42 protein-coding genes are annotated in these 41,321 nt (G+C 71.4%); 11 read left to right on the plus strand and 31 right to left on the minus strand.

The annotated features are described in order from the left end of the window. Positions 1 to 5: 5 nt before the first annotated feature. The 10 genes from AB0B58_RS13585 to AB0B58_RS13630 all read right to left on the minus strand — a co-directional run bounded on the left by AB0B58_RS13585 (position 6) and on the right by AB0B58_RS13630 (position 9,553). Entirely contained in the window at positions 6 to 1,460 is a 1,455-nt protein-coding gene (locus AB0B58_RS13585) for a PAS domain-containing sensor histidine kinase (RefSeq protein ID WP_360222562.1), read from the minus strand. An 85-nt stretch (positions 1,461 to 1,545) separates the two neighbouring features. Continuing rightward, positions 1,546 to 2,343 carry a glycerophosphodiester phosphodiesterase family protein gene (locus tag AB0B58_RS13590; protein WP_360222565.1) on the minus strand — a complete coding sequence of 266 codons (798 nt, stop codon included), beginning with the start codon at positions 2,341 to 2,343 and terminating at the stop codon, positions 1,546 to 1,548. Beyond that, positions 2,340 to 2,675, minus strand: coding sequence for a rhodanese-like domain-containing protein (locus AB0B58_RS13595; protein WP_360222568.1), 336 nt, complete (start codon positions 2,673 to 2,675; stop codon positions 2,340 to 2,342). Before AB0B58_RS13595 ends, AB0B58_RS13590 begins: the two co-directional genes overlap by 4 nt. 16 nt (positions 2,676 to 2,691) lie before the next feature. Then, positions 2,692 to 3,882, minus strand: a complete 1,191-nt coding sequence (locus AB0B58_RS13600; RefSeq protein WP_360222571.1) for an LCP family protein — start codon at positions 3,880 to 3,882, stop codon at positions 2,692 to 2,694. Between the two features lie 161 nt (positions 3,883 to 4,043). Next, on the minus strand, positions 4,044 to 5,237 hold the full coding sequence (locus AB0B58_RS13605) for an LCP family protein (protein ID WP_360222574.1): 1,194 nt from the start codon (positions 5,235 to 5,237) through the stop codon (positions 4,044 to 4,046). A 170-nt stretch (positions 5,238 to 5,407) separates the two neighbouring features. After that, a complete protein-coding gene (locus AB0B58_RS13610; protein WP_360222577.1) occupies positions 5,408 to 6,373 on the minus strand; it encodes a UDP-glucuronic acid decarboxylase family protein in 966 nt (321 codons plus the stop codon). Positions 6,374 to 6,443: 70 nt separating this feature from the next. Beyond that, on the minus strand, positions 6,444 to 8,120 hold the full coding sequence (locus tag AB0B58_RS13615) for a cation acetate symporter (RefSeq protein ID WP_360222580.1): 1,677 nt from the start codon (positions 8,118 to 8,120) through the stop codon (positions 6,444 to 6,446). Continuing rightward, the gene (locus tag AB0B58_RS13620) at positions 8,120 to 8,494 is read right to left on the minus strand and encodes a DUF485 domain-containing protein (RefSeq protein WP_360222583.1); all 375 of its coding nucleotides are present in this window, start codon (positions 8,492 to 8,494) and stop codon (positions 8,120 to 8,122) included. Before AB0B58_RS13620 ends, AB0B58_RS13615 begins: the two co-directional genes overlap by 1 nt. Before the next feature lie 109 nt (positions 8,495 to 8,603). Then, on the minus strand, positions 8,604 to 9,143 hold the full coding sequence (locus tag AB0B58_RS13625; protein WP_360222586.1) for a flavin reductase family protein: 540 nt from the start codon (positions 9,141 to 9,143) through the stop codon (positions 8,604 to 8,606). A gap of 8 nt (positions 9,144 to 9,151) precedes the next feature. Continuing rightward, a complete protein-coding gene (locus AB0B58_RS13630; RefSeq protein WP_360222589.1) occupies positions 9,152 to 9,553 on the minus strand; it encodes a UTRA domain-containing protein in 402 nt (133 codons plus the stop codon). Between the two features lie 13 nt (positions 9,554 to 9,566). Between AB0B58_RS13630 and AB0B58_RS13635 the strand changes: the two genes are divergently transcribed. Then, positions 9,567 to 9,854: a hypothetical protein gene (locus AB0B58_RS13635; protein WP_360222592.1), complete on the plus strand. Its 288-nt coding sequence runs from the start codon at positions 9,567 to 9,569 to the stop codon at positions 9,852 to 9,854. On the opposite strand, the gene AB0B58_RS13640 is transcribed toward AB0B58_RS13635, so the two are convergent. The 12 genes from AB0B58_RS13640 to AB0B58_RS13695 form a co-directional block, all read right to left on the minus strand. Continuing rightward, positions 9,848 to 11,446 (minus strand): ABC transporter permease, encoded by a 1,599-nt coding sequence (locus AB0B58_RS13640; protein ID WP_360222595.1) that lies wholly within the window; start codon positions 11,444 to 11,446, stop codon positions 9,848 to 9,850. The two genes, AB0B58_RS13635 and AB0B58_RS13640, sit on opposite strands and share 7 nt — an antisense overlap. Then, positions 11,437 to 12,213, minus strand: a complete 777-nt coding sequence (locus AB0B58_RS13645) for an ABC transporter ATP-binding protein (RefSeq protein ID WP_360222598.1) — start codon at positions 12,211 to 12,213, stop codon at positions 11,437 to 11,439. Before AB0B58_RS13645 ends, AB0B58_RS13640 begins: the two co-directional genes overlap by 10 nt. Before the next feature lie 88 nt (positions 12,214 to 12,301). Then, positions 12,302 to 13,309, minus strand: coding sequence for a hypothetical protein (locus AB0B58_RS13650; RefSeq protein WP_360222601.1), 1,008 nt, complete (start codon positions 13,307 to 13,309; stop codon positions 12,302 to 12,304). Positions 13,310 to 13,406: 97 nt separating this feature from the next. Further along, positions 13,407 to 15,047, minus strand: a complete 1,641-nt coding sequence (locus tag AB0B58_RS13655) for a cation acetate symporter (RefSeq protein WP_360222604.1) — start codon at positions 15,045 to 15,047, stop codon at positions 13,407 to 13,409. After that, complete coding sequence (locus AB0B58_RS13660; protein WP_360222607.1) at positions 15,044 to 15,427, minus strand: DUF485 domain-containing protein; 384 nt, start codon at positions 15,425 to 15,427, stop codon at positions 15,044 to 15,046. Before AB0B58_RS13660 ends, AB0B58_RS13655 begins: the two co-directional genes overlap by 4 nt. A 65-nt stretch (positions 15,428 to 15,492) precedes the next feature. Beyond that, entirely contained in the window at positions 15,493 to 17,205 is a 1,713-nt protein-coding gene (locus AB0B58_RS13665; protein WP_360222610.1) for a DUF4173 domain-containing protein, read from the minus strand. 14 nt (positions 17,206 to 17,219) lie between these two features. Further along, positions 17,220 to 18,287, minus strand: coding sequence for a HAMP domain-containing sensor histidine kinase (locus tag AB0B58_RS13670; protein WP_360222613.1), 1,068 nt, complete (start codon positions 18,285 to 18,287; stop codon positions 17,220 to 17,222). Continuing rightward, a complete protein-coding gene (locus AB0B58_RS13675) occupies positions 18,284 to 18,973 on the minus strand; it encodes a response regulator transcription factor (protein WP_360222615.1) in 690 nt (229 codons plus the stop codon). The genes AB0B58_RS13670 and AB0B58_RS13675 overlap by 4 nt, the downstream gene beginning before the upstream one ends. A 212-nt stretch (positions 18,974 to 19,185) precedes the next feature. Then, positions 19,186 to 19,929, minus strand: a complete 744-nt coding sequence (locus AB0B58_RS13680; protein ID WP_360222618.1) for a LytTR family DNA-binding domain-containing protein — start codon at positions 19,927 to 19,929, stop codon at positions 19,186 to 19,188. Next, positions 19,926 to 21,137: a histidine kinase gene (locus AB0B58_RS13685; RefSeq protein WP_360222621.1), complete on the minus strand. Its 1,212-nt coding sequence runs from the start codon at positions 21,135 to 21,137 to the stop codon at positions 19,926 to 19,928. The genes AB0B58_RS13680 and AB0B58_RS13685 overlap by 4 nt, the downstream gene beginning before the upstream one ends. A 51-nt stretch (positions 21,138 to 21,188) precedes the next feature. Then, on the minus strand, positions 21,189 to 22,688 hold the full coding sequence (locus AB0B58_RS13690) for a sugar transferase (protein ID WP_360222739.1): 1,500 nt from the start codon (positions 22,686 to 22,688) through the stop codon (positions 21,189 to 21,191). A 251-nt stretch (positions 22,689 to 22,939) separates the two neighbouring features. After that, the gene (locus AB0B58_RS13695) at positions 22,940 to 23,800 is read right to left on the minus strand and encodes a DNA-formamidopyrimidine glycosylase family protein (protein WP_360222624.1); all 861 of its coding nucleotides are present in this window, start codon (positions 23,798 to 23,800) and stop codon (positions 22,940 to 22,942) included. A 25-nt stretch (positions 23,801 to 23,825) separates the two neighbouring features. Here AB0B58_RS13695 and AB0B58_RS13700 point away from each other — a divergent pair, with 25 nt between their 5' ends. Both AB0B58_RS13700 and AB0B58_RS13705 read left to right on the plus strand, forming a co-directional pair. After that, a complete protein-coding gene (locus tag AB0B58_RS13700) occupies positions 23,826 to 25,016 on the plus strand; it encodes a glycosyltransferase (RefSeq protein ID WP_360222627.1) in 1,191 nt (396 codons plus the stop codon). 31 nt (positions 25,017 to 25,047) lie between these two features. After that, positions 25,048 to 26,568, plus strand: coding sequence for an arylsulfotransferase family protein (locus AB0B58_RS13705; RefSeq protein ID WP_360222630.1), 1,521 nt, complete (start codon positions 25,048 to 25,050; stop codon positions 26,566 to 26,568). Positions 26,569 to 26,589: 21 nt separating this feature from the next. Here the strand turns inward: AB0B58_RS13705 and AB0B58_RS13710 are convergent, their stop codons facing one another. The 4 genes from AB0B58_RS13710 to AB0B58_RS13725 are packed head-to-tail and all read right to left on the minus strand — an operon-like array spanning position 26,590 to position 29,581. Then, complete coding sequence (locus tag AB0B58_RS13710; RefSeq protein WP_360222633.1) at positions 26,590 to 27,324, minus strand: CDP-alcohol phosphatidyltransferase family protein; 735 nt, start codon at positions 27,322 to 27,324, stop codon at positions 26,590 to 26,592. Then, positions 27,299 to 28,360: an iron-containing alcohol dehydrogenase family protein gene (locus AB0B58_RS13715; RefSeq protein WP_360222636.1), complete on the minus strand. Its 1,062-nt coding sequence runs from the start codon at positions 28,358 to 28,360 to the stop codon at positions 27,299 to 27,301. Before AB0B58_RS13715 ends, AB0B58_RS13710 begins: the two co-directional genes overlap by 26 nt. Next, positions 28,348 to 29,079 carry a phosphocholine cytidylyltransferase family protein gene (locus tag AB0B58_RS13720; protein WP_360222639.1) on the minus strand — a complete coding sequence of 244 codons (732 nt, stop codon included), beginning with the start codon at positions 29,077 to 29,079 and terminating at the stop codon, positions 28,348 to 28,350. The genes AB0B58_RS13715 and AB0B58_RS13720 overlap by 13 nt, the downstream gene beginning before the upstream one ends. A gap of 52 nt (positions 29,080 to 29,131) precedes the next feature. Then, complete coding sequence (locus tag AB0B58_RS13725; RefSeq protein WP_360222642.1) at positions 29,132 to 29,581, minus strand: NUDIX domain-containing protein; 450 nt, start codon at positions 29,579 to 29,581, stop codon at positions 29,132 to 29,134. 39 nt (positions 29,582 to 29,620) lie between these two features. Between AB0B58_RS13725 and AB0B58_RS13730 the strand changes: the two genes are divergently transcribed. From AB0B58_RS13730 to eccB, 3 genes are all read left to right on the plus strand, one after another. Next, positions 29,621 to 30,715: a PLP-dependent aminotransferase family protein gene (locus AB0B58_RS13730; RefSeq protein WP_360222645.1), complete on the plus strand. Its 1,095-nt coding sequence runs from the start codon at positions 29,621 to 29,623 to the stop codon at positions 30,713 to 30,715. A 314-nt stretch (positions 30,716 to 31,029) separates the two neighbouring features. After that, positions 31,030 to 32,169 (plus strand): magnesium and cobalt transport protein CorA, encoded by a 1,140-nt coding sequence (locus AB0B58_RS13735; RefSeq protein ID WP_360222648.1) that lies wholly within the window; start codon positions 31,030 to 31,032, stop codon positions 32,167 to 32,169. Between the two features lie 64 nt (positions 32,170 to 32,233). Further along, positions 32,234 to 33,679, plus strand: coding sequence for a type VII secretion protein EccB (gene eccB / locus AB0B58_RS13740; protein WP_360222651.1), 1,446 nt, complete (start codon positions 32,234 to 32,236; stop codon positions 33,677 to 33,679). A gap of 52 nt (positions 33,680 to 33,731) precedes the next feature. Here eccB and AB0B58_RS13745 read toward each other — a convergent pair whose 3' ends face one another. Next, positions 33,732 to 34,388 (minus strand): hypothetical protein, encoded by a 657-nt coding sequence (locus AB0B58_RS13745; RefSeq protein WP_360222654.1) that lies wholly within the window; start codon positions 34,386 to 34,388, stop codon positions 33,732 to 33,734. 162 nt (positions 34,389 to 34,550) lie between these two features. Here AB0B58_RS13745 and AB0B58_RS13750 point away from each other — a divergent pair, with 162 nt between their 5' ends. After that, on the plus strand, positions 34,551 to 35,084 hold the full coding sequence (locus AB0B58_RS13750) for a peptidylprolyl isomerase (protein ID WP_360222657.1): 534 nt from the start codon (positions 34,551 to 34,553) through the stop codon (positions 35,082 to 35,084). A gap of 23 nt (positions 35,085 to 35,107) precedes the next feature. Then, positions 35,108 to 36,022 (plus strand): rhomboid family intramembrane serine protease, encoded by a 915-nt coding sequence (locus tag AB0B58_RS13755; RefSeq protein WP_360222660.1) that lies wholly within the window; start codon positions 35,108 to 35,110, stop codon positions 36,020 to 36,022. Positions 36,023 to 36,041: 19 nt separating this feature from the next. Here the strand turns inward: AB0B58_RS13755 and AB0B58_RS13760 are convergent, their stop codons facing one another. Beyond that, the gene (locus AB0B58_RS13760; protein ID WP_360222663.1) at positions 36,042 to 36,464 is read right to left on the minus strand and encodes a PH domain-containing protein; all 423 of its coding nucleotides are present in this window, start codon (positions 36,462 to 36,464) and stop codon (positions 36,042 to 36,044) included. Between the two features lie 35 nt (positions 36,465 to 36,499). Between AB0B58_RS13760 and AB0B58_RS13765 the strand changes: the two genes are divergently transcribed. Both AB0B58_RS13765 and AB0B58_RS13770 read left to right on the plus strand, forming a co-directional pair. Further along, entirely contained in the window at positions 36,500 to 37,630 is a 1,131-nt protein-coding gene (locus AB0B58_RS13765; RefSeq protein ID WP_360222666.1) for an acetyl-CoA C-acyltransferase, read from the plus strand. Between the two features lie 58 nt (positions 37,631 to 37,688). Then, positions 37,689 to 38,141, plus strand: a complete 453-nt coding sequence (locus AB0B58_RS13770) for a hypothetical protein (RefSeq protein WP_360222669.1) — start codon at positions 37,689 to 37,691, stop codon at positions 38,139 to 38,141. Here AB0B58_RS13770 and AB0B58_RS13775 read toward each other — a convergent pair. Together AB0B58_RS13775 and AB0B58_RS13780 are read right to left on the minus strand one after the other, a co-directional pair. Next, positions 38,138 to 39,028 carry a transketolase gene (locus tag AB0B58_RS13775; protein WP_360222672.1) on the minus strand — a complete coding sequence of 297 codons (891 nt, stop codon included), beginning with the start codon at positions 39,026 to 39,028 and terminating at the stop codon, positions 38,138 to 38,140. The two genes, AB0B58_RS13770 and AB0B58_RS13775, sit on opposite strands and share 4 nt — an antisense overlap. Before the next feature lie 5 nt (positions 39,029 to 39,033). Further along, the gene (locus AB0B58_RS13780) at positions 39,034 to 39,714 is read right to left on the minus strand and encodes a transketolase (protein ID WP_360222675.1); all 681 of its coding nucleotides are present in this window, start codon (positions 39,712 to 39,714) and stop codon (positions 39,034 to 39,036) included. Positions 39,715 to 39,763: 49 nt separating this feature from the next. On the opposite strand from AB0B58_RS13780, the gene soxR reads away from it, so the two are divergent. Next, positions 39,764 to 40,204, plus strand: coding sequence for a redox-sensitive transcriptional activator SoxR (gene soxR / locus AB0B58_RS13785; protein ID WP_360222678.1), 441 nt, complete (start codon positions 39,764 to 39,766; stop codon positions 40,202 to 40,204). An 8-nt stretch (positions 40,205 to 40,212) separates the two neighbouring features. Here the strand turns inward: soxR and AB0B58_RS13790 are convergent, their stop codons facing one another. Next, positions 40,213 to 41,187, minus strand: a complete 975-nt coding sequence (locus tag AB0B58_RS13790) for an NAD(P)H-quinone oxidoreductase (RefSeq protein WP_360222681.1) — start codon at positions 41,185 to 41,187, stop codon at positions 40,213 to 40,215. Positions 41,188 to 41,321 lie beyond the last annotated feature (134 nt).

Raw genomic sequence — 41,321 nt, forward strand, 5'->3', positions numbered from 1 at the left:
ATCGGTCAGGCCCGCGGTAGCCGGACCTCCGCGACCGTTCCGCCGCCCTCGCGGGGGCGCAGCGAGACCCAGCCCTGCTGGCGCTCGACGATGCGCCGCACCAGGTAGAGGCCGAGCCCGGCGCCCGGGTTGCGGCCGCGGTCGGCCGACTCGCCCTGCCAGTAGCGCTCGAAGGCCCGCTCGACGTGCTCGGGCTTGACGCCGATGCCGCGGTCCGCAACCCGGAACGTCACCGTCGTCTCGTCGGCGGCCGCGGTCACCTCGACCTCGGTGTCCGGCGCCGAATAGCGGTCCGCGTTCGTGGCCAGCTCGGTGAGGATCGTGGCGAGCGAGTCGCGGTCGCCGAACGCCTTCGGCAGTTCGCCCGGCAGCCGGTCCAGGACGAGGCGGCGGTGCAGGTCGGCGGGGAGGTCCCCGGCGGCGGCCCGCAGGCCGTCGACCAGATCGAACGGCCCGGCGGCCGAGCCGCCGACCTCGCCGTCGTCGCTGGTCGCGGAGAGCAGCCGGTCCACCAGCCGGGCGAGCTCGCCGGCCCGGGCGCCGATGACGCGTACGGCTTCCTGGCGGCCGTCCTCGCCGAGGGACTCCCAGTGGTTCGTGAGGGTGTCCGCGTACCCCTTGATCACGGTGACCGGGGTCCGCAGCTCGTGGCTGGTCACCGCGACGAACAGGTCGCGGTCCTCGTGCCGGCGGTCCTGGTCGGTGGAGTCGCGGAACGTCACGACCCGCATGGCCGGGGTCCGCGGCAGGTCCCCGGCGGTGACCTTGAGCCAGCGGCCGGAGGGCAGGCGGTGCACCAGCACCTGTCCCGGCGGCGGGACCGGCAGGTGCAGCTTGCGCTGGAGCATCTCGGCGGCGCTGCGGCCGGTGAGCTGCTCGGCCGCCGGATTCCACAGCTGCACGATGCCGTCGCGGTCGATGATCGCCAGCCCGTCGGAGAGGGCGGCCACCACCGGGCCGTCGCCGTGCACCGGGAGGCCGGCCTGGTCGCCGTACATGTGGCCGACGTTGGCGGCGAGCAGCTCGAGGACCGCGTGGTGCTCGGGGGTCGGCTCGAAGTCGTCGTCGCCGTAGGAGACGTACAGGGAACCGACGATCAGGCCGCCGATCTCGCACCGCGTGCCGAGGATCCGGTGCCGGTCGCCGCCCTCGATCTGGCTGGCGACCTCGTCGTCGAGGGCGGTGAGGGGCACGAACACGGTGCGGGGGCCGTCCGTGAGCCGGGAGTCGTCGCGGTTGACCCGGCGGCCCAGCGCGGGCTCGCAGGCGCCGCTGGCGGCGATGATCCGGCCGTGTCCGGGGCTGTACTCGGCGAAGCCGGCGCCGCGGCCGCCGAGGACGTCCTGTGCGAGCCGGACAAGCTGGGTGAGGACGGCCAGACCGGCCTCGCCGGAGTTGATCCGGTCGAGCAGCGCGATCTGTCCTCGCGTCAGCGCGGCGTAGTCGGGTCGATCCGGCATGTCTGCGAGTCTGCCTCGCTTACGGCCGTTTGGGCAGAGCGGTTGGTGTGGATCTTGCCCCCAACCGGGCCAAGAGTGGTCCGTGTCACACCGGCGGTACCTTCTCGAGGCGGTCGAGCACGAAGCGCGGGCGATCCGTGATGATCCCGTCGACCCCGTGTGCCAGCACGAGATTCACGTCCTCCTCTGCGTTGACCGTCCAGACGTACACCCCGTGGCCGGCCGCGCGCAGGTTCGGTACCAGGTTCGGCTTCCCGCGGATCATGCCGATCCCCGGGCCGGCGATCCTCGCGCCGAAGGGCAGCCGTCCCCGTCCGACCCCCGGCGGCAGTATCTCCAGGAGGTAGACCGTGGGGATGCCGGGCGCCAGCGTACGGATCCGGCGGAGCGCGAGCGCGGCGAAGGACATCACCGTCACCCGAACGGGATCGTCCGGCGCCGGCTCGGCCAGCCCGTACCGGCGCAGCATCTCGATCAGCCGGCGTTCGACGTCGGCGCCGTACCGTGAGGGGTGCTTGGTCTCGATGAGTAGCCGGACCGGGCGGCCGCGCTCACGCAACGCGTCGAGCAGCCGCTCCAGGGTCAGCAGCCGGGTGTGCTCGACCTGCAGGTCCTCGGTGGCCGCGGCGGGATGCCACGAGGCGAAGTCGAGCGCCTCGAGCTCGGCGAGGGTCTTCGCGCTGACCAGGCCGGTGCCGTTGCTGGTCCGGTTGAGCCGCCGGTCGTGCACGCAGACCAGGTGCCCGTCGCGGGTCAGCCGGACGTCGCACTCCACGCCGTCGGCACCCTCGTCCAGCGCACGGAGGTACGCGGCGAGGGTGTGCTCGGGAAGCGCCTCGGCCCCGCCCCGGTGGGCGAAGACCAGCGGGCGGTTCTGGCTCACAGGATGCGGGGCGGCTGACCGTTCTCGCTGACGACATCGCGGCCGTCGCCGGCCCACGCCTGCATGCCGCCGTCGAGATTGCGCACGTTGTCCCAGCCGTTGCCCATGAGGTAGGACACGACCTGGCCGGAGCGCCCGCCGGAGCGGCACACCACCACGACCTCGGTCTCGTTGGGGATCTCGGCGATGCGGGCCGGGACCTCCATCATCGGCAGGTGGTGAGCGTCGGGCGCGTGCCCGGCCGCCCACTCGTCGGGCTCCCGCACATCGAGCAGGTAGGCCGTGGCCTCGACCTGCGGCGGCGTCACGCTGGGTACCTGTGGTCCGAACACGCATCCCAGGGTAGAGCTACTTCTCCTTGGCCACGACGTCCGGGTTGCTGATGATGAAGTCGGCCAGCTTGTCCTGCTTGACCGCCCGGTACATCGCGCGGCTCTTCTCCGTGATGGCCTCGCGGCCGCTGCCGTTGCCGGCGAAGGTGCCGTTGTTGCTGCGCAGCAGCACGAGGTCGTTCGCGGCGACGCCCTTGAGGGTGAAGAGGAAGTCGGCCACCGGCACGCCGCCGGTGTCCAGCACGAACGCCTTGCCGGCCGCCTTGATCAGCGGAGTGATCTTCGTCGGGTTGGTGAGGATGCCGCTGCTGCTGGCCTTCTTGGCCATCGCCTTGATCAGCTGCTGCTGGTGGCGCTGGCGGTCGTAGTCGCCGTGGGTCAGGCCGTAGCGCTGGCGGGCGAAGTCGAGGGCCTCCCAGCCCTCCATCTCCCGGCAGCCCTTCTCGTGGTAGATCGGGGTCTGGCTCTTGCCGGTCTTGCGGGCCTCGGCCAGGTACATCGGCTTGCCGTCGACCATGACCATGTGGTGCGACTTGACCCGCTGGTCCACGCACATCTTCACGCCGTCGAGGCTGTCGATGACGCCCTTGAAGCCGTTGAAGTCGATGATCGCCGCGCCGTCGAAGCTGATGCCCGTCGCGTTCTTCAGCGTCTGCGACATGAGCTGCGCGCCGCCGGCCCATCCGCCGCCGTTCTGCGCGCCGTGGAAGAACGCCTCGGTGGCCTTCGCCTTGCCGCCCGCGTAGCGGCTCTTCGCGAAGGCGGGGACGTCAACCTCGGTGTCGCGCGGAATCGAGACCAGGTACGCCTGGTCGTGGCTCGCCGGGATGTGCAGGATGATGATCGTGTCGGCGTGAATCTCGTCGACCGCCCAGCGCTTGCGTGCGTCGACGCCCATCAGCAGCAGGTCGATCGGGCCGTCGAGGTTCCTGCCGCCCTCGGCCTTCGTCTTCTTGCCGCCACCGGTGAGGTCGTCCTGCTCGATCCCGCTGGTGGCGCTGCTGATCACCAACTTGCTGCCGACGATGCCCGCGCCGCTGCCCATCATCAGAAGCGCGCCCAGGACGACCGTGAGCTTCGCCCAGAGCGGGTCCTTCTTCTTCTTGACCTTCGGGGGTGCGGGCGGGACCGCGTGCGCGGTGCGCTTGGGGGCCGTGACGGCGTCCCGATCCAGCGACGGCGAACGTCGGGGGGTCTGGACGGTCATGCGTTCTCCAAGCGTCTCGGCATCGGGGCGGACATCACTGTACGTTCAACTTCGATCTCTTGCGAGGTCTTGTCGGTTTCAGATCAATGACGCGCAGTGTTCATAAACGGCGCGGGCCGACGATTGCCGTCGACCCGCGCCGTTTGCCCGTTTACCAAGTACTAGCCGCCGGCCTGGCTCGACGGCGCCTTCGTCGACGCCATCCACTCGTCCATCTTGTCGGCAGCTACCGCCTTGTACAAAGCCAGGGCCTTCTCGCGGTCGGAGACCACGACGCTCTGTCCGGCGATGGTCTGGCTGCCCAGGTTGGGGCTGGTGATGAAGGTGAGGTTCTCGCCGCGCAGGCTGCGGAACTGCAGCGCCATGTCGGTCAGCGAGAAGTCCTGGTCGGCGGTGACGGCGTTGGTGGTCGCCTTGAGGAAGCTGTTCAGCTTGGCCGGGTTGCTCAGCGTGCCGGAGCTGGCCGCCTTGTCCATCAGCGCCTTCAGGAACTCCTGCTGGTGTTGCATGCGGGCGAAGTCGCCGCGGGCGAACTGCTTGCGCTGCCGGATCCAGTCGAGCGCCTGTGCACCGTTCATGTGCATGGTGCCCTTCTTGAACTTGCGGAACGGCTTGTGGATCGAGGTGATGCTCTGCTCCACCTTCAGGTCCACGCCGCCGAGCGCGTCGGTGACCTCCTTGAAGCCGCCGAAGTCGATGGCCAGCACGTGGTCGAGGTGCACGTCGGTCATGCACTCGACCGTGCGCACCGCGCGGGGCAGGCCGCCGAAGGCGAACGCCGCATTGATCTTGGCGCGGCTGCCGCTGCTGCAGTCGGCCGAGTTGCCCGACGGGATCTGCACCCACAGGTCACGCGGGATCGAGACCAGCTGTGCGGACTTGTGGTCGGCCGGGATGTGCATCACGATCAGCGTGTCCGCGCGCCAGGAGTTGGTGTCCTCCTTGGTCGCGTCCGGGTCACGCGAGTCGCTGCCGACCAGCAGGATGTTGATCGCCCCGTCGACAGTCTTGGCCGGGCGGCCGCCGGTGATGTCCGAGAACGCGTCGGTGCGCTTGAGGTCGTCGTTGAGGTTGTTGGCGTAGCCGTACAGGGAGAAGCCCGCGAACAGGGCGCCCAGGGCGACCACCGCGCCGACCACCAGGGCGATGCGCCCCCAGCGCGGCTTGCGCTTGCCCTTGTACGGCCGCCCGGGGCGGTTGCCCCCGGGCCCGTACGGCGGGCCGCCGGAACCACCGGGGCCCTGCGGCTGCCAGCCGCCGCGCCCGGCCGGGCGTGCGCCGGGCAAGCCCGCGCGCCCCGACGTGGGACGGCCCGCGCCGTCGCGGCCCGGTCCGGGCACCGAAGCCCGGCTCATCGAACCCGGCACCGAAGCCCGGCCGGACGAGCTACCCCAAGGGGACGTGGTCGCAGACATGACTTCAGATTACGTACCCCGAACCACGCAAAGCGTGCAGGAACGGCGGCTCGGCACGAAGGGAGGAGGCAATTACTGTTCGTAAAACGTTCACTACCGTGTCGAATTGCTCACGCCTTGAAGAAGTCGATCGTCCGCCGCAGGCCTTCCTCCGGCCCCACCTGCGGCTCGTAGCCGAGCAGCTTCCGGGCGAGCGTGAGGTCCGGGCGGCGCTTCTCCGGGTCGTCGGCGGTCCGCGCGACCAGGTCGACCTTCGAGTCGCTGCCGCAGAGGCGCACGATCAGCTCGGCCAGCTCGAGCATGGTCAACTCGTGCTCGGTGCCGCAGTTGATCGGGCCGGTCTCGTTCGAGTCGAGCAGCAGCAGGATGCCGCGGACCAGATCGTCGACGTAGGTGATCGAACGGGTCTGCGAACCGGTGCCGTGCACGGTGATCGGCGCGCCGCGCAGCGCCTGGTCGATGAAGGTGGGGATGGCCCGGCCGTCGTCGGGCCGCATCCGCGGGCCGTACGTGTTGAAGATGCGCACGATCGCCGTCGAGAGCCCGTGGAAGCGGTGGTACGCCATCGTCGCGGCCTCGGAGAACCGCTTCGACTCGTCGTAGACCGCGCGTACGCCGATCGGGTTGACGTTGCCCCAGTAGCTCTCCGGCTGCGGGTGCACGAGCGGGTCGCCGTACGCCTCGGAGGTGGAGGCCATCAGGAAGCGGGCCGCGTCCGCGAGCGCCCGGTCGAGCATGGTCATCGTGCCCTGCGAACCGACCTTGAGGATCTCGATCGGCAGCTTGGCGAAGTCGGTGGGGCTGGCCGGCGATGCCATGTGCATGACCGCGTCGAACCGCTCGGCCAGCGCCGGGTGCGCGGGCAGCCCCTCGGTGACGTCGGCCTCGATCAGCGTGAAGCGGGGCTCGGCCGCCAGGTGCGCGACGTTCTCCCTGGCTCCCGTGACGAAGTTGTCCACAGCGACGACGGTGCAGCCCCGGGCGATCAGGGCATCAACGACGTGTGACGGCACGAATCCGGCGCCGCCGCTGATGAGGATCCGATGACCTGCGCCGTACCGCTGCTGCACTGACATGTGGGCCACTCTAAGGGAGAGGGGCCGATGCGCGAATTCGCACATCGGCCCCTGTTCGTTCCACTTCCGTTCAGTGCGCGCCGTAGCCCGTCACCGAACGGACCTCGAGCTCGGCGTACTTGTTCGGGTCGGACTCCTTGGAGATCCTGGCGCCGATGTAGCCGCACAGGAACCCGAACGGGATGGAGATGATGCCCGGGTTGTTGAGGGGGAACCAGTGCCAGTCGCTGTCCGGGAACATCGCCGTCGGCGACCCGGAGACGACGGGCGAGAAGAAGACCAGCACGACGGCGGAGGTCAGGCCGCCGTAGATCGCCCACAGCGCCCCGGAGGTGTTGAAACCCTTCCAGAACAGGCTGTACAGGATCGCCGGCAGGTTGCCCGAGGCCGCCACCGCGAACGCGAGCGCCACCAGGAAGGCGACGTTCAGGCTCTGCGCGAAGATCGACAGTACGATCGCGACCGCGCCGATGACGAACGCCGCGATCCTGGCCACCCGCACCTCGTCACGCTCCGACGCCTGCCCCCGTTTGATGACACTGGCGTAGAAGTCGTGCGCGACGCTCGACGATGACGCGAGGGTCAGGCCGGCCACCACCGCGAGGATCGTGGCGAACGCGACCGCCGCGATGATCGCCAGCAGCACCGCGCCGCCCGTCTCGCCGCCCAGGTAGTCGATGCCGAGCGCCTGCGCGAGCTGCGGTGCGGCCGTGTTGCCCGCCTTGTCCTGCTCGGTGATCGCCTTGCCGCCCACCAGGGCCGCCGCGCCGAAGCCCAGCGCCAGGGTGAACAGATAGAAGGTGCCGATGATCCCGATCGCCCAGAGCACGCTCTTGCGGGCGATCTTGCTGGTCGGAACCGTGTAGAACCGGGTCAGGATGTGCGGCAGGCCGGCCGTGCCGAGCACCAGTGCGATGCCGAGCGAGAGCAGGTCCATCTTGCTGTAGAAGGTCTTGGCGGCGTCGTCCGACTCGACGCCGTACCGCAGGCCGGGTTCCAGGAACGCCGCGCCCTTGCCGGACTGCTCGGCGGCGTCGCCGAGCAGGGACGACAGGTTGAACTTGTAGTGCGCCAGCACCAGCAGAGTCATGATCAGGGCGCCCGACATCAGCATGAACGCCTTGACGATCTGCACGTACGTGGTGCCCTTCATGCCGCCGACCACCACGTACACGATCATCAGCGCGCCGACCAGGATGATCGTCGCGACCTTGGCGGTGTCGGCGTCCATACCCAGGAACGTGGTGCCGGGCTTGATGCCGAGCAGCAGGCTGACCAGCGCGCCGGCGCCGACCATCTGGGCGATCAGGTAGAAGATCGACACGACGATGGTGGAGACGGACGCCGCGGTGCGTACCGGGCGCTGACGCATCCGGAACGCGAGGACGTCGGCCATCGTGTACCGGCCCGAGTTGCGCAGGAACTCCGCCACCAGCAGCAGCGCGACGAGCCACGCGACCAGGAAGCCGATCGAATAGAGGAAGCCGTCGTAGCCGTACAGGGCGATGAGGCCGGCGATGCCGAGGAACGACGCGGCCGACATGTAGTCGCCGCCGATCGCCATGCCGTTCTGGAAGCCGGAGAACGACCGGCCGCCCGCGTAGTAGTCCGTCGCCGTCTTCGTCTGGCGGCTCGCCCAGATCGTGATCGCCAGCGTGATCGCGACGAAGACGAGGAAGAGCGTGATGGTCAGGGTGCGGCTCGTCGAGGTGGTCGCCTCGGCCGCCAGAAGCGAGTGACTCTGCATTACTTCGCCGCCTCCGGCTTCGTCTCAGGATCCTCGGGCGCCGCGGCCGCTGCGCCGGCCGTCATCTCGCCGCGGATCTTGTCGGCGATCGGGTCGATCTCGCGCGCCGCGAAGCGGGAGTAGTACCAGGCGATCACGAACGTCGACACGAACTGCAGGAGACCGAGCAGCAGCGCGACGTTGATGTTCCCGATGATCTTGATGGACATGAAGTCCCGGGCGTACGCGGAGAGCAGGACGTACAGCGAGTACCAGAGGAAGAACGCGACGGTCGTCGGAAAGATGAAGTTACGCAGCCTGCGGCGCAGTCGGACGAACTCCTCCGACTGCTGGACCTCGAGATACTTCTCGGTCGGGGTCGCTTCGGTTGTCAACGTGGCTCACCACCTTCGTGGGGGCGGGTCTTTTCCGCACCGTACGAAGCAGTGGCGGCCGTCACTGACCGCCGGTCGGCGGGTGCGCCGAGTGGCTGCCCTGTTGCGCTTACCGGTCGAGGCCCCGGTACCGGCCGCGAAAATGCGTCAGGGGCGGCGGCGGTGACCCGTCGAGGTGTATCGACTCGATGGTGGCCTCGACGAGCAGGCCCCAGCCGTACGGTCGCGCGCCGTCCAGCCCGCACCCCACCCACGTGCCGGCGCCGGCCGGAACGGGCCCGAAGTCGGTCTCGATCCAGTCGCCGAGGGCGAAGAGCCCGCCGGGCGACGGCATCAGCCCGGCGAACCGGTCGGCGAGCTGCTGATCGCCGAAGCCGAGCGGGGTGACGGCGAAGCGCTTGGCGACCGAGAGGGCGTCCCAGAAGTCGCTCTCCTCGTCGACCAGCCCGAGCACCCGCCCGGGGTCGCCGTCGGCGACGAGCACGGAGGAGACGGTGAGCCCGGACGGCCCGGGCGCGGTCCAGAGCGTGACGGGCGAGGCGAGCCGCCCCCGAAGCCGCCGCACGGCGGACCTGTCCTGCTCCGGGGTGGCGAACGGATCGCCGGAGTGGATGTGCGCGCCGGGCTCGACAGGATTCACGTGCAACATTCTGCCGCTCAGCCGGGCGCGGGAAGCTCGTACTGGACCTCGTACTGCTGACCGGCCTTGACCATGACGCTGACCTCGACCGGTCGCCGTCCCTCGGTGTAGACCACCCGGAACTGCCGCAGCACCGGCACCTCTTCCGGCAGCCGGAGGGCGACGAACTCCGCAACGGTGGCGAGCCGGGTCGCGACCTGATCGATGGCGTTGCGCATCGGGAGTCCGAGGGCCGCGAGGACGGCCGGTGTCCCGCCCTTGATTCGCCGGGACTCGGCGAGAACGGTGCCCCGGGCGACCTCCACCGGGTAGTAGGACCAGACGAGTTCGGCCGGCTCGTCATCGAGAAGAAGAAGCTGATGCCGCAGCATCACCGGGTCGCCCTCCGCGAGCCCGAATGCCGACGCGGACCGGCGCATCACGTACGACCCGGTGGCGCGGCCGGGCGTCTCGGGGCTGGTGCAACTTGCCGCGCTCTGTCTCGGCCGGGATCCGCACGACGTCGCCGCGGAGATCGGGGACGCCGGTGCCGCAGCGCTGAAACGCACGGTCACCGAGGCCGTGAACGAGTTCCTGGCGCCGATGCGGGCCCGGCGGGCCGCGTACGCGCGGGAGCCCGGACTCGTCCGGGAGGTGCTGCGGGCCGGCAACGCGCGGGCCAACGCCGTCGCCGATCAGACCCTGCGGCAGGTGCGGGAGGCGATGGGCACCAGCTACTGATCGGCGGTGACCGTCGCCAGCAGTTCGGGCATCCGCCGGTCCAGCATCGAGCCGGCCATGCGCAGCCCGAGCACCAGCGCGGCGCCGCCGTACAGCAGGCCCAGCGGCAGGCCGGCCCAGCGCCAGAAGTCGTCGGCGAGGTACGCGGCGAGTTGCAGCGGCACGGTGATGAGCGCCGCGCCGAACAGGGCGCCGATGCTGAGCAGGCCCTTCGCCATGCCGCCGCCGGACGACAGCGCGAACGGGTTGGCCGTGTCCGGCAGCGCGTACGCGAGCCGGACGGAGATCGGCAGGACCAGGGCGAGCCCCACCCCGTACGCGGCGGCGAGGGTGCCGATCATCGACGGGACCGTGCCCGGTTCGCCGATCACGACCCCGACGATCACGGCGATCGCCAGCAGCGCCGGCAGCACGTACACGGAGAGGCCGGTGACCCGCGTCGCCAGCTCGACGCGGCCGGGGACGCCGGCCACGACGTTGGCAGCGTAGGCGCTGCCCTCGAAGCCGAACTGGTTCGCCAGGCTCGCCGCGGCGAGCGCGCCCACGAAGACCAGGATGCTGGTCGGTGCGCCGGCGGTGCCGCTGCTCACGGCGATGAAGATCGGCAGGAAGACGCCCACGACGCCGAAGGTGATGAGGCTGGCCCGGCGCCGGGTCTCGCGCCACCAGTAGCGCATCTCGCGGGCGGCGAGCGCGCCGAAGCGGGTCTGCGGCAGCCAGCGCGGCACGAGCTGGGCGACCGGCTCGCGCGCCGACGCGGTTCGCTCGCGCGGCCCGGAGTGGCCGACGGTGCCGAGCATGGCGCGCTCGAGCGTCGCGTGCCACCACCGGAGCAGGAGGACGATCGTCGCCAGGACCAGCGCCAGCTTGATCGGCACGGCCCAGGCCCGGCCGGCCACGACGTCCAGGCCGACGCTGTACGGCGCGCCGAGCGGCGTCCACGCGACCACGTCGGCGACCCGGCCGAGGCCGGCCCAGTCCGCGTTCTCGGCGCCGGCGATCGCGGCCAGTTGCAGCGGCCCGAGCAGGGCCGCGAGGACGGCGAGCAGCACCGTCGCCAGGTCCCGGGCCCGGCGCGAGCGCAGGGCGGTGGCGAACGCGCTGGTCAGGGCGCGGCTGATCGCCACGCAGAGCAGCAGCCCGGCGGTGACGCCGGCGAGCTGGACTCCGGCGGCGACGGGACCGCCGAGCCGGGCCGCGGTGTCGACCATGCCGAGCGTGCCGGCCAGGGTCGCCGCCGCCGGCACGCCCGCCAGCGAGGCCACGAACAGTCCGCCGATCAGCGTGCGCCGGCGCAGCGGCAGCAGGGCGAAGCGGGCCGGATCGAGCGACTCGTCCACGCCGAAGAACACCAGCGGCAGGAACAGCCAGCCGAGCATGACGGCCGCGCCGGCCAGCGGCAGGACGGTCTCGGCGGCCCGCTGGTCGTCCAGCAGGCCGGGCACGCTCAGCAGCGCGTACCCGCCGACGGCCGTGCACGCCGCCATCACCGCGCCGACGACGAAGAGCACCACCCGCCAGGTCTGACCGCGCAGGCCGTTCGCGGTGATGCGGAGTTTCAGTCTGACGAAGTGCCGGACGCCTACAGCCACGCGAGTTCCGAACCCGTCGCGGTGCGGCCGCCGACGACCTCGACGAAGACGTCCTCGAGCGACCGCTCGCCGCGCACCTCGGCGAGCGAGCCGCGCAGCCGGATCGTGCCCTCGGCCATGATCGCGACGTGGGTGCAGAGCCGCTCGACCACCGCCATCACGTGGCTGGAGAAGACGACGGTGCCGCCGCCGGACACGTACCGCTGGAGGATGTCGCGGATCAGCGCGGCCGACACCGGGTCGACCGCCTCGAACGGCTCGTCCAGCACCAGCAGCCGGGGCGCGTGGAGCATCGCGCAGGCCAGGCCGATCTTCTTCTTCATGCCCGCGGAGTAGTCGACGACCAGGGTGCGGTTGTCGGCGCCGAGGGCGAGCACGTCCAGCAGCTCGGCGGACCGCCGGTTGACGACGTCGGCGTCCATCCCGCGCAGCAACCCGTGGTAGGCGAGCAGCTCCGTGCCGGTGAGCCGGTCGAAGAGGCGTACGCCGTCGGGCAGCACGCCGATCCGGGCCTTCGCCGCGGCCGGGTCGGCCCACACGTCGTACCCGAGGATGTCGGCCCGGCCCGCGGTGGGCCGCAGCAGGCCGACCGCCATGGACAGGGTCGTGGTCTTGCCGGCGCCGTTCGGGCCGAGCAGCCCGAAGAACGAGCCGGCGGGCACCTCGAGATCGATGCCCGCAACCGCCAGTTTTGTGTCGAATTGCTTGACGAGACCACGCAGCGCGAGCGCCAAGTCCGGACTCGAGCGCTGCGGGGGGACCGTCATGCCGAAGAACCTAACGGTAAGTAAGTGGCCCGGCCACCCCAGGGGCGGTCCGGGCCACTCTCAATTCGCCGAACGGGTGGACCCCCGTTCACCCCACCCGTTCGATCACGGCGCGCCGGATGAGGAACTTGCCGGCCTCGCGGACCTGTTCGAAGGCCGCGTTGTTGAGCAGCACGCAGCTGCCGGACGTGGACGCCACCTTGACGGTGGTGCTCTTGTTGTTGTCGAGGTTGGTGACCTTCAGGGTTGTTCCGATCGGGAATGTGCCGCTGGACGCGGCGGGCGCGCCGCCCTCGCCGGAGAGGGTCACGGTCGAGCCCTTGCAGACCACCTCGCCGGCGTTGCCGTTGCCGTTGTTGCCGTTGTTGGCGTTGCCGGCCGCGGGCGGCTGGGCGGGTGCCTGGGCCGGCGGCTTGGCGGCGTTGCCGTTGCCGGCCGCGGGTGCACCCACCCGTTCGATCACGGCGCGCCGGATGAGGAACTTGCCGGCCTCGCGGACCTGTTCGAAGGCCGCGTTGTTGAGCAGCACGCAGCTGCCGGACGTGGACGCCACCTTGACGGTGGTGCTCTTGTTGTTGTCGAGGTTGGTGACCTTCAGGGTTGTTCCGATCGGGAATGTGCCGCTGGACGCGGCGGGCGCGCCGCCCTCGCCGGAGAGGGTCACGGTCGAGCCCTTGCAGACCACCTCGCCGGCGTTGCCGCTGCCGGCGTTGCCGCTGCCGGCGTTGCCGTTGTTGCCGTTGTTGGCGTTGCCGGCCGCGGGCGGCTGGGCGGGCGCCTGGGCCGGCGGCTTGGCGGCGGGTGCCTGCGCCTGGACGTCGCCGGTGCAGCCGGCCACCGCGCGGCGCTGGTTGATCTGGTCGACCACCGCCTGGCGGTTCGCGATCCGCGCGTCGGAGAGCGCGTCCCGGGCGGCGCCCCGCTGTTCGCCGATGAAGTCCAGGTTGTTCTTCAGCGCCTGGTCGAGGCCGGCGCAGTTCTCGCCGGCGCTGCTCAGACCCGTGCTGACGGCGAATGCCCCGCCGGCCAGTGCCGCCGCGGCGACACCGATCAGCAGCTTCCGAGTCCGGCCACTGGTCCTGCTCTTCCGGTACATGAACCGCTCCTTCGCCCTAGTCGATCTGCCCCGTTGCAGCACCGATAGCTACGGAGGGCGAGCGGCGGAGAGTTCAGAAAACCTTCCTTAAATATATTTATGGTTGTAGCGACTCCGGAGCGTGAAGACGCAGCATGGTGGCGCTGATGTCGCCCGGCAGCCGTCGCCTGGTCATCAGCGACCCGAGCACCATGACCAGGAAGGCGAGCGGCACGGTCCAGGCCGCGGGCTGCCCGACCAGCTGCGCGGGCCAGCCGCTGAGCGCGGGCCCCAGGACGGTGAACAACACCGCGCCCATCGCCGCCCCGCCGCCCGCCAGGATTCCGGCGATCGCGCCGGCGTCGGTCAGCCCGCGCCACCAGATGCCGAGCACCAGCAGCGGGCAGAAGCTCGACGCGGCGACGGCGAAGGCGAGCCCGACGACCCGCGACACGTCCATGTTCGCCACGTAGATCGACAACGCCATCGGCAGGAGCGCGGCCAGCACGGTGGCGAGCCGGAAGTCGCGCACCGAGCCGCCGCCCCGGTCGGCGTGCAGCACGTCGGTGAAGACCACCCCGGCGACGCTGGTCAGCAGCCCGGACGAGGTGGAGAGGAACGCGGCGAGCGCGCCCGCCGTGACCAGCGCGCCGAGGAACTGGCCCAGGTGGCCGCCGCCGAGCGCCGCCTCGGGCAGGAGCAGTACCACGGCGTCGGTCCGGCCGGTCATCAACAGCTGCGGCGTGTAGATGCGGCCGAGGACGCCGTACAGGGTGGGCAGGAGATAGAAGAGGCCGACCAGCCCGAGCACGACGAGGGTCGTGCGCCGCGCGGAGGCGCCGTCGGGGTTGGTGTAGAAGCGGACCAGCACGTGCGGCAGGCCCATCGTGCCGAGAAACGTCGCCAGGATCAGCGAATAGGTGGCGAAGAGCGTCGCCCCGCCGCCCGGCAGCAGCCAGTCCGCGCCGCGGCGATCGTCGACGGAGCTGACGTCCGGCACGGGCTCGCCCGCGGCGAACGTCAGCTCCTCCCCGGCGTCGACCCGGTCGTGCGAGCCGTCCGGCAGGGTGAGGGTCGCCGACTCGGAGAACGTCACGGTGGTCGTGGCGGAGAAGACCGGGCCGGACGGCGGTGTCACGGCCGGGCGCCCGTCCGCCTGCCACTGCAGGATCAGGAAGATCACCGGTACGGCGAGAGCGGTGAGCTTGAGCCAGTACTGGAAGGCCTGCACGAAGGTGATGGCGCGCATGCCGCCGAGGGCGACGTTGGCCGTGACGACGAGGCCGACGAGCAGCGCACCCCACTCGTACCGGCCGCCGGTGAGCGTGGCGAAGGTCAGCCCGGCGCCCTGCAGCTGGGGTACGAGGTAGAGACAGCCGATGAAGATGACGAACACGGTCGCGAGCCGGCGCAGCAGCGGGGACCGCAGCCGCACCTGGCAGAAGTCGGGCAGGGTGAACGCGCCGGAGCGGCGCAGCGGTGCGGCGACGAAGAGCAGCAGGGCCAGGTAGCCGGCGGCGAAGCCCACCGGGTACCAGAGGACGTCGACTCCGTAGCGCAGGATCAGGCCGGCCACGCCCAGGAACGAGGCCGCGGAGAGGTACTCGCCGCCGATCGCCGCGGCGTTCCAGGTGGGACTGACCGACCGGGAGGCGACGAGGAAGTCCGAGGTGGTCCGGGCGAACCGCAACCCGTAGGCGCCGATGCCGACCGTGATCAGAACGACCAGGACCAGACCCGGGACGACGTACGGGTTCACGCTTCCGGCCTGTTGATCACGGCGGCGAAGTCCTGCTCGTTCCGCTCGGCCCAGCGGACGTACGCCCAGCCGACGCCGACGAGGAACGGGAACGAGAGCACGCCGAGCAGCACCCAGGGCAGGTTGACGCCGAGGACCTTCGCCTTGCCGACGGCCGGGGCGACGGCGAAGAGCAGCGGCAGGGCGCCGAGGCCCGCCACCACCACCAGCGAGAGTCGCAGGGCGAGGGCCAGCTGGGCCCGGACCAGGCCCTTGACCAGGGCCTCGCCCACCGGGGTCTGCTCCGCGAGGTCCGCCTTCGCGGGATCCGCCGGTGGGCGGCGAGCCGCTACCTCCCCGAGGACCACCCGGGTCCTCGGGGGCTTCGCTTCGCCGTCCATGTCGGGCAGTCTCGCCGTCCCCCGTCCTTTGTCAAGCCTGGACGAGCCGCCGGGCGCCGGGTGGGCTATCGATTTCCGTACGTTTCCCAGCAGGGCTTGGCGGGGACCGGCGGGTCGGCCTTCAGCCGGTCCCGGGCCTGCCGGCGGGAGAGGTTCCAGCCGCGCCAGTCGTCGGCGTCGGTGGCCAGGTCACGGGCGATCGGCTCCAGCGTGCAGGCGCGTTCCTCGCCGGTGAGGCGGTCGAGGGCCGGTACCGCGTCCGGCGAGAGGTTCGAGAGGTAGACGGTGTCGATGCGGTCGGTCTGCTCGTAGCGGGTGACGTTCCGGTCGGCGATCAGGCGGTCCGGGTTGGCCGCCGCCAGGCCCAGCAGGGCCAGGACCCCGGCGGCTACGACCGCCCGGGGTAGCCAGAGCGCCTTGAGGCGGACGCCGGCGATCAGGACCAGGACGAAGGTCAGGCCCAGCCACATCTCGCAGACGGCCACCAGCACCCGCAGGCGGGTCAGGCCGTAGCTGTCCGCGTAGAGGTCCATGCGGTGGATCGCCGAGGCGACGATGACCAGGGTCAGGGCCGCCAGCGTGCCGAGGATGGCGCGGATCAGCAGCCGGTCGGTGCGGGTCTCCCGGGGTGCCCAGCGTGCCGCCCCGGCCAACACCGCGAGGGTGAGGCCGGTGACCACCAGCAGCTGCCAGAAGCCGCTGCGGGCGTACTCCGCATAGGTCAGCCCCTCGGTGTCCAGGACGTGCTTCGAGTCTCCGAAGAGGACTGTCAGCTGCACCGCGACGAACATCGTGAAGAGCAGGACCAGCAGGGTCAGCGGGACCGCCCACTCCAGGCGGGCCACCCGGCGCTTTCCCGGGCCGTCCAGCCCGGACAGGTCGGGCGGGGCCGCCCGCAGGTACGCCGCGCCGCCGAGGATGAAGGTCGTCACGAGGGACACGAAGATCCAGCGGGCTACCGTGCCGGCGCTGACGTCGGGGAAGGCGTTCTCGATCAGGTCCGCGAAGGCGGCGTCCGCCGAGGCGAACAGGGAACCGAAGACCACCAGCAGCGCGATCGAGACCGCGACCGTTGCCGTGATCCGCAGCGCGTTGCCGCCGCCGCGGCCCGCCGCCGCGATTCCCCGCCTTGCCCACGGCAGGGAGCGGAAGCCCGCGAGCGGGGCCAGCACCGTGGCGAGGATCATCGCGCGCAGCGATCGGCCACCGGCGACGGCGAGCGCGCCGGTCAGCACGGCCGTGCAGAGGCAGAGCAGGAACAACCACCCGGCGGACCGGAACGTGCCGACGCCCAGCAGCGCGACCGTCGCCGCCGACCAGGCGAAGCGTGCCCTCGGCAGCGCCTGCGGTTTCCAGGCGACAAGTGGCTTCGGCGCGGTGGCCGGTGTCCGGTGTGGCATCGCGCGGGCCACGATCAGGGCGGCGACGCCCGCGATCGCGGTGATCAGCCAGCCGATGCCGGCCCGGTCGAGGGGGATGCTGAGCGCGCCGACGACACCCGCGAGCGGCACCGCGATGACGGTGGCCGCGGACGCCGCCCGGCCGGGGCCGGGCCAGCGCCGGCCGAATCCGGAATGTGCGGCCCACGGGCCGTGCAGCGGCGGGAGGTGCATGGCACCGGCCTGCTGCGGCACCGGGCGCGGTGGCCCGGCCGGCGGGGCCGCCGGGGAGGTGAGGGTGCCGGGTCGTGTCGAGCCGGGCTCGCTCGCGGGCGGGGGCGGGCCGGCCGGTTTGTCGGCTCCTGGACCGGTCGGTGGGGGTGTCGGGTTCGTCGGCACGGTTTTCTCCGTCATCAGGGGGGTAAGAGCCGGGTCGGCCGCAGGGGCAGCGTCACGTGGATGTGGCAGCCCGGGCGGTTCCGGTTCGGTTCAGCGCCGGTCGGGTCGACGACCGCGATCGTGCCGTGGTGGAGCTGGATCACCCAGCGGGCGATCGCCAGGCCGAGGCCGGTGCCGCCGTCGGTGGCCCGCTCGCCCCGGGTGAAGCGCTCGAAGACCCGGTCCCGTTCGGCGGCCGGGATGCCGTCGCCCTCGTCGGTGACCGCTAGCAGGACGTGCTGGTCGTGGCGTTCGGCGCGGACCGTCACGGTGCCGCCCGGTGGGCTGTGCCGGGCCGCGTTGTCCAGCAGGTTCGCGAAGACCTGGTGCAGGCGTTCGCGGTCGCCCTCGATGCGGATCTCCGGTGCCGAGACCAGGAATCGCACGTCGTGGCCCGCGCCGTCCGCGTTCACGGTCGCCTCGCGGACCACGTCGCCCAGGAACCGGCGGATGTCGATCGGGGCCCGGGCCAGCGGGACCACGCCCGCGTCCAGGCGTGACAGGTCCAGCAGCTCGGCGACCAGCCTGCCCAGGCGTTCCGTCTGGGTCAGCGCCGTCTTCATGGTCTCCGGCTCCGCGTCGCTGACGCCGTCGACGATGTTCTCCAGCAGGCCCCGCAGGGCCGTGATCGGGGTGCGGAGCTCGTGCGAGACGTTGGCGATCAGTTCCCGGCGTTGCCGGTCCGCCGCAGCCAGGTCCGCCGCCATCTGGTTGAACGCCGTGGCCAGTTCGCCCACCTCGTCGCGGGAGGTCGCGCGGACCCGGCGGGTGTAGTCGCCGTGTGCCATCGCCTTGGCCGCGACGGTCATCTCGCGCAGCGGCACCGTGGCGCCGTGGGCCATGACCTGGAGCGTGACCAGGCCCAGCGCGACGGCGATCGCGAACCAGGACAGCTCGACCCGCATGAAGTCGAGGCTCCACCAGAAGATCAGCAGTCCGACGCCGCCGGCGAGGCCGAGGGCGAGGGCGAGCTTCGCCTTGATCGAGCGGACCGGGTCCAGCGGGCGCGGCAGCCAGCCGAGGATGGTGCAGAGCAGTCTCATCGCTCCACCTCGAGCGCGTAGCCGACGCCGTGGACCGTGCGGATCAGGTCCGCGCCCAGTTTGCGCCGCAGACCCTTGATGTGGCTGTCGACCGTTCGGGTGCCCGAGGCGTCCGCCCAGCCCCACACGTCGGCGAGCAGGCGCTCGCGGGGCAGCACCGTGCGCGGCCGGCTGGCCAGGTGTACCAGCAGGTCGAACTCGGTCGGGGTCAGCCGGGCCTCGACGCCGGCCCGCAGCACCCGGCGCTCGGCCAGGTTGATCTCCAGGTCGCCGAGGCGCATCGTCGCGCTCGCCGCGGCGGCGACCGGTGCCGAGTTGCGGGTGGCCCGGCGCAGCAGGGCGTGCACGCGGGCGCTGAGCTCGCGCATCGAGAACGGCTTCGTCAGGTAGTCGTCGGCGCCGACGGCCAGGCCGACCAACAGGTCGGTCTCGTCGTCGCGGGCCGTGAGCATGAGGACCGGGACGGCACGCTCCGCCTGGATGCGGCGGCACACCTCGAGACCGTCGAAGCCGGGGAGCATCACGTCGAGGACGATCGCGTCCGGCTGGATCCGGCGGGCCGCGTCGACCGCGGCCGGGCCGTCGCCGGCGATCTCGACCTCGAAGCCCTCCGCGCGCAGCCGGGCGGCGACCGCCTCCGCGATGGTCCGCTCGTCCTCGACCACGAGCACTTTCCGTGCCGTCATGTCGCTACCCCCTGGCTCCGCCCGCATCATGCGCCGCGGGTGCAAAGACCGGTGCGCCCCCGTGGCGCGCCGATCCACCCGCGCTGAGCAGCCTATTGATGGCTCGTGGGGGTGCGGGGGTGGAGTTGTGGACAACTTGTGAAGGTCGCCGCCCTGTGGATAACTCTGGGGATAACCCTGTGAGGGTGTGGATAACGCTGTGGATTCGGTGCTCAGCGGGTCCAGTCGTGCTTGGCGGCCCGGATCAGCTTGTCCTTCAGCTCGCGGGTGTGCCGCCGGCTCACCGGCAGCTCCGCGCCGTCGATGGCCACCACGTACCCGGACTGGGTCAGGCGTAGCTCCGCGACCAGCCGCAGCTGCACCAGGTAGGAACGGTGGATGCGGACGAAGCCCGCGTCCGCCCAGCGCTCGGCCAGCGTGGCCAGCGAGACCCGGACCAGGTGCGACGCGTCGGAGGTGTGCAGCCGGGCGTAGTCGCCCTGCGCCTCGACCCAGCGCACCGAGGAGCGCGGCAGCATGCGGGTGGTGCCGGCCAGCTCGACCGGGATGCTCGGCTCCTCCTCCCGCTTCGCGGGGGCCGGCGGAGGCGCGGCCCGCAGGCCGGCGACGCGGCGCAGGGACTCGCCGAGCCGCTCGGCCCGGACCGGCTTGCGCACGTAGTCGGTGACGCCCAGGTCGAACGCGTCCACCGCGCCGTCGTCGTACGCGGTAACGAAGACGATCGCCGGCGGCCGGGCGAAGCGGTGCAGGATCCGGGCGAGCTCCATGCCGTCGAGGCCGGGCATCCGGATGTCCAGGAAGACCGCGTCGACCTCGGTGTCGCGCAGGACGCGCAGGGCCTCGGTGGCGTCGCCCGCCCGGTGCACGAACGCGACCCGGGCGTCGGCGTTGAGCAGGTAGGCGAGCTCGTCCAGCGCCGGCGGCTCGTCGTCGACAGCCAGCACCACGAGGGTCATGCCCGCACCCCGGGATGGAATTTCGGCACCCGCATGCTCACCTTCGTCCCCGCGCCCGGCGCGGTCTCCACCACCAGCCCGAAACGGTCACCGAAGACCGACCGCAGCCGCTCATCCACATTGGAGAGGCCCACGTGCTGCCCGGCATCGTCGTCGTGGGCGCCGACCGCCTCGGCGACCCCCGCCGCCAGCACCGCCGGATCCATCCCGACCCCGTCGTCCTCGACCGTGATGTGGCATTCGGCGCCCGAGTCCCGTGCCTCGATGCTCACCATACCGACGCCCGGCTTGCGCGAGAGCCCGTGCCGGACGGCGTTCTCCACCAGCGGTTGCAGGCAGAGGAACGGCAGGCCGACGGGGAGGACCTCGGGCGCGATCTGCAGGCGTACCTGCAGGCGGTCGCCGAACCGGGCACGTTCGATGGTCAGGTAGCGGTCGATAGAACGCAGCTCCTCGGCGAGCGTCGTGAACTCGCCGTGCGCCCGGAACGAGTAGCGGGTGAACTCGGCGAACTCCAGGATCAACTCGCGGGCCCGTTCCGGATCGGTACGCACGAACGAGGCGATCGCGGTGAGCGCGTTGTAGATGAAGTGCGGGCTGATCTGGGCCCGCAGGGCGCGCACCTCGGCCCGGGCCAGCCGCTCGCGCGACGAGTCGAGCTCGGCGAGGGCCAGCTGGGAGCCGGCCCAGCGGGCGGTCTCCATGGTCGCCTGCACCAGCCCGGGCGCCGGCTGATCGTCCGCGACGGCGACTAGCGCCGCGAGGGCCTGCCCGTCGGCGCCGGTCAGCGGGGCGAGCACCGCGCCGCGGACCACGCAGTCCATCCGGTCGCAGGGCAGATCGGCGGCGCCGAGGACGATCGAGCGGTTCGTCCGCAGGGTGCGCACGGCGGCCGTGGCGAACTGGGCGCTGTGGTGGCTGCCCTGCCCGTCGAAGGCCAGGCAGCGGTCGGCGTCGACGACGGTGAGCCCGGGCGCGCCGATCAGCCGGCGCAGGTGCCGGACGGCCTTGGCGGCCGAGGCCGGGGTCAGGCCGGTACGCAGCGGCTCGGCGGCCAGCGAGGCGGTGTGCAGCACGTCGTAGGTGGCCCGTTGGCCGGCGGTGGCGATCCCACGCCGCGCCCGCAGCCGCAGCACCGCGATCATCGCTCCGGCCAGCGCGGCGAGGACGGCCAGCACCGCGAGCGCGTTCCCGATCTGACCGGCCACGCACGCATCCTGACCGCAACGATCCGGAAACGCCAGCCCGCCGGATCTCTCCTAGTAGGCGCCCTTGCGCCGCAGGACGACCCAGATCGTGCGCCAGAGGATGCTCAGGTCGTAGGTCAGCGACCAGTTGTCGACGTAGTAGAGGTCCAGCCGGACCGCCTCGTCCCAGGACAGGTCGGAGCGGCCGGAGACCTGCCAGAGGCCGGTGATGCCGGGGCGGACCAGCAGGCGGCGGCGGACGTCGCCCAGGTAGTCGCCGTCGTCTGCGGGCAGCGGCCGGGGGCCGACCAGCGACATCTCGCCCTTCAGCACGTTGATCAGCTGGGGCAGCTCGTCGAGCGAGGTGGCCCGCAGCTTGCTGCCGAACCTGAAGATCCGCGGGTCTTCCTTGAGCTTGAAGAGCATGCCGTCGGCCTCGTTGAGCTCCTCCAGCGTGGCCTTGCGCTCCTCGGCGTCCACGTCCATGGTCCGGAACTTCCAGACCCGGAACGTGCGGCCCTCGTGGCCGACCCGGGGCTGGCGGAAGAAGACCGGCCCGGGACTGGCCATCCGGATGCCGAGGGCGATTACTCCCAGTATCGGGCTGAGGAGGAGCAGGCCGAAGAAGGCGGCCACCCGGTCGAGCAGGTTCTTCGCCAGCCAGCCGGGGCCCGACAGAGTCGGCTCCTCGACATGTAGGAGCGGAAGTCCCTCGATCGGGCGAATGTGCACGCGCGGGCCGGCGATGTCGGTCAGCTGCGGCGCGACCACCAGGTCCACGCCGGTGCCCTCGAGCGCCCAGGCGAGGCGGCGCAACTCGCCCGGCTCCGCGCTCGCCGAGCCGCACACCGCGATGGTGTCGGCGCCGACCTCGCGCACCAGGGCCAGCACGTCGCGGCTCGCGTACACGGGCACGGGTGTCTCGATGCCCCGGGCCGCGGAATAGCCGTCGGTGAGGTGGATCGCGACCGGGATCAGGCCGGCCGCCGGGCTGCGGGTGACCGCCGTGTAGACCTCGAGCGCCTCCGGCAGCGTGCCCATCAGGACCATGCGGTGCGCGCCGTGTCCGGTACGCCGGCGGGCCACGTGCAGGACCTGGCGTGCCGAGTAGCGGCAGAACAGGATGAAGATCAGCGCCGCGACCGAGACATAGGCGATCGTCACCCGGGAGAGCTGGGTCTTGGTGGCGAAGGCGAGCAGGGATACGCAGGCCACGACCGTGACGAAGGCGCGAACCACCCGTTTGAACTCTTCGCTGCCCAGCCCGAGGTAGCGGCGGTCGTAGCTGCCGTTCGCCCAGAGGATGAACAGCCAGCCGAGCGGCAGGCCGACGAGGGCGACCAAGTAGAACAGGCCCGGACCCCGGCCCTGGAAGCCGGAGCTGGCCTTCTGGATGAACGTCACCGCGAGCACGCTGGCGAGGATCGCGGACACCAGATCCAGCAGAACCAGGATCAGGGTGTACGGCCGGTGCCAGCGCGACAGCCGGCGGTGCGAACGGGTCCAGGCGGACCTGGGTACCCCGTTACTGGGCGGCGGGTCCTGCTGCCACTCGAAGCTGTCGTACGGCATGCCGCTCCGGCTCTTGCTTGTTTCCGGGCGTTGGAGGCTCGTGGTCACCTCGCCTACGTCCTCCCGCATCACGTACCGCCCACACCGAGAACATTACGCACTGCCACGGCCCTGGGGGCTCCGGCCGGGGCTGCCGATCCCCGCGCGCCGCGGACGAAGCGTGGGACCGGGCCACTATACCGATGGAACGGCGTAGAAGAAGTGGATGTTGTAACCGCTTTCCTCCGGAACGAGCCGAACACGCTGAGTGACTATCGGATCAACTTGGACAGCCGGCGGTCGGCGAGGGGCTTGCCTCCCGTCTGGCAGGTCGGGCAGTACTGCAGGCTCTTGTCGGCGAACGACACCTCGCGGACGGTGTCGCCGCAGACCGGGCAGGGCAGCCCTGTCCGGGCGTGCACCCGCATGCCGGCCCGCTTCTCGCCCTTGAGCTCGGCCGCCCGCTGGCCGACCGAGCGCGCGACGGCGTCGGTCTCCACCTGCCGCATCGCCTCGTAGAGGGTGGTGATCTGCTCGTCGGTGAGCTTGGCGGTCAACGCGAACGGCGACATCCTCGCCGCGTGCAGGATCTCGTCGGAGTACGCGTTGCCGATGCCGGCGAGCACCTCCTGGTCGGTGAGCACGCCCTTGACCTGGCCGTTGCGGCTGCGCAGCCGCTCGGCGAACCCGTCACGGTCCACCGCCAGCGCGTCGGGGCCGAGCCGGGACACGCCGGGCACGTCGGCCGGGTTCCGCACCAGGTACGCGGCCAGCGACTTCTGCGTGCCGGCCTCGGTCAGGTCGAAGCCGGAGCCGTCGTCGAGGCGTACCCGCACCGCGATGGGCCCGCTGCCCGGCTTGAGCGGCGCCGGCGACCGGAACGAGTCCCGGTAGTGCAGCCAGCCGGCCCGGGCGAGGTGCACCACGAGGTGCAGGTCCGCGCCGAGGGTCAGGTCGAGGAACTTGCCGTGCCGGCCGGCGTCGGTGACGGCCAGGCCGGCGACCGCGCTCGGCGGCGGATCGTAGGTCTTCAGCGCGCTGAACGAGGACACCTCGAAGCGCTCGACGGTGTGGCCGACCGCGCGCTCCCGCAGGTATGCGGCAAGCGCCTCGACCTCGGGAAGCTCGGGCACGCCCCCAACGGTAGCGTTTCGCACCGTGAAGGTCGTCGTAGCGCACAACAGGTACCGCGAGGCGATCCCGTCCGGCGAGAACGTCATCGTCGACACGGAGATCGCGCAGCTCACCGCGGCCGGGGTCGAGGTGCTGCCGTTCCAGCGCGCCTCGGACTCGATCGGCGACCTGCCGCTCGCGCAGAAGGCGCTGCTGCCGATCTCGCCGATCTACGGCCGGGCGGCTCAGCGGGATCTCGCGGACCTGCTCCGGCGGGAGCGGCCGGACGTGCTGCACCTGCACAATCCGTACCCGTTGCTCTCGCCGTGGGTGGTTCGCACTGCGCACGCGCACGGCGTGCCGGTAGTACAGACGGTCCACAACTACCGCCAGGTGTGCTCGTCGGGGCTGTACTTCCGCGACGGACACAACTGCACCGACTGCCGCGGCAAGGCGTTCGGCTGGCCGGCCGTCGCACACAAGTGCTACCGCGGCTCGGCGGCGCAGAGCGCGCTGATGGCGACGACGCTCGCCGTGCACCGCTCCACGTGGAAATCCGTGGACCGCTACATCGCACTCACCGGGCGGATCGCCGCACACCTCAAGGATTACGGCATCCCGGACGAGCGCATCGTGATCAAGCCGAACGGGCTGCCGGACCCGGGCGAGCCCGCGCCGATCGGCGACGGCTTCCTCTACGCGGCCCGGCTGTCCCCGGAGAAGGGCCTCGCGCTGCTGCTGGACGCCTGGCGCCGGCACCCGGACGGCTCGCTCGGACAGCTGCGCATCGCGGGCGACGGCGAACTCCGGCCGCTCGCCGAGCGAGCCGCGGCCGAGCGGGGAGACGTGACCTACCTGGGCGCCCTCGACCGGGAGGGCATGGTGGCCGCCCGTACCGCGGCGTCGGTGATCGTGGCCGTGCCGACCTGGAACGACGTGCTGCCGACGGTGATCCTGGAGGCGATGGCCGCGGGCCGGCCGGTGCTCGGCACCGACGTCGGCGGCATCGGTTACCTGCTCGGGATCGGCGAGTCGGTCGAGGCCGCGGGCTGGGCGGTCGAGCCGGACGCGGCCGCGCTCGCGGCCGCCCTGCCGATCGCCCGGGCCGGGGCCGCCGCCGTCGCCCCGGCCGCCCGCGAGCGCTACCTGCGGGCCTTCCATCCCGACGTGGTGACCCGCCGGCTCATCGAGATCTACACTTCGCTCGCGGAGAACTCGCACCCGCCGAACAGATAGATCATGATCGAAGCGGGGAATGCTGGATCGGGTGACCGATGCAGAGATCTCGCGCCGAAATGTCCTGCTGGGCGTGGGCGGCGCCGTGGTGTTGACCGCGGCCGGTGCCGGCGCCGGCTATGCGATCGCGAACACCGACGGCCGGGCCACGAGCGCCGCACCGGCCGAACGGGCCGCCCCGCCGAAGTTCCGCTCCCGGCCCGACCTGCGGGCCCTGCCGGACGTCACGATCACGACGCCGGCGAACGCGACCGCCCCCGGCTACATCTTCCTGACCCCGGCGTCCGGCGCCGGGCTGTGGGGGCCGCTGATCATCGACGAGGGCGGCTCACCGGTCTGGTTCCGCAAGGTGCCCGACCCGGCGACGGTCGCCATCGACCTCAAGGTGCAGCGGTACCGGAACCGGCCCGTGCTGACCTGGTGGGAGGGCACCATCGGCGGTACCGGCGGCCGGGGCGTCGGGCAGGGCGAGTTCGTCGTCATGGACACGAACTACCGGGAGGTCACCCGGGTCCGGGCGGCCGGCTCCGAGCAGGCCGACCAGCACGACTTCGTGATCACCCCGAACGACACCGCACTCTTCTGGATCTACGACCCGATCCCGTACGACCTGACGCCGTTCGGCGGCCCGGCCGACGGCGTGCTGCACGACGGCGTCCTCCAGGAGGTCGACATCAGGACCGGGCGGCGCCTGTTCGAGTGGCGGGCGCGCGACCATGTGGGCCCGGACGAGTCGTACGCACCGCTGCCGGGCGGCGACTCGGCGCACCTGCCGTACGACTACTTCCATGCGAACTCGGTCGGGCTGGACGCCGACGGCGACCTCCTGGTGTCGGCCCGGCACACCTGGGCGGCGTACAAGATCGATCGGCGTACGGGCGAGGTCAGGTGGCGCATCGGGGGTAAGAAGTCGGATTTCATCGTTGACGAGAAGTCCAGGTTCAGCTGGCAGCACGACTTCCGGCGGCGGCGCGACGGCTCGTACAGCGTCTTCGACAACGGCGCAGGGGTGACCACGCAGCGCGAGCAGTCCCGGGGCCTGGTCTTCAAGGTCGACGAGACCACCCGCACGGTCACGTTCGTGTCCGATTTCCCGCACCCGCGCAAGCTGTCCGCGCCGACACAGGGCAACTTCCGCGAGCTGGCCGACGGCGGCTCTTTCGTCGGGTGGGGCCAGATGCCGTACTTCACCGAGTACGCGCCGGACGGGACCGTGCGGCTCGACGGGCACCTGCCGCCGGACAACCAGTCGTACCGGGCCTACCGGGCCGAGTGGCCGGGCGAGCCGTTGGACCAGCCGACGCTGGGCCTGCGCGTCGACGGCGGCAACGTGATCGTCAGCGCCAGCTGGAACGGCGCGACGAGGGTGGCGAGGTGGCGGGCCCGCGCCGGAAGGCAGCCGGGCGCGCTGACGCAGTCGGTCGAGGCGGCGCGCACGGGCTTCGAGACGACGCTGACCCTGCCCGGAACGCCGGAGTACGTCGTCGCCGAGGCGCTGGACGGCGCCGGCGGGGTGCTGGGCAGGTCGTCGGCGGTACCGGTCCGGGTCTGACGGGCCGGCCGTCCCGGCCGGTCAGCCCTTCAGTGCGGCCCGGCCGGAGAACGCGATGCTCGCGGCCAGGAAGGCGCCGTTGATCAGCGTGAAGGCGCCGATCAGCCAGATCGTCCACTGTGGGGCCGCGGTCAGTACCACGCCCGCCACCGCGATCACGGCGCCGTAGTCGCGGACGAGTTTGACCACTCGTACCGGCAGCGACCGACTGGTGACCATGCTGGCCGCCTGGTCGCCCGACTGCATCACCGAGGTCACCAGGTTGACCATCCAGGTGCCGGCGAAGGCCGCCAGCAGCCAGGCCGGCGTCTCGGGCACCTGAGCCTCCGCCACCGCGGACAGGGCCGCGACGAGCGCGATCTGTCCGGCGACGTCGCACAGCACGTCGACCCGGCCGCCCGCGGTGCTGGTCTGGCCCGTCACCCGGGCCAGCTGGCCGTCCGAGCAGTCGAGCGCGTACGCCAGCTGCCAACCGACCAGCGCGAGCAGGCCGATCGGCCAGGCCGGCACCCGGCCGTCCGCCACCGGCCCCGCCGCCGCGACCACCACGAACGAGACCAGGCAGCTGAGTCCGAGGTTCGCCACCGTGAGCACGGTCGGCGCGAGCCGGTGCCGGTACGCGAAGACCGAGATCCGCGCGCCCAGCCGCTGGCTCAGGGCCTCGCTGAACAGGCCGCCGCCCCGGTTGACCCGGTAGTAGTCGGCGGCGGTCGGCGGGTTCTCCACGGCGTCAGCGAGCGGCGATGGCGTCGGCATAATCGGCCAGCTTCCTGCGGATCTCGTCCGGGCTCATCGCCAGGTGCTCCAGGATGGTGTACCGGTCCGGGCGGGTCTTCGGGGCGAACTCCACGACCTCCACGAACTGCTCGACGGTCAGGCCCACGTCGCCCGGCGTGCGCGGCAGGTTGTGCCGGACCAGGCAGTCCGACATCTGGGCGAAGCGGCGCTCGTCCTCGCGCAGGAAGGTGCAGAACAGCGCGCCCAGGCCGGCCAGCTCGCCGTGCGAGGCCGTGCCCGGGTAGAGCGTGTCCGTCGCGTGGATGATCTCGTGGCAGCCGCCGCTGCACGGCCGGCTGCTGCCGCAGACCGCCATGGCCAGGCCGCTGGAGATCAGCGTCTCGGCGAGGACCGTGACGAACGCGTCGTCCTGCATGTCGCCGGGCATGGTCAGGATCGCCTCGGCGCCCACCCGCGACAGGGACGCGGCCAGGCCGTCGACGGGCTCGCCCCGGACCTCGCGGCCCAGGTCCCAGTCGGCCAGCGCGCTGATGTTGCTGATCACGTCGCCGATGCCGGCCCGGTTGACCCGCTCCGGGCCGTTCTCCACGAAGTCCAGGTCGACGATGACCGCATACGGGATGTGCACCCCGTATGAGCCCTTGATCCCGTCGTTGATCAGGCTGGCGACCGGCGAGGCGACACCGTCGTTGGCGAGGCTGGTCGCCACCGACACCATCGGCATGCCCCAGCGGTTGGCGGCGTACTTGGCCGCGTCGATGGTCTTGCCGCCGCCGATGCCGACCACCGCGTCGTACGAGCGGGAGCGCAGCTTCGCCGCCAGTTCGAGCGCGGCGTCGAGGGTGCCGCCGGTCGTCGTGTAGACGTCGGCCGAGCCGAGCGACGGGCGGATCATCTCCGCGATCCGTTCGCCCTGGCCGGGGCCGACCACCACGGCGACATCGCCGCCGGCGGAGATCCGGCCGTCGGCGAGGATGCGGCCGAGGTCTGCGACCGCGCCCCGCCGCACGTCGATGTGCAGCGGGGTCTGGACGCTACGGGCTAGTAGTGGCATGCGATGTCCCGCGCCTTGGCGAGGTCGTCGTGGTTGTCCACCTCGACCCACGGGATGTCGCCGATGGTCGCCGCGCGGATCTCACCGCCGCGGTTGGCGTACTCCTGGTAGCCGTCCTCGTAGTAGAGGTTCGGGTCGCGCTCCCAGGTGGTCTTGAGGGCGTCGGCGAGGTCCGCGGCGGCCGAGGCCTCGATGACGGTCGCGCCGATGTACTCGCCGAAGGCGTCGGCGGGGTCCATCAACTTCGTGATCTTCGTGAGCCGGCCGTCCGCGTCGAAGATCGTCTTCATCTCCTCGTCGGCGAGCTTCTTCACGTTGTCGACGGCGAGCAGGATGCCCGGACCGCGGCTGCCGAGGAGGGTCTTCTCGACGCTGACCGGGTGCACGGTGTCGCCGTTGACCAGCAGCGCGCCCTCCGCGAACCGGTCACGCGCCAGCCACAGGGAGTACGCGTTGTTCCACTCCTCGGCCTTGTCGTTGTGCACGAGGGTGATCTTGACGCCGTACTTCTCCTCGAAGGCGTCCTTGCGCTCCTCGACGGCGCCGGCGCAGTAGCCGACGACGATCGTCACGTCGGTGAGCCCCGCGGCCGCGAGGTTACGCAGGGAGATATCCATGATGGTCGTCTCCCCGTCGACGGGGACCAGCGCCTTCGGCAGCGTGTCGGTGTACGGACGCAGCCTGCGTCCGGCGCCGGCGGCGAGTACGAGACCGATCATGGGATGGTTCCTTCCGAAGTGAGGGGCGTGCCCGACGAGGATAGCCGTGGGTTCACATACCGAGAGTGTGCAGGACCGCGAAGCCGTCCTCAGCGATCCTGCGGATCATCCCGTCGTTGATCTCGGCGCTCTCGTCCAGCACCGCCAGGTCGTCCGGCCCGAGCCAGCGATACTCCGTGTGCTTGCCGGCCTCCAGCCGCGGGCGCGCCAGGTCGCCGTCCACGCGTACGAGAAAGTCGGTCTCGTGCCGGACGAGGCCGTCTTCTCCGGTATAGGCGTATTCGCCGACCTGTCCGAGCACCACCGAGAGCCGCCAGCCGGTCTCCTCCAGGATCTCCCTTTGCAGCGCGTCACCGACCGTCTCGCCCGGTTCGAGGTGGCCGCCGACGATGTCCCAGGCGTTCGGGAAAAGCTTCCGTTGTGCCGATCGACGCTGGAAAAATATTCGGCCGTCGTCGTCCACGACGAGAGCACCGGCGACGCGTAGCGGGTCAGGTACCACGCGAAAAATGATATAGAGCCTGCTCGTAAGCTTGGGGCCATGACCGCTGAGCAGCTGATCTCGTTCGCAAGAGGGGCACCGTCCCTGGACATCGTCGACGTTGAGGGCCTCAAGGCCGCCGCCGCGCGCGCCTTCGACGCCGATCCGGCCGGGGTGACCGCCTACGGGACGTCGGTCGGCTACGTCCCGCTGCGAAAGTGGATCGCCGAAAAGCACGGGGTCTCCGCCGACCAGGTCATTGTGACGAACGGCTCCCTGCAGGCCGACGCGTTCCTCTTCAACCACCTGGTGCAGGCCGGCGACGACGTGATCGTCGAGCGGCCGACCTACGACCGCACCCTGCTCAACCTGCAGAACCTGGGCGGCAAGGTGCACCAGGTGACGATCGACCCGGACGGCATCGACGTCGACGAGCTGCGCGGGCTGCTCGAGGCGGGGTTGCGCCCGAAGCTGGCGCACATCATCCCGAACTACCAGAACCCGGCCGGTGTCACCCTCTCGCTGGAGCGGCGCCGGACGCTGCTGAGCCTCGCGGTCCAGTACGGCTTCATGATCTTCGAGGACGACCCGTACGTCGACATCCGCTTCCGCGGTGACGCGCTGCCGTCGATGCTGTCGATGGACACGGAGAACGTGGTCGTGCACGCGTCCAGCTTCACCAAGACGGTGTGCCCGGGCGTCCGCGTCGGCTACCTGGTCGGACCGGCCGCGCTGATCGACGCGATCGCGAAGAAGGCCACCAACCTCTACATCTCGCCCGGCATGGTCTCCGAGGCGATCGTGCACCAGTTCTGCGTCTCGGGCGACATCGAGCGCTCGGTCCGGACGGTCAGCACCGCCCTCGCCGAGCGCGCGAAGGTGCTCGCCGCCTCGTTGCGCGAGCACATCCCGGGCGCGACCTTCACCGAGCCCGACGGCGGCTACTTCCTCTGGGTCGACCTGCCGGAGGCCGTGGACGTCGACCGGCTCTTCCCGGCGGCCATGAAGAAGGGCGTCGCCATCGTGAAGGGCAGCGACTTCCTGCTGGACGGCGGCAAGTCCTCGGTCCGGCTGGCGTTCTCGGCCGTGACGGTCGACCAGATCGACGAGGGTGTCCGCCGGCTCGCCGCGGCCATCGCCGAGATCACCGCCTGAGGGGCGCCCCGCTGTCGGGCTTCCGACAGAGAGTCCGCCGACGCCGGTTCCGGGGTTGCCCCCGGGGCCGGCGTCCGGTTCACAATGCTGCTGCGCGGACCGCATGACCATGCGGCCCGGCGCGTGGACACCCACCCCGCCCCTCGGCGCCGGGCGGGCCGATCGCACCCTTCACCCCCCGAAATGCGGCCGGTCCGCCCGGCGCCACCAGCCGTGGTGTCCGCGGCGCGGCGGGACCGGGCACCGCCCTGGGCGTAGCCTCGTGCAGGCCTCACAGTGGGGGCCGGCCGGGCATCACCCTGGGGGAGGCAGTCATGACCGAGAGCAGCTCGCACCGTAATCGGGCGACGGGCGTGAACCGATCCCTGTCGCGGGCATGGACTGCACCCGTGCGGGCGATGAACCGATTCCTCGGCACCACCGACGGCATCGCCGAGCCCGGCCGGGTGTTCAACGGCACCGCGGTGGTGGACTGCGGGGTGTACGTCGACGGCAAGCGCGCGTCCGGCGACTTCTCGCCCGACGAGGCGCTGCGCGAGGCGTGCAGCCGGGAGAACGCGTTCGTCTGGCTCGGCCTGCACGAGCCGACCGAGGCCGAGATGTCGGCCATCGCGCGCACCTACGACCTGCACGAACTCGCCGTCGAGGACGCTGTCAAGGCGGAACAGCGCCCCAAGCTGGAGCAGTTCGGCAGCGTGCACTTCCTGGTGCTGCGCACCGCGCGCTACGTGCCGCACAGCGAGCTGACCGAGACGTCGCAGGTCGTCGAGACCGGGCAGATGATGATCTTCGTCGGCGAGCGGTTCGTGATCACGGTCCGGCACGGCGACGCGTCGCGACTCGCGCCCGTGCGCGCGGATCTGGAGTCCCGCAGCGTGCTGCTCGAGCAGGGTCCATGGGCGGTGGCCTACGCCGTGACGGACCGGGTCGTGGACGCGTACGTCGAGGTCGCCGACCAGGTGGAGGCCGACCTGGACATCATCGAGGAGGGCGCGTTCTCGCGGGACAAGGGCAGTTCGGTGCAGCAGATCTACCAGATGAAGCGCGAGCTCGTGGAGTTCCGCCGGGCCGTGGTGCCGCTGCAGCGGCCGCTGGCCACCATCACCGCGCCGCAGAGCCGGCTGGTGCCCAAGGAGATCCGCCGCTACTTCCGCGACGTGCAGGACCACCTCACCCGGACCGTCGAGCAGGTCTCCTCGTACGACGACCTGCTGAACTCGATCCTGCAGGCGCGGCTGGCGCAGGTGACCGTCGACCAGAACAACGACATGCGCAAGATCGCGGCCTGGGCCGGCATCGCGACGGTGTGGACGGCGTTCGCCGGCGTCTACGGCATGAACTTCGATCACATGCCCGAGACACACTGGCAGTACGGCTACCCGGGGCTGATCACCGTGCTGCTCGGGGTATCGGTCCTGCTGTACCGCGCCTTCCGTCGCAACGGCTGGCTCTGACCCGCCCCCCGCCGCCTATCGTCGACCCTTACAGTGACGAGGTCGCCCTGGGGAGGGAAATCGCGTGCCGTCGCGCCAGGATCAGCTGCACTCGTACCAGTACTCGCAGCAGCGGGTGGTGGCCGCGCTGGTCACCCACGACCCCGATCCGCACCGCTCGCCCCTGCGACGGGCCGGCAGCGCGGCGCTGATCAGCCTGGTCGTCGCCTCGCTCGCCGTCGGCGGCGCGGCGGTATACGGCCTGCTCAAGGGCGGCAGCACCGTGGATCCGCGCAACGAGGCCGTGGTCTACCTGGAGAAGGGCTCGGGCGCCCGCTACGTCTACCTGAAGTCCGACGGCCGCATGCACCCGGTGCTCAACTACAGCTCCGGGCTGCTGATCGCCAACTCCAACCAGCCGAAGATGGTCGACGCCTCCTCCGAGAGCCTGGCCAAGGTGCCGCTCGGTGACCCGCTCGGCATCCCGGACGCACCCGACTCGCTGCCGGCGGCCAAGGGCGGCCTGGTCGACCCGGTGTGGACCGTGTGCTCGCTGACGGCCGACGGCGCCGAGCCACCGCGGAGCCTGCTGTCGGTCGGTGACCGGCTCACCGACGGGACGGTGCTGCCCGTGCCCCGGGCCGACACCCCCGCCGCCGACCTGCGCGGCCTGCTGGTCTCCGACCCGGCCGAGCGCACCTTCCTGGTCTACAACAACCGGCGCTTCCTCATCCCGGCCGGCCGGGTGCAGCAGACCAAGGTGTTCTTCGGCTGGACCCAGCAGCCGCTGCCGGTGGCGGCGGCGTGGATCAACGCGGTGCCGATCGGGCCGGATCTGAAGCCGCCGGAGATCCCGGACCTCGGCGAGGAGTCCCCGGCGATCCCCGACTTCGAGATCGGCCAGCTCCTGCAGATCCGGAGCGACTCCGGCGGCGACAAGTGGGCCGTCGTGCTCGGTGACGGCGTCGCCGACCTCACCTACGTGCAGGCCCAGCTGATGCGGGTCGACCGGGACGCGGACGTCCGGAGCGATCTGGACCTCAACCGCTACAGCAACCTGCCGCGCTCACAGACCCAGCTGGTCTCGGCCGCTGCCGCTGCCGGCATTCCGCCGGCCGTCCCGGTGCTGCTGAACGGCCCGGGGCAGGTGTGCCTGACCTACGACGGGAAGAACGCGGAGACCCCCGAGCTCGGCATCCGGATCGGCCCGACGGTGGCGAAGGGCACCCCGGTCAGCGGGTCCGCGGCCGTGCCCGGCGGCGTTCAGGCCGACCTGGTGCACGTGCCGCGGGGCAAGGGCGCCCTGGTGGTCGCCGCCGCGTCACCGACGGCGCCGGCGGGCAGCGGCACGGTCAGCATCGTGACGGACACCGGCCGGCGTTACCCGGTCGCCAGCCGCGAGGTGCTGCCCCGGCTCGGCTACGGCAGCGTCAAGCCCGACGCCGTCCCGGGTCAGCTGGTCGCGCTGCTGCCGCCGGGCCCGGCCCTGGATCCCGTACGCGCCCGGCAGTCAGACGCCACGGACGAGTAAAAAGGCGGGCCTCCCAGCCGGGAGGTCCGCCTTTTCCGTGCCACGTCCGGTCTCAGTTCTTGTTCTTGCCGCTCGCCATCCGGGCCACCGTCGGGCTGTGCTGCGACGACGAGGTCTGGTCGGCCTCATCGTCGATCCCCAGCGAGCCGGCCTCGTCGACGGGCGTGACGAGGCCCGTCGGGCCCGACAGGTCGGGCTCGAACGCGGCGTCGTCGGCACCGGCGACCGGAGTCGAGACGGCGCCACCGGGGTTGTACTCGTCCCACTGCTCGCGGCGGCGCATGCGGACCACGTAGGCACCCGCGGCGCCGACGGCGGCGCCGGCCAGCAGCAGGCCGACGAGCTGCATACCCGTGCGCTTGCGCCCGCGTGCGCGCCGCTTGAGCTGCTTCGCCTTCTTCCTGCTCGCCTTGGTGGTGCTCCTGCCCATCTCGGCCGCCGACCAGCCCGCCTGCCGCGCGCTCTCCGTCGCGCTGGTGACCAGCGGAGTCAGCGTCGCGATGGCGCTGTCCCAGCTCTGCGTCGCGGCGTCCCTCGCCTTGATGGCCGTCGGCTGCACGCGACCCTTGGCTGCGTTGATCTTGGGACCCACGGTCGCGCTGGTCTCGTGCGCGGCGATCGTTGCCGCGCGCTTGAAGTGATCGACGCCCTGACCGAGCTCCCGCTTCATCCGCGCGCTGCGGTACTTCCGTCGCATCGTTGCGAACACCAGTGCCCACCTCCTGTGGTTCTCTCCCACGCCATGTTGCCCTCTTGGGTACCCCCGCGTAGCCGGATCAGACACATGGGGGAGGATCCGAACTGCAAAGAACTGTCCAGCGCCGGCCCCGACGTAGCGGACCGGCGACCGCGACACTGAGGGGGAGTACCCGTGGCCGACACTCTTTACGCCACCCTGCACACCAACCACGGCCCGATCCGGCTCCAGCTCTTTCCGGACCACGCCCCGGCGACCGTCCGCAACTTCGTGGAGCTCGCGGAGGGCACGAAGGACTACACCGACCCGCGGACCGGCCAGAAGGGCAGCGGCCCGTACTACGACGGGACGATCTCGCACCGGGTCATCGCCGGCTTCATGATCCAGCTGGGCGACCCGACCGGCACCGGCCGCGGCGGCCCGGGCTACCAGTTCGCCGACGAGTTCCACCCCGAGCTGCAGTTCGACCGCCCGTACGTGCTCGCCATGGCGAACGCGGGTCCGGGCACGAACGGCTCGCAGTTCTTCATCACCGTCGGACCCACCCCGCACCTGAACCGGCGGCACACGATCTTCGGCCAGGTGGCCGACGAGCAGTCCGCCAAGGTCGTGGACTCGATCGCGACCACCCCGACCGGCCCCGGCGACCGCCCCCGCGAGGATGTCGTCGTCGAGCGCGTGGAGATCGAGCGGGCACCGGGCAAGTAACCCCCTCCGGGTACGTTTGAGGCATGAGTGAGTCTCCGGTGACGGCCCCGGTCTGCTACCGCCATCCGTCAAAAGAGACCTACGTGCGCTGCACCCGCTGCGAACGTCCGATCTGCCCGGATTGCATGAACGAGGCCTCTGTCGGCCACCAGTGCCCGGAGTGTGTCGCCGAAGGCAGGCGCACCCAGCGGCCGGCGCGCACCGCCTTCGGGGGGAGCGCGGCCGGCCGCGCCGGGACGGCCACCCGGGTCCTCATCGGCGTCAACGTCGTGATGATGATCATGTCGATCATCTCCGGCGGCTCGACCGCCGTGGCCGGCGGCGGCTGGGGCGGCCTGCTCGGCGGCAGCACCCCGCTCACCGAATGGGGCTCGGTGCTCGGCGAGGCCCTCTACGGTCCCGTCGGCGACATGGCGGTGCACGGCATCGCGTACGGCGAGTGGTACCGCCTGTTCACGGCGATGTTCCTCCACTATGGCGTGCTGCACCTGCTGATGAACATGTATGCGCTCTGGTTCCTTGGGCGCGACATCGAGCGGGCGCTGGGCCCGCTCCGCTTCGTCGGCCTCTACCTGCTGGCGGGCCTGGGCGGCAACGTGGCGGCGTACGTCTTCTCGGCGCCGAACGCCATGACGGCGGGCGCGTCCACCGCGGTCTTCGGCCTGATGTCGGCCATCTTCGTGCTGCTCAAGCGCCTGAACCTGAGCATCGCCCCGATCCTGCCGGTGATCGTCATCAACGTGATCTTCACCTTCGCGATCTCCAACATCTCGGTCGCCGGCCACCTCGGCGGCCTGGTCGTCGGCGGTGCGGTGGCGGCGGTGCTGGCCTACGCCCCGAGGGAGCGGCGCAACCTGGTGCAGGCCATCGGCTGCGCGGGGATCTTCCTGATCCTGATGGCGCTCACGATCTACCGCACCGCGGTCCTGCTGAGCTGAACCGGCGCCGACCCCCGGGTCAGAGAGGGGCGTTGGCGCGCAGGGCGTTCAGGGCCTCGGCGACCTCTTCCGGGTCCGCGCCCAGGTCGTTGGCGCTGAACATGTGCAGGCTCTCGCCCGCGTCGATCTCCAACAGCGCGCTTCGCAGGCCGAGGCGCTCGCGGCGGTCCACCCGTACCCGTTCGATCTGGGGCCAGGACAGGTGCCGGCGCCGGGCGAAGCCGGCGACCAGGGTGATCCCGCTCGTGTCCGCGCTCAGCCGGACCGGCGCGATCAGGTCCCGGGCCGCCCAGCCGGTCAGCGCCGCGGCCATCACCACGGCGATGAACCACTGCACCGGATCGCCCCGGCCGAACGCCGCCACCAGCACCACCACCGCCACCGCGCCCAGCAGCCTGGTGATCGGCAGAACGGGCTTCACCCGCCACTGAAGAGGCGACATGCCATAACTATCGCAGCCCGCGTAACGTCGGCGGTATGCGTGACGCGGTGATCGTTGGGGCTGTCCGTACTCCCGTCGGGCGGCGTAACGGAGGGCTTGCGGAGGTTCACCCGGCCGACCTGTCGGCGATCGTGCTGCGGGCCCTGTCCGCGCGGGCGGGCTTCGACCCGGCGGACGTCGAGGACGTCATGTGGGGATGCGTCTCCCAGGTCGCAGAGCAGTCCTGGAACATCGGCCGCAGCGCCGTGCTCGCGGCCGGCTGGCCCGAGTCCGTGCCGGCCACGACGATGGACCGGCAGTGCGGGTCGAGCCAGCAGGCGCTGCACTTCGCCGCGGCGACCGTGCTCTCCGGGCAGGCCGACCTGGTGGTGGCCGGCGGGGTCGAGTCGATGAGCCGCGTGCCGATGGGATCGAGCGCGGCCGGCGCCGACCCGTACGGATCGGCGATCGCCGAGCGCTACGGCACGTCCGTCTTCAACCAGGGCGTCGGTGCGGAGATGATGGCCGCCCGCTGGGGCTTCTCCCGGCGGCAGCTCGACGAGTACGCCCTGGCCAGCCATGCCGCGGCCGCGAAGGCGCAGGATGCCGGGGACTTCGACGTGGAGGTCGTGCCGGTCGGCGCGGTCACCCGCGACGAGGGCATCCGGCGCGACACCACGATCGACAAGCTCGGCGCGCTGAAGACGCCGTTCAAGGCCGACGGCGTAGTCACCGCCGGCTCCGCGTCGCAGATCTCCGACGGCGCCGCCGCGCTGGCGGTGACCACGTCCCGCTGGGCGGCCGCGCACGGCCTGGTGCCGGTCGCCCGCGTGCACACCGCGGTGGTCGCGGCCGACGATCCGGTGATCATGCTGACCGCGCCGCTCGCGGCAACCGGAAAGGCGCTGGACCGCTCGGGCCTCACCCTCGACGAGATCGGCGTGTACGAGGTGAACGAGGCGTTCGCGCCCGTGCCGCTGGCCTGGCTCGCGGAGACCGGCGCCGACCCGGCACGCCTCAACCCGCTGGGCGGCGCGATCGCCCTCGGCCACCCGCTCGGCGCGTCCGGTGCGCGGATCATGACGACGATGCTGCACCACATGCGACAGACCGGCGTCCGGTACGGATTGCAGACCATGTGCGAGGGCGGCGGAATGGCGAACGCCACGGTGGTCGAGCTTCTGTAATTCGATATTCATCGTGCCGTGGCCGCAGCTTCCCCGTTTGCGCCGCGTTAAACGCCACATGGACGTGTTCTCCCGTACGTTCCTCCCCGCCGCCGCCGAAGCCGGGGTCGCGATCCCGACCGTGAGCCGGCACCTGCCGATCTTCCGCCGCTGCGTGGAACCGGACGACTCCACCGTGCTGGTGACCCGTTGCGTGTGCCCGGACCGGCCGATGGCCGGGGAGTTCCTGCTGCTGCTGACCTACCGGCGGCTGGTCGTCACCCAGGAGACCCGGGTGCTGCACCGGCTCCGGCTGCACCTGAACGAGAACCTGCGCCACCTGAGTAACGTCACCTGGCGCCCGGACCTGCGCATGTCCGCCGTGGACGTCGCGGCGACCGCGGTGGACGGGGTCCGCGAACGGTTCCGGATGCGCCTCGGCCAGCCGGAGCAGGTGTGGCACTTCGACGCGCTGCTCAAGCACGTCTTTCGCGAGCGCCGTTCGGCCGGCCGGCTCCCCGCCGCGGCCTAGGCCGCGGGCCTGTCCAGGAACCCGGTGATCGAGGCCCGCAGGCCCGCCGGGTCCAGGCCGTGCCAGCGCGCATGGTCAGCGGGGGTGCCGTAGCGGCGCTGCTCGGCGCGGCCCACGCCGAGGTGCAGCTCCCGATGGGGTACGTCGGAGAGCGCCGCCGCCACGAGCCGGCTCGACGTGCCGGCCAGGTAGGGCTCCACGACGATGACCTCGCGGCTCACCAGTTCGCGCAGCCCGGCACCGTCGAGCGGCCGCGGCGTCATCGTGTACGCGACCGTGACGTCGAGCTCCCGGGTCGCGGCGAGCACCGGGTCGAGCATCGGCCCGACCGCGAGCACGACCGGTGCGCCGGCCCAGCCGCGCCGCAGCACCTGCAGCCTGCCCGTCCGCTCGTACGCGCGGGTGTTGTGCTGCGACGAGAGCCGCACGTAGATCCGGTCGTCGTTGCGGGCGGCGTCGCGCAGCAGCGGCGGGACCTCGTCCGGGTGACCCGGCACGTGCACGGTCCACCCCTCGAGGGTGTCGAGCAACCCGACGTCGCCGGGGGACTGATGCGTGTAGCCCTCCGCGGAGGCGTCGTACGAGGCGCCGATGCTGACCAGCACCGCACCCGCGTCCTGGTGGCCGAGGTCGAGCTTGATCTGCTCATAGGCGCGGTCGATCAGGAACGGCGCGTAGGAGTGCACGTACGGCCTCAGCCCGGTCAGCGCGAGCCCGCCGGCGACGCCGGTCATCAACTGCTCGCGGATCCCGACGTTGAGCACCCGGTCCGGGTGTCTGCGGTGCGCGGCCGCGAACGCGTCGGCGGAGATGTCGGCGAGCACCACGGCGGTCCGCGGGTCCTCGTCGAGCAGCGTGATCGTGGTGTTGACGAAGGTCTCTCGCATGATTCTCAGCCTTTCGGTTCGACGACGGCGACGACTACATGCGGCCGGTCCTCGCCGCGCGCAAGCAGGGCCTCCTCGATTGCGTCGTGATCACGCCCGTCGACGACGGAGGTGGTCCATCCCGGGAAGCGGCGGGCGATGCCGCCCGGCCATCCGTGAGTGGAGGACTGGTTGTCGATGACGATGGCGGTGAGCTTGTCCAGCCGGGCCGCCGCCGCGTACGCGATGGCCTCGTGGTTCGAGCCCTCGTCCAGTTCGGCGTCGCCCAGAAGGACGAACGTGCGTGCGTCGTAGCCCTGCGCGCGCAGTCCCAGCGCGGTGCCGGCGGCGAGGCCGAGCCCGTGGCCCAGGGATCCGGTGCCGATCTCCACGCCCGGGATCAGCACCCGGTCGGGGTGGTGGCCGAGGCGGCTCTCCGGCCCGCCGAGATCGTCGAGCCAGGCGACCGGGATGAAGCCCTTGGCGGCGAGCACCGCGTAGTAGGCGGCCGGTCCGTGCCCCTTGGAGAGCAGGAAGCGGTCCCGGTCGGGCTCGTCCGCCGTTTCCGGGTGGACGCGCAGGATGCGGTCGTACAGCACCCACAGCACGTCGAGCGTCGAGAAGGCGCTGGGCGCGTGCTTCTCGTCGCCGGTCAGCCGGGTCAGCAGCGTGCCCAGCAGGTTTGGCTTAACGGCCGTAGCAGTCATATTCTCAGCCTGCTAGTTAAAGTTCACTTCAACTCAAGGGGCGGCTGGAGTGGAGCTTCTCACCATCGGCGACATGGCCGTGCGCAGCGGGGTGGCGCAGTCGGCGCTGCGCTACTACGAGCGGGAGGGACTGATCCGGTCCACCCGCACCGGCGGCAACCAGCGCCGCTACGAGCGGCACGAGCTGCGGCGTGTCGCGTTCATCCGGATCGCCCAGCAGGTCGGGGTCTCGCTGGAGGAGATCCGGGAGGCGCTGGCGGCGCTGCCGGAGAACCGCACACCGACGAAGGCGGACTGGGCGCGCCTGTCGGCCCGGTGGCGGCGCAAGCTGGACGAGCGCATCACGATGATGGAGCGGCTGCGCGACCAGCTGACGGGCTGCATCGGCTGTGGCTGCCTGAGCCTGCAACGCTGCCGGCTGATCAACCCGGACGACCGCCTGGCGCGGCTCGGCGAGGGCCCCCAGCTGATCCTCAACCCGCCGTCGTAGGCGGTCGGTCAGGGCAGGAGAACGATCTTGCCGACGTGGTCGCTGCTCTCCATCAGGCGGTGGGCCGCCGCCGCGTCGCGCATCGGAACCGCGCGGTCGATGATCGGGCGGATCGCCCCCGCGTCGACCAGCGGCCAGACCCGTTCGCGCACCCCCTTGACGATCCTTGCCTTGTCGGCGACCGGCCGGGCGCGCAGCGTCGTCGCCGAGACCGAGCCGCGCTTGCTCATCAGCGCACCCAGGTCGAGCTCGCCGCGCCGGCCGCCCTGCATGCCGATGATCGCGATGCGGCCGTCGTGTGCGAGGGCCGCCACGTTCCGGTCCAGGTATTTCGCACCGATGATGTCGAGGATGACGGTCGCGCCGCGGCCCCCGGTGAAGTCGCGGGTTGCCTCGACGAAGTCGGTTGAGGTGTAGTCGATCGCCAGGTCGGCGCCGAGAGCAAGCAACCGGGCGTGCTTGGCCTCGCGGGCGGTGACGATGACCGTGGCGCCCATGGCCTTGCCGAGCTGGATGGCGAACGTGCCGATGCCGCCGCCCCCGCCGTGCACCAGCAGGGTGTCACCCTGGCGGAGCCGGGCGATGTCGACCACGTTCGACCAGACCGTGCAGGCCACCTCGGGCAGGGCGGCCGCCTCCTGCAGCGACATGCCCTGCGGCACGGGCAGCAGCTGACCCGCGGGGACCGCCACCTGCTCGGCGTAGCCACCGCCGGCGAGCAGCGCGCAGACCCGCTCACCAACGTGGCGGCCGGTCACGCCCGGGCCGACCGCGGTGATCACGCCGGAGCACTCCAGGCCGGGATAGGGCGGGGCGCCCGGGGGCGGCGGGTAGTGGCCCTGGCGCTGCATCACGTCGGCCCGGTTGACCGCCGCGGCCGTCACCTCGACAACCACCTCGCCCTCGCCCGGCGTCGGATCCGGGACCTCGGCCCAGACCAGTGCCTCGGGACCGCCGGGCTGCTCGATCGTGATCGCGTGCATGCAGACAGCTTGCCCGACGCGTACGACAAAAGCAGGGAAGCGGTCGAGCCGCCCGGCTGGTGGCCGGGCGGCTCGTGGGGTCGTGCTGGGGTGGTGTGGGTCAGGCGATCTTGACGTTGAAGATCGGGTTGGCG

The organism is Actinoplanes sp. NPDC049118 (assembly GCF_040648555.1).
Lineage (GTDB): Bacteria > Actinomycetota > Actinomycetes > Mycobacteriales > Micromonosporaceae > Actinoplanes.

Coding starts and splice junctions, on each gene's coding strand:
- AB0B58_RS13585 (WP_360222562.1), bottom strand. CDS start 1,460: ATGCCGGATCGACCCGACTACGCCGCGCTGACGCGAGGACAGATCGCG.
- AB0B58_RS13600 (WP_360222571.1), bottom strand. CDS start 3,882: ATGACCGTCCAGACCCCCCGACGTTCGCCGTCGCTGGATCGGGACGCC.
- AB0B58_RS13605 (WP_360222574.1), bottom strand. CDS start 5,237: ATGAGCCGGGCTTCGGTGCCCGGACCGGGCCGCGACGGCGCGGGCCGT.
- AB0B58_RS13610 (WP_360222577.1), bottom strand. CDS start 6,373: ATGTCAGTGCAGCAGCGGTACGGCGCAGGTCATCGGATCCTCATCAGC.
- AB0B58_RS13615 (WP_360222580.1), bottom strand. CDS start 8,120: ATGCAGAGTCACTCGCTTCTGGCGGCCGAGGCGACCACCTCGACGAGC.
- AB0B58_RS13625 (WP_360222586.1), bottom strand. CDS start 9,143: ATGTTGCACGTGAATCCTGTCGAGCCCGGCGCGCACATCCACTCCGGC.
- AB0B58_RS13630 (WP_360222589.1), bottom strand. CDS start 9,553: ATGCGCCGGTCCGCGTCGGCATTCGGGCTCGCGGAGGGCGACCCGGTG.
- AB0B58_RS13645 (WP_360222598.1), bottom strand. CDS start 12,213: ATGACGGTCCCCCCGCAGCGCTCGAGTCCGGACTTGGCGCTCGCGCTG.
- AB0B58_RS13650 (WP_360222601.1), bottom strand. CDS start 13,309: ATGTACCGGAAGAGCAGGACCAGTGGCCGGACTCGGAAGCTGCTGATC.
- AB0B58_RS13660 (WP_360222607.1), bottom strand. CDS start 15,427: ATGGACGGCGAAGCGAAGCCCCCGAGGACCCGGGTGGTCCTCGGGGAG.
- AB0B58_RS13670 (WP_360222613.1), bottom strand. CDS start 18,287: ATGAGACTGCTCTGCACCATCCTCGGCTGGCTGCCGCGCCCGCTGGAC.
- AB0B58_RS13675 (WP_360222615.1), bottom strand. CDS start 18,973: ATGACGGCACGGAAAGTGCTCGTGGTCGAGGACGAGCGGACCATCGCG.
- AB0B58_RS13680 (WP_360222618.1), bottom strand. CDS start 19,929: ATGACCCTCGTGGTGCTGGCTGTCGACGACGAGCCGCCGGCGCTGGAC.
- AB0B58_RS13690 (WP_360222739.1), bottom strand. CDS start 22,688: ATGCCGTACGACAGCTTCGAGTGGCAGCAGGACCCGCCGCCCAGTAAC.
- AB0B58_RS13710 (WP_360222633.1), bottom strand. CDS start 27,324: ATGCCGACGCCATCGCCGCTCGCTGACGCCGTGGAGAACCCGCCGACC.
- AB0B58_RS13715 (WP_360222636.1), bottom strand. CDS start 28,360: ATGCCACTACTAGCCCGTAGCGTCCAGACCCCGCTGCACATCGACGTG.
- AB0B58_RS13720 (WP_360222639.1), bottom strand. CDS start 29,079: ATGATCGGTCTCGTACTCGCCGCCGGCGCCGGACGCAGGCTGCGTCCG.
- AB0B58_RS13730 (WP_360222645.1), top strand. CDS start 29,621: ATGACCGCTGAGCAGCTGATCTCGTTCGCAAGAGGGGCACCGTCCCTG.
- AB0B58_RS13735 (WP_360222648.1), top strand. CDS start 31,030: ATGACCGAGAGCAGCTCGCACCGTAATCGGGCGACGGGCGTGAACCGA.
- AB0B58_RS13755 (WP_360222660.1), top strand. CDS start 35,108: ATGAGTGAGTCTCCGGTGACGGCCCCGGTCTGCTACCGCCATCCGTCA.
- AB0B58_RS13760 (WP_360222663.1), bottom strand. CDS start 36,464: ATGTCGCCTCTTCAGTGGCGGGTGAAGCCCGTTCTGCCGATCACCAGG.
- AB0B58_RS13765 (WP_360222666.1), top strand. CDS start 36,500: ATGCGTGACGCGGTGATCGTTGGGGCTGTCCGTACTCCCGTCGGGCGG.
- AB0B58_RS13770 (WP_360222669.1), top strand. CDS start 37,689: ATGGACGTGTTCTCCCGTACGTTCCTCCCCGCCGCCGCCGAAGCCGGG.
- AB0B58_RS13775 (WP_360222672.1), bottom strand. CDS start 39,028: ATGCGAGAGACCTTCGTCAACACCACGATCACGCTGCTCGACGAGGAC.
- AB0B58_RS13780 (WP_360222675.1), bottom strand. CDS start 39,714: ATGACTGCTACGGCCGTTAAGCCAAACCTGCTGGGCACGCTGCTGACC.
- AB0B58_RS13790 (WP_360222681.1), bottom strand. CDS start 41,187: ATGCACGCGATCACGATCGAGCAGCCCGGCGGTCCCGAGGCACTGGTC.